Origin of the sequence: Aliirhizobium cellulosilyticum, assembly GCF_014198105.1 — a bacterium.
GTDB classification, from domain to species: domain Bacteria; phylum Pseudomonadota; class Alphaproteobacteria; order Rhizobiales; family Rhizobiaceae; genus Neorhizobium; species Neorhizobium cellulosilyticum.
Genome location: NZ_JACIGW010000001.1, coordinates 856,218 through 912,557, shown reverse-complemented (window position 1 = coordinate 912,557; position 56,340 = coordinate 856,218). Strand labels below are relative to the sequence as shown.

Genomic DNA, 56,340 nt, shown 5'->3' with positions numbered 1-56,340 from the left:
GACAATCACTGAAGCGATATTCAGTCTACAGTAAAGTGACCATATTTCACGCCAAATGACGGTTAGAAAAGCATAATATTAAAGTTTCTCTGCAACTCTTTGCCATCATGAGACCGGAATATTCGATGGCTACTTTTTCTCATTCGGACAAATCGATGCGGCCGATCCAGAAGGCTTTTGGCCTGAGCTATTTTATTCCCGCAATCGTTGTCATTGCTGCAGTCGCCATCGGATTTGTTCAATCGGACAACGAAGAGCATGAGCGCTTTCTGGCAGAACAAAGACTTGTTGCCTCCGAGCGCCTTGCGCAGGTTTCCGCTCGCCTGGAAACACAAATTCACGGCAACGTAAACCTCATTCAGGGACTTGTTGCAGCAATCGCCGCCAATCCGAATATGACCCAAGCGCAATTCAGCGCCCTGTCTGAACGTATCTTCAGTGTCCCGTCGCAATTGCGAAACGTCGTAGCGGCTCCAAACCTCGTGGTGCAGAACGTTTATCCATTCGATGAAAACAAGCAATTGATCGGGCAGGACTATAACGCCAACCCGAAACAGTCCGGCTCTGTTTTCGAAGCCATAAAACGGCGCAAGACCACAATTGCAGGTCCGGTGAAGCTCATGCAGGGCGGGCACGGCCTGCTGGCACGCTATCCGGTATTTTCTATTGGAAACGGTCATTTCTGGGGTGTTGTCTCGGCCGTGATCGATGCCGAGCGCTTGTATCGGGACAGCAATATAAACTCCGACCAACAGACGCTCAACATAGCTATCGCGCGCCGACCGCAACCCTCCGTCAAGGATGTCTTTGTGGGCGATCCCGCAGTCTTCGTCGACGACGCGGTGCGTACGCGCATCGAACTCGGATACGACACATGGTACCTTGCCGCGGTCCCCAAAGGGGGATGGCTTCAGGAACCACCGGCAATTTTCGTATCCCGGATCTACGCCGCCATGGTTGCCATCGGCATCATTGCGCCGCTGATATGGGCTGGTTTGCTGATGAGGCAGCGGCACCGTAATCTCATCATACTGCAGCAGAGTGAGGAGGAACTGGAGGAAGTCTCACATCGCCTCGGCCTTGCCCTCGACTCCTCCGGCATTGGCGTGTGGGAATATCATCCCGAATCCGGAAAGCTTATCTGGGATCGTCGGATGCGCGAAATGTACTATGGCTCACCGGATCGGGACGCATTTTTCTATGAAGACTGGAAAAAAGCGATCCACCCGGACGACATTCAAGCCGCACAGGAAGAACTGCTCCAGACGGTGGCTGAAGGCGTTCCTTACATAACTCAATTCCGCATCGTGTCTCCGACCGGAGAGATAAGATACATCCGTGCAAATGGCAGGGTCTATAGCACGGCAGGCCGCGAAATGCGGATCGTGGGTGCGAATTGGGATGTGACCAAGGATATGCTGCTGCAAGCAGAATTGCGCGAGGCGCGTTCTCGTGCAGAAGAACAGAATGCCCAGCTCAGAGCAACGCGGCGGACGCTTGAACATCAATCTCTCCATGATGCCCTGACCGGCCTCCCCAACCGGCGATTTCTGGACCAGTTCATGGAAGCAGGTAGCGGCAAGGCGGAAAAGAGCCATCGATTGGCCTTCATCCACGTGGACCTCGACCGTTTCAAGGAAGTCAACGACACGTTCGGCCACGCCGCTGGTGACGAGGTTTTGAGGCAGACGACAGCACGCCTCCTCGACCTTGTCACACCGGATGAATTCGCCTCACGCGTAGGCGGTGACGAATTCGTCATCGCCACCAGCGGCCCTTGCGTCGAACGTCGATCGCGCGAACTTGCGCAGGCAATCGTCAGGTCACTTGCCCGGCCGATCGAAATCGGCGGCCACAAGTGCCGTATCGGCTGCAGCGCAGGAATATCCTGCCAGACGGCATCGATGGAGGAGCCTCGCGAACTTCTCGTCAATGCGGACATTGCGCTCTACGAAGCCAAGAAACGCGGGCGCAACCGCTTCGAGATCTTTTCCGACGAACTGCGTATGGCTGCGGTGCTTCGTAAAACGATGTCGGACGAGTTCCTGACGGCACTGGAGCACGATCAGATCGTCCCTTATTTCCAACCCCAGTTTGATGCACGGACGTTGCAGATCGTCGGCGTCGAGGCACTCGCGCGATGGCAACACCCGCAACGCGGCACTCTTGCACCTGATCGCTTTCTCGATATTGCCGAAAGCCTGAATCGCGCAGCCGATCTTGATGCTGTGATTCTTGAAAAGGCGCTCTTCCAGTCCGTTCGCTGGAAGGCGCTCGGTCTGGATGTGCCGCATCTTTCGGTCAACATATCGGCGCAGAGAATAAAGGACGGCCGCATGTTCGACCGGCTGGCAGACCTGCAGTTTTCTCCGGGCAGCCTGTCTTTCGAGCTTCTGGAATCCATCTCATTCGATGACCACGATGAAGACCTGCGTACGGCAATCACTCGGCTTAAGTCGCTCGGTATCGACATCGAAATCGACGACTTTGGCACCGGTCACGCCTCGATCGTGAGCCTGATCGAGCTGGGGCCGAAGCGATTGAAGATAGACCGCAAATTGATCTCGCCGATCGAGGATTCTGCATCCCAGCGCAGACTTGTCGCCTCCATCATCGAAATCGGAAGGTCGCAGGATATCGAGATTGTTGCCGAGGGCGTGGAGACCGGCAAACATATTGAAATCCTGCGCGGCCTCGGATGCCACGTCTTGCAGGGTTACGCTTTTTCCAAGCCCCTTGCCGCTGCCGAGTTCATAACCTTCGTCGAAAACTGGCAAGCGCGGCAATGTGCCGACGGGTAACCGTGCAGGCAAGCCATTTAGGCGCCCTCCGGCTCCAATCTTGCAAGATGAAAGATTTGCAAACCTTGAACACAAAAGCCCCGCCAGCGGCAAGCTGGCGGGGCTTTCTGTTTCAATGATCCGAAGCGCTATCTCAGATTTCGCTCTGAGATGTGACGATCTTCGAGACCAGACCGTAGGAGACGGCTTCCTCTGCAGAGAGCCAGTAATCGCGGTCGATGTCCTTGGCGATCTTCTCTTCGGTCTGGCCGGTGGCCTTGGCAAAGATCTTGATCAGGCGCTCGTTCATCTTGACGATTTCGCGTGCCTGGATCTCGATATCGGATGCCATGCCGCGCGTGCCGCCGGACGGTTGATGGATGAGGAAGCGCGTGTTCGGCAGCGAGATACGGCGTTCCTTCGCCGCGGCTGCATAGATCAGCGCGCCTGCGGAAGCCACCCAGCCGGTTCCGATAACCCAGACCTTCGGCTTGATGAACTTGATCATGTCATGGATGGAATCGCCCGATTCGACGTGGCCGCCGGGGGAGTTCACATAGATGCGAATATCTTCGTCGCTGGCTGCGGAGAGCGCAACGAGCTGCGTGTTGACCTTCTGCGCCAGTTCCTGGGTAATCGGACCGTAGATGAAGATCGAGCGCGACTTGAAAAGATTCGCCTCTGTTTCCTTGCCGAGCGGCAATTCCTTGGTCTTGTCGTCGTTGTCGTCTTCGTCGTTCAGCACAGTCAGTGTCTCCTGCATGGGATTCATAACATCGGACATAATGTGTTCGCGGCCACAAAACAATGGAGAGTGGCAGCAAGCCACGACTAAGGCCGCCTATAAGGTGAATGACGTAGAAACCTTCGGCGACCAGTTGGCAATTGTGGTGGACATCGGAAAGCTCTGCGCCCTATCTTCGATCATATTTTAAAGTCAGACAGAATCTGAGGGGACCATAATGTTTAGACGCCTTTCGCTCTCCGCCGCCATTTTTGCCACAGCGACAGCACCCGCCTTTGCCCATCTCAATCCGGAAGAGCACGGCTCCTTCATGGCCGGCTTCTCGCACCCACTTTTCGGCATGGACCACATCCTCGTTATGGTCGCGGTCGGACTTTGGGCTGCCCAGATTTCTCAAGGTGGCAACAGGAAGGCGCTCTGGATCGTTCCCTCGGCATTCGTCGGCACGATGGCGATCGGCTTTGCCCTCGCATTGTTGGGCATTGAACTTCCCTTCGTAGAACCCGCGATCTTGGCCTCCGTCATCGCCCTCGGCCTAGTTGTCGCCATCGCCGTTCGCCTGCCGACAGCCGTTTGTGCTGCAATCGTCGCCGTCTTCGCTCTTTTCCACGGCCATGCCCATGGCGGTGAACTCGGTTCTGCAGGCGCATTCCAGTTCGGCGCCGGCTTTGTCATCGCAACGGCGTTTTTGCACCTCGCCGGCATTGCCGCAGGCCTCGGCATCTCGCGTTTCAGCCCTTATGTCGCCCGCATTCTCGGCGGCATCACCGCGCTTCTCGGCCTGTCGCTCGCATTTGGGGGCTGAAGCAATTCCGGCAAAGGTTGAACCCTGTTCTGCCTTCGCAATCGCACCAAACAGAGAGTTGCGCATTACCGAGATTTAATCTTGCGGCGATTTGAAATGCCGCAATCGCCGCTTACCTCCTTGGACAGCCCAAATGCCCAAGGAGGCAAGAATGTCACCGGAAGAACGCCAGCTTCTCAATTCTCTGTTCGAACGCGTCCGTACCGCCTCGGCAACACCGCGGGATCGGGATGCGGAAGACTTGATCGATCAGGAAACCCGCAAACAGCCCTACGCGACCTATTACCTGGCCCAGGCGGTTGTCGTTCAGGAAAAGGGGCTGGAAGCGGCATCCAACCGTATCCGGGAGCTGGAAGACCGCGTCCATGAGCTGGAAGCCGCGCAGGGCGAAAATCGCCAGGCGGAACAGGGCGGTGGCTTCCTGAGCTCGATCTTCGGATCGCAGCAATCGCGCGCCCAGGCGCCGGTCCAGCAATCGTCCGCTCCAACCTCCGGTCCGTGGGGCGCCCGTCCGACCTACGAAGGCCCTCGCGGTTACGACGATGGTTACCGCGCTCCTCCAGTTTATGGCTCACAGGCATCCGCCCCTCAACCATCCGGGCCATGGAACAGCAGCACCTCTCGCGGACCGTCAGCCGGCAGCAGCTTTCTCACCGGCGCACTCGGCACCGCAGCCGGGGTCGCCGGCGGCATGCTGCTTGCCAATTCGTTGTCAGGCATTTTCAGCAACCACATGGCGGGCGCAGGTCTCGGCAACCCGCTCGCCGGCGCCAGCTCCTTCGGTGCCTCCGAGCAGCCGGCAGTCGAGGAAACCGTCGTCAACAACTATTATGGCGACGACGCGATACGCGAGGCATCGGACAAGTCGGACGATGGCAACAACGACAATGACAACGACGCTTGGCAGCAGGCCGGCTATTCGAATGACGATGCCGATCAGGACAATGGCGACTTCGACAGTAACGACGATAGCTTCGACGTCTGATCGATAAAGCCACCAACGAGAAAGCGCCGGGCAGTGATGCTCCGGCGCTTTCTTATTCCGCCAATGCGGCAGCCTATCCCGGCCCCTCGCTTTGGCTCGGTGCGTTCGTCACTGCAATCGATTCACTGGATCGATTGCTCCGGCTGCGCCGGACCGTTCCTCACCCACGTCCGCGATAGGTCGGTACGCCCTGATCCGGCAGCCACACGCCTTCCGGCACTGCGCCCGTCTGCCAGAATACGTCGATCGGAATACCACCGCGCGGATACCAGTAAGCGCCGATCCTCAGCCATTTCGGCTGAAGCAATTCGACCAGCCGCTTGGCGATATAGACCGAGCAATCCTCGTGGAAGGCGCCGTGATTGCGGAACGAGGTCAGAAACAGCTTCAGCGACTTGGATTCGACCAGATAGGCATCGGGAATATAGTCGATGACGATATGGGCGAAATCCGGCTGGCCGGTCATCGGGCAGAGCGAGGTGAATTCCGGCGCGGTGAAGCGCGTCACGTAGTCCGTGCCCTGGTTGCTGTTCGGCACACGCTCCAGCACGGCCTCTTCCGGGCTCTTCGGTGCGTCTACCTGTTTTCCGAGCTGCGACAGCCCGCTGACATCCGTCATCGTCATTCGCCCATTCCTTCCAGGCTTGTATGTCCTTCGACTTCGACCTTCTGTCCATGGGCGCGCTCACCTTCGGGCTCCACATGAATGGCCAGTGTGGCGCCGGGAATAGCCTCTTTGATCGCATCTTCCAAGCGGTCGCAGATATCATGTGCCTCACCGACCGTCATCGAAGCCGGTACGACCAGATGAAAATCGATGAAGGCGGCCGCTCCTGCCCGCCGGGATCGGAGGTCATGAACCCCGAGCGCACCAGCGGAATGCGCCGTGATCGCATCGCGCACCGCAGCCTCCTCATCCGGCTCCAGCGCCTTGTCCATCAAGCCGCCGAGCGAATGCGAGATCACCTTGTATCCCTGCCAGAGAATGTTGATCGCAACGAGAATGGCGAGCAGCGGATCGAGGATCGCATAACCGGTGACGACCGCGAGGATCAGGCCGACAAACACACCCGCCGACGTCACCACGTCCGACATGATGTGATGACCATCGGCCGCCAGCGCCGGGGAACGATGCTTAGTCCCGACCCGGATCAGGATCGTCGCCCAGATGGCGTTGATGACGCCCGCGACGGCGTTGATCGCAAGTCCAAGCCACGGCGCCTGCATGGCTTCCGGCGAGAAGAGTGCACCCCAGGCCTCCTGAATGATCAGGATGGCAGCAACGATGATCAACACACCCTCGACAACCGCCGAGATATATTCCGCCTTATGATGGCCGAACTGGTGATCGTGATCGGCCGGCCGCTGCGCGTATCGGATGACGAAATACGCAATGAATGCGGCCGTGACATTGACCAGCGATTCCATGCCGTCGGAAAGCAGCGCCACGGAACCCGTCACCCACCAAGCCAGCATCTTGAGCCCCATCACCCCGATCGAGATGGGAATACCCCAGAATGCGAGCCGCTCGATGATGGCTCGATCTTTGTTAAGCGCCGTGTTCACCGGTTTGTCCTTCATTCGCTGCGCCATTATCCAGACGCCTTTTTGCTGGTGAGAATGACTTGCAGAAGCCATGCCCTGAAACGACGAAACCGCCACGGCGAGCGGTCTCGCAGCAGCGGTTTCGGATGAGTGAGCATATGCCGCAGAGCGTCGGTTTTGTCAAAGCGCTTTCAGGATCAAATCTCCTTGCAAGAAAGCATAACAATTTATATAACTTGTTATACAAAATCATGGAGAGGTATGCATGCCTCACGACATCGTCAAAGACTTCGGTTACCTTACCTTGGGAACGAGGCTTCGCCGCCTCGGGGAAATGGTGCAGGCCAATACCCAGCTGATCATGCAGCAGCATGGCATCGATTTGCCTGCAGCACATTATCCCTTTCTTGCAGCGATCGACCGCAACGGGCCGCTGACGGTCGGGGAACTTGCCGATGTCATTGGCATATCGCAGCCGGGCGCCACGCGCACGATCGGCCAGTTGGCGGAGGCAGGATTGCTCGACCTGTCCGTCAGCGATGGAGACCAGCGCCGCAAGCAGGTCTCGCTGACCAAGGCAGGACAGGATCTCGTCGATTATTCCACCCGTGAAGTCTGGCCGGGCGTCGAGGCCGCGGTCAGAAACCTTTGCACCGATCTCGACGGCTCCTTCCTGGAACAACTCGCATCCATCGAAGACGGCCTCAAGCACCGCCCGCTGATCGAGCGCATGAATAAAGACAAGGAAACGAAATGACCCATCTCCTCGATCGCCCAGCCTGGAACGCACTGGCCACCGTCCATTTGGCCTTCGCCGAAGGCACCCCGCTCGCCAAACGTTACGCCCCCTCAATCGTGCCCTTCGCCGCGATGCAGGACGATACGTCGGAAAGCATCATCGCAATCACGGCCCTGCCGTTGGCCGGCGAAAGCATGGCTCTCGTAGAAGCGGGGCCGATCCCCGCCCTTCCCGGTTTTGAGACCATCATCGATGCCACGCTGGTGCAGATGCTGGCCGACAAGCCGTTCGAGCGCATCGAAGACCCTCGCATCGTAAAACTGGGCGAACATGATGCAGCCGATATGCTGGCGCTCGCAACCCTGACCAAGCCCGGCCCGTTCACGCTGAAGGCGCAGTCGCTCGGCACCTTCTGGGGTATCCGCATCGATAGCCGGCTCGTCGCCATGGGCGGCCAGCGCATGCGTCAGCCGGGTTTTGCCGAATTGAGCGGCCTCTGCGTCCACCCGGACTGCCAGGGCAACGGTCTCGGCAAACTGATGCTGCGCTTCGTCGCCGGCGAGATTTCCGCCGGCGGAGAAACCGTTTACCTCCATGCCTACAAGCACAACGAAGGCGCTGTCGGCCTCTACCGCTCGCTCGGCTTTGCCATCCGCAGCGACATGAATTTTCGGGTCGTCAAACGCAAGGATTAACCGCCAGTCAGCTCCATGATAAAAGAGGCACGAGCAAAGGAGGCAGGCATGTCGATCTTTCAGACGGCGATCGTGTCTCGCCCGGACGATGAGCGGATAGCAAAAACACCGTTCGGCGCGAAGATCGTCATTCATGCCACGGCAGCCGAAACCAACGGCGCCTTCGGCATGTGGGAAACCTTTACGCCGCCCGGCCAAGGTCCTGCTCCGCATATGCACACGCGCGAAACCGAGATTTTCCGCGTAGTCCGCGGCCACTACCTCTTTCAGTGCGGCGAGGAAGAGTTCGATGCGCCACCCGGCACGGTGGTGGCCCTGCCACCCCACATCCGGCACAGCTGGAAAAACATAAGCGACGAGCCGGGCCAGATGTTTGCCATAGTGACGCCGGGCGGCTGCGAGCAGCTGTTCATCGACATTGAAACGTCCTGTGCCGATACGCCGGAAAAGATCGCGGTCATCGAGGCGCGCCTCGGCATCGTCAACGAGACCACGCGCGCCATGGGCCTGTCACCTGGCTGAGCCAAGTCCGGCCCAACAACGAACGTAATCAGGCGCCGAGTTACTGTCACTCGAAGAGCAACGCCATTTTGACGCTGTCGATATAATGTCCGTCGATCCTAACCGCATGGCGGGCAATTCCCTCGTGCTCGAAGCCCACCCGCTCGTAAAGAGCGATGGCACGAAAATTGTCCGCGTGTGCGTTGAGCTCCACCCGATGCAGGCCAGCCGCCCTTGCGGCATCGAGCACGGCGGTAATCAGCCGCCTGCCGAGCCCACGGTCGCGATAACCGGGAATGATGCCCATGCCGAGCGTGCCGCAATGCGCCTCGGCATCCCGGCTCCCACGCCTTATATCGCACCATCCTACGACCTTGCCGTCCGCCACGGCCACCATGTGCGGATGACCGCCGGCGATATTGCCCCTAACGAAGGCCAGCATCGCCTCGATCGTCGGTGCCTCGAGAAAGATCAGGTATTTCCGTTCACGCGCCACGATGTCGAGGGCATCGCGAAACCCCTCGACATGGTCTTCCCGTATCGGCTCGATACGGATTGCATCAGTCATATTACGCCGCCTTCGTCTCACGCTTGCGGGCCAGATGCGCCACGACATTCTCGATCATCCGCATCCCGGCATCGCCGCCGAGCGTCATGATCGATTCCGGGTGGAACTGAACGGCAGCGATCGGTTCCTTGGCATGCTCTATGCCCATGATCGTGCCATCCTCGCTTTCCGCGGTGATGATGAAATCGCGGTCGAGCGTCGCCGGATCGGCAAAGATCGAATGATAACGGCCGACCGTCACTTCCTTCGAAAGGCCGGAGAAGACGATCCCCGGCTCCAGCACCCGGATACGCGACGGCTTGCCATGCATCGGAATGGCGAGGTGCCGAAGCTGCCCGCCATAAGCCTCGGCAAGAGCCTGCAGGCCGAGGCACACGCCAAAAATCGGCAGGTTCTTCGCCCGCGCCGCCTTGATCGTCGCCTTGCAGTCGAAATCCTTCGGATTGCCCGGTCCGGGCGACAGCACGACGAGATCGGGATCGATCCGGTCGAACACCTCGTCCGGCACTGGCGTGCGCACGGTGGAAACCGTCGCCCCCGTCTGGCGGAAATAGTTGGCGAGCGTATGAACAAAACTGTCCTCGTGGTCGACGAGCAGGATCTTCACCCCCTCGCCCACACGGGCAACATCGCGGGAAACCTTGCCGGAATTGCCGGCGCGCGCATCGCGAATGGCTGAAATCATGGCCGATGCCTTCAGTTCGGTTTCTGCTTCTTCCTCTTCAGGGTTCGAATCGTTGAGCAATGTCGCCCCGGCGCGCACTTCGGCAATCCCGTCCTTGACGCGAATGGTCCTGAGCGTCAGGCCCGTATTCATGTCGCCATTGAAGCCGACCATGCCGATCGCCCCACCATACCATGCGCGCGGGCTGCGCTCGTGGCTTTCGATGAAGCGCATCGCCCACAGTTTCGGCGCACCGGTCACGGTGACGGCCCATGCGTGGGAGAGGAACCCGTCGAACGCATCCATGTCCGGCCGAAGGCGGCCCTCGATATGGTCGACGGTGTGGATGAGCCGCGAATACATCTCGATCTGCCGGCGACCGATCACCTTTACCGAACCCGGCTCGCAGACGCGGCTCTTGTCGTTTCTGTCGACGTCGGAGCACATCGTCAGCTCCGACTCGTCCTTCTTCGAATTCAACAGCTTGAGGATCTGCTCGCTATCGGAAATCGCATCTTCGCCGCGCTTGATCGTCCCGGAAATCGGGCAGGTCTCGATCCGGCGGCCCGACACGCGCACGAACATTTCCGGCGATGCGCCGATCAGATATTCCTGGTTGCCGAGATTGATGAAGAAGGAATAGGGCGACGGGTTGATAGCCTTCAGCCGGTTGGAAATCTCCGAAGGTTTGCTGTCGCACCGTTCCATGAATTTCTGGCCGGGAACCACTTCGAACAGATCGCCGCGACGAAAGCTCTCCTTCGCCTCGGTGACGAGCTTGGCATATTCACCCGGCTTGTGATCGCCCTTCGGCGGCGTCACCGTCGTGCGCACGAACGGATCGGGCGCGATGTCCTGGCCCTTGCCCTCGGTCGTCACTCCACCCGTGGCGAAATCGTAGCGGTCGATCCAGGCCTTGGCCGCATGGTGGTCGACGACGAGGATCTCGTCGGGAAGGAACAGAACCATGTCGCGCTGGTCTTCCGGCCGCTGCATGGCAAGCTTGATCGCGTCGAACTGGAAGGCAAGATCGTAGCCAAAGGCGCCGAACAGGCCAATCGCAGAGTCGGCTTCGGAATAGAAAAGATCGACGATTGCGCGCAAAACGGTAAACACCGTCGGCATCTTCGAACGTTCTTCCTCGGTAAACACGCGAGAGGGCTGGTTAACTGTGAGGTCGAGGCGGCGGGTTGTCCGCTCGCCAAGCGTCAGGTCCTCGACACCGGCGAGCCTGTCGGCAACGAAGCCGAGCAGGACTTCGCCACGCTCGTTATAGGCCTCGATCCACACCTTGCGGCCATTGCAGGTGATCCCGAGCGGCGGGTCGACGATCGCCGTGTCCCAGCGCGTGTAACGGCCCGGATATTCATAGTTCGACGAGAAGACAGCACCGCGGCGCTCGTCCAGCCTGTCGACATAAGACGAGATTGCCGTTGCATATTCCGCCGGACGGCGAGCCCGGCTGACGGTTATGCCGCCTCGCGTCTCGTAGGTCTCGGAACCGTCCTCGCGAATGATCGTCACCATTGTAATGCCCTTGCCTCTTCGATCTGGTTCGCCCGGTTCCCGCAAAGCGGCCAATAAAAAAGCCGCCTCGGTTCTCGGGCGGCTTGGTCTGGTCTTGTCGATGGACATGACTGGTCAAGGCCGCGTTAGCGTGCCCACCACCAGTTACCGTTGTTGTTCATCGAAATCGTCATGGGCGGAATTGTTAGCGTGGCAGGACATACCGCGCAAGCACAAAAATATTGTCCTGTGATGCGACCAAAACAGGTCGATCCGCGTTGCCCCTCTCGCCCGGCATCCGTTGCGCCGAAGCACAGTGCAGAACCGGCCCGGAGGACAGACAGGGAATGAAGCGGTCAACCTTACTCATCGCGCTTGCCGCACCTCTCATGCTTGGTGCAGCCTTACCGCCCGAACGGCCGGCCCTGCCGGGCAGGAGCGCCGAAATCGTCGAGGTCAACGTCATCGACCGCTTCCTCAAGGATACCGGCATTCGCAAACAGTCTTCGACCAGGGAGAAGGCGAGAACCCGTAGCCGCAACACGTCGCGCAATGCCATCCCCAAACCGCCACCGCTCGCATCCGTTCCCTTACCCATTCAAAAACCGGCCGAAACCGCACAGCAGGCGACGCCCGAGACGCCTTTGCCTGCGGACAAACTGGGCGAGGCCGAAAACCGGAAGTCCGAAGAACAGGCAGCGCCACCCGAGACGAATAGCGCTGAAAACAAACCGGCGCAGTCCGACCTCGCCAAGCCCGACGAGAAAGCCGCTTCTTCACCTGCAAAGCCGGAGACCGAAGACCAAACCAAGCCCCCAGTCGTCGAACAACCCTCGACCGCCACCGAACCGACGCGCGAGGCCGAGGTTCCCACACCGCTTCCCAAGCCCGAAACCGACACCGCGGCCGCCAGATCGGACGGCGCCGAACCCGGATCACCGGAGAAGCCAGCAGAGAAACAACCCGCTCAGGCTGAAACAGAACCTGACGGCAAGCAGGATGAGGCAGGCGAAACGGAAAAGGCCGAGACACCGCCTCCCCCGCCTCTTGTAAAAGAGGATCCACAGGAGCTGCAGGCTTGCCTTGCTGACCTGAAGGCGATCGGTGCAAAATTCGAAACCAACGATCCTATCGACGACGGCAATGGCTGCGGCATCGAGCATCCGATCGATGTGGCGGAAGTCTTGCCCGGCGTCGATCTCGGCGGCGCGACCATGCGCTGCAAGACGGCGCTTACCATGGCCCACTGGCTGAAAGACACGGTCCAGCCCGCCATGACCATCGCCATGCCGGGCCGCAAGATCGTCGGCCTCGTACCCGGCTCTACCTACCAGTGCCGTTTAAGAAACAGTGCATCAACCGGAAAGATTTCCGAACACGCTCGCGGCAACGCCTATGATGTTGCAGCCTTCAAGCTCGACAATGGCGAAAAGATCGAGATGAAACCGAGAACGGAAGATTCGACGCTGGAAGGCGCATTCCAGCGCACCGCCACTGCCGGAGCATGCCTGCACTTCACCACCGTCCTGTCACCGGGCAGTGACGCATCGCACGAAGACCATCTTCACTTGGACATCCTCGAGCGAAACGGTGGTTATCGCTATTGCCGGTAAAGGGGCTTACTGCTGCGTAACAGTGAAGGACGATCCATTGCCGGCATCGCCGCTCGAAGTGCCTCTCGTCGGAGCAGGCCTCAGATCGAGCACCGGCGAACATATGCGGACGATCCGCGAATATCCGGATTGCGTGACCTTCAACAGACCGCATTCCTCATTGGCATAAGCGGTGCGAACATAATGCCGCTGGCTTTTTGCCGTCGGTGGATAATAGCCCCGAACGAGATCGGCCGCACCGGCCGGCAATACAGCGGCAGCGCCAAACACCATGACTGCGGCGATGGACAGAGAATATTTCCCAAATACGATCGACATGAAACTCTCCGCACGAAATGAACGAGGATCGGTTTTGCCCATCCTGCGCATCATCAATTCCAAATTCAAGCTCAGGTTCCCGCGATGATTTCCCACAGCTTGATATATTCGTTTCAAACGGCAATCGACCTGAACAATATTATCAGAACAGGCCCTCGATCTGCCCCTCGTCATTGAGAAAGATCCGTTCGGCGGATGGCGACCGCGGCAGACCGGGCATGGTCATGATTTCGCCGGTGATCGCCACGATAAAGCCCGCACCGGCGGAAAGCCTCACCTCGCGAACATGCACGACATGCCCCTCCGGCGCGCCACGAAGGGTCGGATCGGTAGAGAAGGAATACTGGGTCTTGGCGATGCAGACCGGCAGATTGCCATAACCCTGCTCCTCCCACGCCTTCAGTTGATCCCGCACCGCCTTGTCGGCAGTCACCTCGCCCGCATGATAGATTTTCGATGCGACCGTCTGGATCTTGTCGAACAGCGGCGTCTCGTCCGGATAAAGCGGCTGGAACTTTGCCTGTCCGCCATCGGCGAGCTCGACCACCTTGTAGGCCAGTTCCTCGATACCCGCCGACCCTTCTGCCCAATGGCGGCAGACGATCGCATCGGCGCCCAGCCTGTCGACATAATCCTTGATCGCGGCGATCTCGGCATCCGTATCCGAAATGAAGTGATTGATGGCGACGACCACCGGTACGCCGAACTTGCGCACATTGGCGACATGCCGGCCGAGATTGGCGCACCCGCGCACCAGCGCCTCGATATTCTCGGCAGAAAGATCTTCCTTCCTCACCCCGCCATTCATCTTCAGCGCCCGGATGGTCGCGACGATGACGGCCGCATCGGGTTTCAGGCCCGCCTGACGGCACTTGATGTCGAAGAATTTCTCCGCCCCGAGATCCGCCCCGAAACCGGCTTCCGTCACGACGTAATCGCCAAGCTTGAGCGCCGCCTTGGTAGCGATCACAGAGTTGCAGCCATGAGCGATATTGGCGAACGGACCGCCATGCACGAGTGCCGGATTGTTTTCCAGCGTCTGCACCATGTTCGGCTGCATCGCGTCTTTCAGGAGCACCGCCATCGCCTTGTCGGCCTTCAGGTCACGCGCATAGACCGGTGAGCGGTCGAAGCGATAACCGATGACGATCTGGCCGAGCCGGCGCTCGAGATCGCTGAGGTTTTCGGCAAGACACAGGATAGCCATGACTTCGGAGGCAACCGTGATGTCGAAGCCGCCTTCGCGCGGATACCCGTTTTTCGCACCGCCGAGCGACATGACGATTTCGCGCAGCGCCCGGTCGTTCATGTCCATCACCCGCCGCCAGGTGATGCGACGGATATCGATATTGAGCTCGTTGCCCCAATAGACGTGATTGTCGATCATCGCCGAAAGCAGATTATGCGCAGACGTGATCGCATGGAAATCGCCGGTGAAATGGAGATTGATATCCTCCATCGGCACGACCTGCGCATAGCCGCCGCCGGCCGCCCCGCCCTTGACGCCGAAACAGGGGCCGAGCGACGGCTCGCGCACGCAGATGACCGCCTTTTTTCCGATCCGGTTCAGTCCGTCGCCAAGACCAACTGTCGTCGTCGTTTTCCCTTCGCCTGCCGGCGTCGGGTTGATTGCCGTAACGAGGATCAACTTGCCGTCTCTTTTGCCCTCAAGTGAGGCAATGAAATCGGCGCTGATCTTCGCCTTGTCATGACCATATGGAATGATATCGTCGGACGAAATCCGGAGCTTTTCGCCGATGGCAATGATCGGCTGCTTTTTCGCCGCTCGGGCAATTTCGATATCCGATTTCACATCTGCCATGTGGCTTCCCTCTTGGCGACTGATAGGAACATTTTGTGTGGCATGCTTTACCGAAGCCCGCCCGCACTGTGAATAGCCGGTTTTCGGCGTCAACCGCCGATCCAAAAGAAAAAGGGCGATACGATCACTCGCACCGCCCTCGACTGGAGATTTTGAAAAAACGGCTGTTAGAACCGCTGGGTCAGAGAGATTTTGAACGATCGGCCGGCTTCAGTATAAAAATCCACGGGCTGATTGGTCGATGACGAAGATCCAGGATTGACGTCGCGTACACCGACGGCATTCCAATATTTCTTGTCGAAGAGGTTGTAGACACCGGCCTGGATACGGAGACCGTTCGTCTGCTCCGGCTCCCACCATGCAGTCAGGTTGGCGACGCCATATCCCGGCGCATCGAAGGTGGCGCTGTCGCCGTCATCACGCATTCCAGCCGCAAAGATCCCCGTCAGCTCGCTACCCCATGTTTCGCTGGCATAACCAAAGCTGACAACGGACTTGAAAGGCGCGACGGTTCGAATGAGATCGTTTGTGTCAACATCAACGCCATAGGCGTAGGCCAGAGATGCTGTTCCGAAGAAACCATTCGCAAAATCCTTTCTCGCCTTCGCTTCAATACCGGTAATGCGCACATTCGGCACGTTTCGGTAGATGAAATAGGTACCAGAGCCACCGGGAAATGCCGGATTTGCCGTATTGGGTTCTGTCTGCTGCTCGATGAAATTCTTATACCTGTTATGGAACACAGTAAGCTTGCCGGTAAGGTCACCCGACTGGTAGGTGGCTCCGGCTTCAAACCCGTTGCTGATCTCAGGCTTTAGATCTGGATTCCCCAAAACGGTGTAGCCAAAGCTGGCATTCGAAAAGTTCAGGTAGAGTTCGTTCATTGTAGGCGCCCGGTAGGCCATCGACCACTGAGCAAAAAGTTGAACCTCTGGGCTCAGATCGTAAGTCGCCAGCAACTTCGGCGAGAAGCGCGCACCATCATTGCTGCCGGGAGTGCCGAACGTATCATAGGCAGGGTTGCTGTTGGTCGATCCCTTCGGATCATACCGGAAAGCATCGAAGCGGATACCGGGTGTCAGCTTGAAGCTGCCATCGCCGAAGGCAATCTCGTCTTCTGCATAAAGGCCGATATGCTTACCAGTAACTTCAGGAATGTCAGACTGCGAGGCGGAAGAGGATCCGCCGGTATTGGCATAGAGATATTGATCAAAATAGGAGATGGAAGCTGCGCCTCCGAACCGAAGCGTATGGTTGAGACCACCACTATCAAAATTGCTCTCTGCACCGCCGACAATACCGTAGGCATTGTTCTGCATGGAATCTTTACGAATGTACGTGCTTCCGTTAGCGCGCTGATCTCCCGAACGAGACATCTGCGCCGTGCGCTGCCAATAAACGGAGAGGTTGGCACGATCAATCAGGGCGTCAGCAGCAGTAGCTTCATATTCGTAGTCGATTGACACGCGATCGCGCTCACGATCGTCGTCACCCGCATACTCTCTGGGCATATAGGTCCCCCAAAGCGTCTTCAGGTCCGTATCGGTCTTCGAGAGATAGCGCTCGGCCGTTATGCCGATACGATGGCCGCCCTCGAGATCCTGGCGCAATTTCACCATCAGGTTGCTTTGATTGACGTCCGCGGGATTGGGCTTGGTTCGTGCAGAACCAAATACATTGCTCTCCCCTTTGTTGTCCAATTCATGACCGCGCTTGTACGCTCCCTGGAACAAGATGGAGGTGTTCTCGATCTTCTTTGCAACAGCAATGGATCCACCGATGCTTCTGTCATCGCCAGAATACGTCGCCTTGGCGAGACCGCCCCAGTCCTTTTCTGGACCGATCAGATCCTCGGGTTCAAGTGTGTGAAGCGATAGCGCTCCACCAAGCGCACCAGAACCAATGCGACTGGAATCAGCGCCACGGATAACATCAACGCTGGACAATGCGGAGAAATCGAAGTTCGCACTACTGCTGCTCAATGTGCTAGTCGCCTGGGCTGCACGAGCGAAGTTTTCGAAATAGGCGATCGGAATATTGTCGACGAGGGTGACGACACGGGGACCGCCGAGACCGCGGATGAACAGGCCGCCAGGCTTACCGGGTCGGGCTTCGGCAAAGTCTACGCCAGGCTCTGTCGTGTTACCCAGATCCTTGAGGCTGCCTATATCCCTCTTCGCAATATCATCCGCCGTAGTCGTGCTTGCCAACGGGTTGCTTTCAGCAGGATCCCCTGCCTTCACGCGCTTTCCCTTAAGCGTGATAGGCCTCAATGTTGTCCCGTTCTGCTCCGTGGTCGCGGCCTGCTGCGCCGATGCTTCTGCAGCCATCGAAAGCAGCGCGAGAGCAGTGCAGGTGGTAAGGATCGATCGAAGACGCCGGCTGGCCATAGCTATCCCTTTATATGGCCGCACGTCATCACCCCTCGCACGAAAGCACGATGGAAACGGCGGACCAATTTAAAATCTGTCGAAAATGTGGCGGGCAGCTGAAATCTGCCTTATTCATGCCATTAGAAAACATGACTATCGTTGTCAATTATTAAAACATGACTCTATGAATCATGTTTCTGTGATCCACTCCAAGTGATTAAAATGCAACAAAGCACGGCGTATCCGGTCTTGCCGGAACTACCTCCGGCCTATTATGTGAAGCACCCCTGATTAAGCCGGAGCGCACTTGATGAAATCGCTGGAACTGCTGGTCGAGAAGATCATCCTCTCAAGCCGCTGGCTGCTGGTCGTCTTTTACATGGGCCTGGTCGCCGCGCTGGCAGTCTATGCGCTTTCCTTCGCCTTCAAGTTCTGGAAGGTCGCCCAGAACGTCTTCACGCTTGGTGAAGCCGAAATGATCCTCGCCATGCTCGGCCTTATCGACGCAGCGCTCGTCGCAAGTCTTATCGTCATGGTGATGATTTCGGGTTACGAGAACTTCGTCAGCCGCTTCGATGAGGCTGAAGCGGACGTTTCCTTCCTCGGTAAGCTCGATGCCGGTAGCCTCAAGATCAAGGTCGCATCCTCGATCGTCGCGATCTCCTCGATCCACCTGTTGCAGATCTTTCTCAATGCCGCTCAATACACCGATGGGCAGCTGATGTGGTATACGATCATCCATCTTGCCTTCGTCGTCTCCGCCGTTATGCTCGGCTGGCTGGAACGGATCATGGCCGCCACCAAGGCCGACAAGAACGAAGGCAAGCACGAAGCGCATCTTTAATGTACTTTCGCGGCCTTTCGCCACGGGCAGAAGTACCGCCGCAGGAGCAAAGTCTCGAACTGAATAATTGATTCGTAATCCATGTCGCTTATCCGATGCATAGACTGCACTGGAGAAAGACATGACGGTTGGCCGCGAGAATTTGCTTTCCATTAACGGGCTGCGATTGAAGCAGGGGGAAAGGATACTTCTCGTCGAGGATTCCGTCGCGCTCTCGACCTTGCTCACCCAAAGACTGGAAGAGGAAACAGGGGCCACCGTCACACGCTGCGGCTCCCTCTCGGCGGCCCGCAAGAACATCGCCGAAGGCACGTTCCTGCTTGCCCTGACCGGCCTCAACCTCCCCGATGCCCCCAATGGCGAAATCCTCGACATGTTGCTGCAAGAGGAAATCCCGACAATCGTCTTCACGGCAATGTTCGATGCGGACACAAGGGAGCGCTGCACCAGGAAAAAGATCGTCGACTATATCGTCAAGGACGGCACAAAAACGGTAGACAAGGTTGTGCAGACCGTCAGCCGTATCCTTGCCAACAGCGCCCATAAGATACTTGTTGTCGATGACGCCCGCGCCGCCCGTTCGGAACTCGTCGAAATCCTCAGCCGTCAGAATTTCCACGTTCTGGAAGCGCGCTCGGGCAGGCAGGCACTTGAAATTCTGACGAGCGACGAGACGATCGATCTCGTCATCACCGACCACCACATGGCAGACATGGACGGATACGAGCTGACCCGCCGTATTCGCCAGACGCGTAATTCCGAACAGTTGCGCATCATCGGCATTTCGTCCTCGTCGGATCGGCTTCTGTCTGCGAGCTTCCTGAAAGCCGGAGCGTCGGATTTCATCTATCGGCCTTTCGTCCATGAAGAGCTCAAATGCCGCATCGACAACAATGTCGAGACACTGACACAGCTCAATCATCTCCGGCGCCTGGCGGAACAGGATTATCTCACCGGCCTCGCCAACCGGCGCCATTTCTTCTCGACCATGCGCCAGCATGGCAGAGACGCCACGCAAGGCTCGATCGCCCTTCTCGATATCGACCACTTCAAGACCGTGAACGACACCTACGGCCATGATGCCGGCGACGCCGTCTTGCAGGCGATTTCGCTCGTCATGGCTGACATGTGCATTCCGGCAAAGCACATGCCTGCCCGCATCGGCGGCGAGGAATTCGCCATATGCCTGAGCCAGCTGGACGCGTTTCAGGCACACTCCTTCTGCGAAGAACTGCGCAAAAGGATCGAAGAGCGTGTGATCGAGGTCGGTAACCGTTCCATATCAGCGACAATATCCATCGGCGTCGTCGAATTCGAGCCGGGTGAAACCTTTGAGAACCAGCTCAATGCAGCCGACCAGCTTCTTTATCTGGCAAAGGCAAATGGAAGAAATCGGGTTTACTCCACGCTCACGATCCCGGAGGCGATCAATGCGATTGCTTCCGCGGGCGGCTAGGTTGACGTGGGACCGCATTGATCCCTTGGCCACGGGCATCGGCTTCTTGCGTGATGCCTTCCACACCTCATGCAGAATGCTCGATGCATTGCAGCAAGCCATCGCTTCAGAACACTCGGCGAAGCGCAGCTTTCCGGCTTTACGTTAAGAAAAGCGGCCGCGAGCTTATTTTGCCGTGCGCGGCATTTGCCCATAAGTGACTGAAATCAAATAAACAACATGACCACATGTCATAAAAGTTGTTAACTGGTGGGATTTAGACGACTTTCCGCTGGCTATTAAACGTAAGTAGTATATTTATTAACAATAACATAGCTCCTTTGAACCCGAAAAACTGATGATAACTCACGAACGGCAGTCGGTGCTGAGCAGCGAGATATCTGCGGCCCATTCGCAAGAAGGTCTATTCTTGGCCTTGCGACGGGTTACGCATGAATTCAGTTTGCAGCACATCACATTGCTGTCGCTGAATAATCCCGACGAAAAGCTGCTGTCTCGTATGATTGTGCAAAGCAGCATTCCTGAGCCGTATTTTGCGGAATTCGACCGCAAGCGCCTGCTCGAAAAATGCGCTCTTGCCGATATCATCATCCAGTCGAAGTTACCGTTCTGCTGGTCTATTGGGGATCCGCTTCAATCTCGTCCCTTCCCTGTCGACAGCGCTATCGAAGATCTTCAGCGGCGCTACGGATTGATCACCAGTGTCGCAATGACACTTCATTCGCTTGAAGGCGAGCGCTTCATCATGCGCTTTGATGGCGCCCGCCCTCGCCTCACCCAGGTCGAGCTCAACGAGATCGGCATGATCACCCTGCATTCGTTCGACATGTTCGAAAAGATCAGGCGCAACGAACGCAAGGCAACGCCCTCTCCCCTCACAGTTCGCGAACTCGAAGTGGTGCGCTGGACAGCTCAGGGCAAGACCTCGGTCGAGATCGGCCAAATACTCACCTTGTCCGATCACACGGTAAACGCCTACATGACCAACGCCATCAAAAAACTCGATTGTGTCAACCGCACCCAGCTTGTAGCGAAGGCTCTCAGACTTAGGCTTATTGCATAGATCAAAGCAGCCCCGGCTGGAGAAAAACTGAAATTGGCATCCTGGATCGAGCATTCGCGCAAACCTTACGAGGCCCAACACCAGCTTGTCGGCTTGAGCGATAGGGAAGTTCTGGAACTTGTCGGCTCGTTTCGCCTCTGCGGCTTCTGGCGCTTCAACGTCGACAGCGGCCATCTATTCGGCACGATCGAATACTGCCAGATTTTCGGAATTACACATTGCGACGGACCACTTGATCTTGTCAGGCTCAGTGCGGCCATCCATCCCGATGACCTGACGGTGATGATGGAAACTTTTGAGCGCGCGAGCGCTTCGCAACTGACCTTCCACAATCTCTATCGGGTAAAGACAGGCCCCACGAACTTCAAGTTCGTCCGCAGCGTCGGAAAATTCCGCGCAGACGGTGCGGGACAGGGTGACGTCATCGGCATGACATACGAACTCTTCCCACAGGCAAGTACGACGATCGGTTTCATCCCCGACGAAGATCTTCTCAAGGGCTGACAACCTTGATTTGCAGCATGTCTCCCGAAAGTGGTCACCGCTTTCGGGATAAAGACATGCGGTAAACGCAAAGAGCGAAACCATGACAAGCGAATCTGGAAGATTCGCGACAAGCTTTAGCGGTCGAGCACAAGCCGGATCTCCACCAGATTGGAGCGGACCCGTAAGGTATAAAAGCCCATCACCGCAAGATGGGTCGGCATGATCCAGCCATCTTCGGCACCGTTTGAAATGATGGCCGGCTGGATGCGCAGCGCTGCCTGCATCTGTTTCAGCATGTCGGTCCACAACGGAGCGAGATTACGCTCGCGAATGACCTGCGAGAAATCAGCGCCGGCAGCAGACAGAATTGCATAATAGCCGTAAATCTGCCCATAGGCGAACCAGAAACGGTCATCCGCCCGCGTGTCGAACCAACCGCCGTTATAGTTTTCCGAACGCTCGCGAAGGATGGCAGACGTGCCGCCGAGATCGTTCGCCACACGGTCAATGAACTGCACGAGATTGTCGGCGCGGCTGTCGAATGTTGCCGAGCAGTTGCCCAGCTCGGTGTTGAACTTGTGCAGGCTGTTGATCGCCGCCCGATAATAGCTCGGCGTCGGCGTCTTCGGGCCAAACGGGCTCAATCCGAAATACCAGGAATATTCGTCGAACTGCAGATTGCTGCGCGCATCCTGAAGATTGGTATTGACGCCAGAAGTTCCCCGCATCCGCGCCAGCGTATCGACCAGCTCCACCGAGGTGCGGCGCACGGCCTGGTTCACGCCGCGCTGGAACGACGCCTTGTTATCGAGGAAAGGCGTATGGTCCCAGTCCATCCCGAAAAAGCCGAGACGGTAGAGAAGCATGGAGGATATCCACGCATTCTGGTTGACGTTCATGTCGGTAAGATCGGCCGCCGCATCCGCGATAGCGGATGTCTGGCATTGCTTGGCGGCAGCTATACCGGACGTGCCGGCAGTCTGCGCCTGCGCTTGAGCCTCGACACCGGGTACAGGCAACTCCTGGCCGGCAGGCATGTTGCGCTCGTTCCATCGATAGGTGTCAACGAAATTCGGATCGAAGCCGCGCCAGACCTGCGTCTGCCAGATGAAATAACCGTATAAGGCAACGAGCAGCACTGCGAAGATCGCAATCGGACCCTTCACCCAGAGACGGCGTCCCCGATACCAGCCATGCGCCGCCATCAGCGGCCAAATCAACCACGCGACCAATATCCGGACGCCACGCCCGATGGCAGCAGCCACGCCTTTGAAGAATCCGGTGATCTGGTCGCGCATCTAGTCCTCCTGGAAGCCGATCGGTCATCGCTGACATATGATGCCGATCCATCGAGTACAACACTTGCCATAGGCAGGACTGGAACAAATTCGAAAGGGATAACGTCGCACTCCCGTTTCTGAAGGCTTCACAGCCGATATTTCAGGCATCCTCGAAACGCTTGGCAAATGCGATATCGGTCCTCTGCCGGCTGCGATCGAGCCTCGCGCCCGGCAAAAGACCGTTTCCGAGGCGCCAGACCGGCCTGGAAAGGTGCGGATAGGCATCAGGCGAAAGGCTATGCGCTTCCCTTTCGCCATCGAAGGAAAGCATGACCGAATAGAGATCGAGAAGGTTCTCGATATCGAAGCCAAGCTTCTGCAAAAGCAGGTTCAGATCACGCACACCGCTATTAAAGGCACGCGAAACCGGATCGACCAGGCCAATCATGCTTTCGAAAGCCGGACCGTATTCGCTTGCGCCTTCATTCCCTTCGCCGAGCCTCGCTGACACTCCCGCCACGTCACTCACCTTGAAAGCTGCGAGCATTGTCAGCGCGTCTTCAGCCGCTATCCGCTGGCCGATCACGGTCTGGCGATGCGTCTCGACAAGCCCCGCCAGCCTGTCCGCCCGGCCAAGGATCGTCCGCAACCGCTCGACCCCACCGGCTCTCGCTGCTCGCCTTTCGATCCGGCGGCGCATTGCCTTTCTGGAAAACAAGCCGAGAAACAGGTCACTCGCCAGCGGGGTTTCCCTGTCGTTGAAAATTGCCCGCTGCTCGTCGACGGCAGCGCCGATCTCTGCCACATGTGCAGCGAGTTCGGGATAGACGCTTTTCTGCAGCATAAGCAGTGCCAAGCGTCGCGCGCCAAGTTCGTCAAAAGCGTCGCCTTGCAGCAGCCGCGGCGTGCTCATCGGCCCGGGGATCACTGCCAGCAAATGCGTGCCGGCTTCAACGACAGCTTTCAGACCGGCGCGAATTTCGGCCACCGTGTCCTCGAAGCGAGTGGAACTCTCTACCTTCATCTCTTCCTCCCTACCCGGAGAAAGAAATAGGGCCGCTGCGCATTTTGACGACAGCGGCCCTGCAATAATAACTAGGTGATAAAAAGGGTAATGCTTAGGTGATGAAAAGTTCTGGTTTGAAAAACGGCAAGCTCAGAGACCGAGCTTTGCAATCTCGGCGTCGAGGCGTTCCTTTGCCTTCTTCGGCATCTTGGCGGCCTTGACTGCGTCAATGTTGGATGGTGCGTCACCGACGACAACGAGCGCAATCATGCCCATGCCGAAATGTGGCGTGCACTTGAAGACATAGGCCCCGGCCTGATCGACGGTCACAACCAGATCTTGGCTGATCTTGCCCTTGATATCGGCCACACCTTCCGGAACCAGACCTGGCATGGAAGCCGCATCGTGCCCCTTGTCGACAGAGACAAACTTGATCGTATCGCCCGGAGCGGCCTTCACGGCGGCCGGTTCGAAGACCATTGCCTGACCGTCAGAGCCCTTGTTGAGCATCTTGATCTCGATTTCGGCGGACAGTGCCGGCAAGGCCAGCAGAACCGCGCCAGCAGCCAGCGTGGCGGTCTTCAGTATCGTTCTGATCATCGAATTCTCCTGCGAGGGTCCGCGGCACGACCGCGATGAGTGCGTTTTACCGCTGCAGGACTTTGGCGCTTTGACATTGGTCAATAGAACGAAGCCTCCCCGTTTTTTTAGGGGGCTGGCGCCGAGGGCTTAGTCGCAGCGCATCTTTTCTTCCCAATGCCGCCGGCAAAGTGAAACGTATTTCTCATTGCCGCCCACCTCGACCTGAGCGCCCTCGCGGATCACCTCGCCTGCCCCGTCCACCCTGACGACCATCGTCGCCTTGCGGCCACAATGGCAAATGGTTCGGACTTCCCGCAACTCGTCGGCAATCGCCAGCAGTTCATACGACCCCGGAAACAGCTTGCCCTGAAAATCGGTGCGCAAACCATAGGCCATGACGGGAATACCGACCCGGTCCGAGACCCGCGCCAGTTGCCATACCTGCTCTGCCGAAAGAAACTGTGCCTCGTCGACGAAAACGCAGGCAATCGGTTCCTGAGTGTGCATGTCAGCGATGGCCGTAAAAAGATCATCGTTCTGGCCAAAGGGGATAGCTTCGGAAGAAAGCCCTATGCGTGAAGCGACCTTACCCTTGCCGGCTCGCTCATCCAGCGCAGCGATAAAGATCACCGTGCGCATGCCGCGTTCCCGATAATTGTAGGAGGCCTGCAAGAGCATCGTCGACTTGCCGGCGTTCATCGTCGCGTAATGGAAATAGAGCTTGGCCATGGCTGGCGTTTTCTTACCCTCCGGCGGCAAGCGAAAGACAGGCCGCCGGATAACCACAGATATTTGCGATCGCCTCGCGAGGTTTAAGCGAACAGATCCACGACCTGATAGGTCAGATACGAGATCAGGGCGGCAGCCGGCATGGTCACGATCCAGGCAATCACGATATTGCCGGCAAGCCCCCAGCGTACCGCAGATACGCGCCGAGCCGCCCCGACACCGACGATCGCGCCGGTGATCGTGTGCGTGGTCGAAACCGGAATGCCGAGCCATGTCGCACCGAACAACGTCAGCGCCCCTCCCGTCTCGGCGCAAAACCCCTGCATCGGGTTGAGCCGCGTGATTTTCGATCCCATCGTGTGAACGATCTTCCAGCCGCCGAACAGCGTGCCGAGCGCCATGGCCGACTGGCAGGTGATGACCACCCAGAAAGGCACGTAGAACTCGGACCCGAGATAGCCCTGGCTGAACAGAAGCACCGCGATGATGCCCATCGTCTTCTGCGCATCATTGCCGCCATGGCCGAGCGAATAAAGCGAGGCCGAAATGAACTGCATGATGCGGAAGGTACGGTCGACGGCAAACGGTGTCTGACGCACAAAGGCCCATGACACGGCAAGCACCAGAACCAGCGCCAGAAAGAACCCGATTGCCGGCGACATGAAAATCGCCCCGGCAGTTTTCAGAAAGCCGCTCCAGACGATCGAGGAAACGCCCACCTTGGCGATCCCGGCGCCGATCAACCCGCCGACCAGTGCATGGGAGGAACTGGAGGGAATGCCGAAAATCCAGGTGACGATATTCCAGATGATCGCCCCCATCAGCGCCGCAAAGATGACCACAGGCGAGACGATGCCCGGATCGATGATGCCGGTTCCAAGCGTTTCGGCCACATGCAGGCCGAAGAACATGAAGGCGATGAAATTGAAGAAGGCCGCCCAGGCAACGGCGTATTGCGGCCTCAACACCCGCGTCGAAACGATCGTCGCGATCGAGTTCGCCGCATCATGCAGGCCATTGAGAAAATCGAAAAACAGCGCAATGCCGATCAGTCCGACCAGCAGCGGAAAGGCAAGTGTCAGGTCCATCAGACGTTCTCGATCACGATACCGCTGATTTCATTGGCAACATCCTCGAAGCGGTCGACAACCTTTTCGAGTTCGCCGTAGATCTCGCTGCCGATCATGTAGGCCATGGCATTGCCGGAAGCACCGTGCCGCTGGAACAGATCCTTCAGCCCCTGGTCATGCAGATCGTCTGAGCGGCCTTCGACACGCATCACCTCTTCTGCAATGGCGCTGAGCCGCTGCGCATTGGCGCCGAGCTTGTCGAGCAGCGGGATGGCTTCCGCAACCAGATGCGCCGCCTTGACGACCTCTTCGCCCATCTGCCGCATCAGGGGATCGAATTCGGACTGCTCGAACAGTCGAATGGTCTTCACCGTCTTGTGCATCATGTCGATCGCATCATCCATCGACTGAATGAGATCCTTGATGTCACCGCGATCGAATGGCGTGATGAAGCTGCGACGGACTGCAAGCAGAACGTCGCGCGTAATATCGTCCGCACGATCCTCGAGCATGACGATACGCTCGCAATTCGCATCGACATCCTTTCCGTTGAGAAGCTCGCCCAGCGCCTCGGCCGCCTCTACGACGGTCCGCGAATGTTCGGAAAACATGTCGAAGAACTTGTCTTCGCGCGGCATCAACTTCCGGAAAATACTCATCATGGCAATAATCCCTGCTGCGGCACCAACATCAGGGCCGTCACAAAACTGTCATAAAAGCCATCGGACGGCTGGAATCAACCGCAAAAATCGGCATTTAAACGGGCATGAAACCTGTCACCAAAGACAAGAAGTCGCAAAACACCAAACAGAGCCCGAAGCCGCGGACACTGTTGCAGCAACTCGCACAGATGCCGGAGAAGCTTTTCAGCGGTGAGTTTCGCCAGCAATACGGCGCGCTCTGCTTTCGCTGGGCGGGTGATGGCAACGCCATCGAGATCCTTGTCATCACGTCGCGGGACAGCGGCCGTTGGGTAATTCCCAAGGGCTGGCCGATGAAGAAGAAACAACCGCATGAGGCGGCAGAGATCGAAGCCTGGCAGGAAGCAGGTGTGCGCGGGCGAGCGCGAAAAAAGCCGGTTGGCCGCTACACCTATCTCAAATGGCTGGACAATGGCGATGTTGCGCCCTGTGTGGTCGACGTTTTTCAGGTCGAAGTGGCGGAGGTGGAAAAGGATTTCAAGGAACGTGGCCAGCGTGAGATTGTCTGGCTTTCACCCAGTGAAGCCGCATATCGCGTCCGGGAAGTCGAACTCAAATCGCTGATCATCGACTTCAAGCCGAAGAAGAAATAGCGCCGCTCAACCGAGAGCGGAAAGGACGAAATCGGCACGCTCGACAACAGAGACCTTCGGCAGGACCATTACCTTATAGCCGAGTTTGGGATAAGCTGCGGCAAGGCGTTCATATTCCGCAACCGCATCATCCAGCGAATGCTGCCGCTCGGCATCTCCTTCATAAATTTCCGGCCATGGCGGCGTCATGAAAACCGCCGGATGATACGGATGGATCTCATTCCATCGCTCGGCCATAGGCTCTCCGGTCACCTGTTCCAATGCGACGGCGGCATCGATCAGCCCGCGATCGAAAAACGTCCAGCCTGTATTCCCGGCAGCAGCCCGCCTGTCGGCAACCGCCATATCGATCGCCAGCCGCGCAAAGGCAGCAAGATCCACCCAGGGCAGCGCTCTCCCCTCGCCTTGCATTTCCTGCCTTACGATCCGCCGTCCCGGCTCCTCCACCACGGAAAATCCACGAGCACCGAGCTCCGCCAGAAGCGTGGACTTTCCCCCACCCGAACATCCGGAAATCACCACGAACCGGTCCATGCAAATCCTCCATGCGTTGTCGCACCAGCAATTGCTGGTTAGCATATTTGCGAATGCGGAAAGTGCGGCGCCGTCAAGCAAAGCTCTTCCGAAAAGCGACCCGACATCTCCAAGGACAAAGCAATGCGTTCATCCAAAATCATCCACATCGTCACCTGTCACGCAGAAGGCGAAGTCGGTGATGTCATCGTCGGCGGCGTGGCGCCGCCTCCGGGCGATACGGTCTGGGAACAGTCGCGCTTTATCGCAAAAGACCAGACCTTGCGGAATTTCGTTCTCAACGAACCGCGCGGCGGCGTCTTTCGCCACGTCAACCTTCTCGTGCCGCCAAAGAACCCTAAAGCCCAGATGGGCTGGATCATCATGGAGCCGGAAGACACGCCGCCCATGTCCGGCTCGAACTCCATCTGCGTCGCAACCGTCCTGCTCGACAGCGGCATCATCCCGATGACCGAACCCATTACGAAAATGGTTTTGGAAGCGCCAGCCGGCTTGGTCGAGGTCGAGGCCGAATGCGCAAACGGCAAGGCCGAGCGCATCACCGTCACCAACGTCAAGAGTTTCGCCCAGAAGCTCGACGCATCGCTCGACGTCCCGGGCCTCGGAACCATCACGGTCGATACCGCTTATGGCGGCGACAGTTTTGTTGTCGTGGATCCCGATGAGATCGGCATCGATCTCATTCCAGAAAATGCCCGGCTGATCGCCGAAACCGGCATCAGGATCACCAATGAGGCAAACCGGCAGCTGGGCTTTTCGCATCCGGAAGACACCGGCTGGAACCACATCTCCTTCTGCCTTTTCGCCGGCAAGGCCTACCATGAGGACGGCCAGCTTACCGCGAAATCCGTTGTCGCCATCCAGCCCGGCAAGATCGACCGCTCTCCGACCGGCACTGCCGTCTCGGCACGCATGGCCCTGCTTCACGCACGCGGCCAGATGAAGGAAGGCGAAACCTTTACCGGCATCTCGATCATCGGCACACGCTTCGTCGGAAAGATCGTCAGGGAAACGGAAATCGCCGGGAACAAGGCCATCATCCCCTCGATCACCGGCCGTGCCTGGATAAGCGGCACCTCTCAACTGATGCTCGATCCCTCCGACCCCTTCCCCGGCGGCTACAAGCTTTCCGATACCTGGCCGATGCTCACATAGGCAATCGTCCTTACTCCACCTCACCCAGATGATGGCGAACCCACTTCATTTCCTCAGACGCGGTGCGCCCGAAATGTCGCCGGAAATCTCTCGCAAATTGCGAGGTGCTCGCGTATCCGACCGATGTGGCCACGTCGGTGATCTTGCCGCGGCGCGCAATCATCAGCCTCGCCTCGTGCAACCGCATCGCCTTGACATATTGTATCGGGCTGCTCCCGGTCAGCTCCTTGAAATGGCTATGGTAGGACGGCACGCTCATCCCGGCATTGCTCGCCAGGTCTACGACAGAGATGCCTGCGCCGTAGTTCTCCCTGAGAAATTTGAGGCTTCGGACAACGCGTCCTGCTGCCCCGTCCTGCTGCAGAGCAGCGATCATCGCGCCGCCCTGCGGGCCGACAAGCACGCGGTAATGAAGCTCGCGAAGAATGCCGCTCCCCAGAACGGCAGCCTCTACAGGATCTCCAAGCGCCGTCAGCAACCTCAACAACACGTCCGCGATGCCGGCATCCATCCGGCTTGAGATCAGGCTTCGCGGCCGGCTTGCCCCGATATTGCCATGCGCCGTGACCTGCGCCGCGATTTCTGCGGCAAGCGCCATGTCGAACTCGACATAAACGGCCAGAAGCGGACGCTCGCTGCTGGCAATCGACCCCATCCTGAACGGAACCGGCATCGAGACGGCAAGATAATGCTCCTCGTCATACAGGTAGACCTGATCATCGAGCACCCCCTGCTTGCGTCCCTGCAACACGAACACCGCTCCGGGCCGATAGAGTACCGGCACGTCCTCAAGCACGGCTTCACTGCGCAGCAGCCTGACGCCTGCAAGTCTCGTGGCATTGTAGCCATGGCGCGGCGCCAGCCTTTCGGCAAGCTCGACCAATCTCCGTCTGCCGGTGGTACCCACATGCTTATTCATAGGAATTGACAATTTTCTCAGAGAAATCGCCGTCGAATATATCAGCCCACCCTATTATTTGCCAAGTCCACGAACAATCGAGGACACATCCCATGACGAACAGGATATTCTTCATCACTGGAGCTAATTCGGGTTTCGGCCTTGCCATTGCAGCCGCCGCCCGCGCCGCAGGCCACACCGTCATCGGCACCGTCCGATCCGAAGCATCGCGAGCGAGCCTCGTCGCGCAACTGCCGGGCATTCACACCACGCTCTGCGATGTCACCGATTTCGACCGCATACCCATGATCGTCGAACAGGCTGAAAAAGATCACGGCCCCGTGGATGTTCTCATCAACAATGCCGGTTACGGCCACGAAGGCGTGCTGGAGGAATCGCCGATTGAAGAGATGCGGCACCAGTTCGACGTCAACGTCTTCGGCGCAGTCGCCGTCGCCAAAGCCTTCCTGCCGCGCTTCCGTCAGAGACGCCGCGGTTTCATCGTCAACGTCACCTCCATGGGCGGCATGATCACCATGCCCGGCATAGGTTATTATTGCGGCAGCAAGTTCGCTCTTCAGGGCATTTCGGAAGTCATGCGTGCGGAAATGGCGCCATTCGGCGTGCATGTCACGACACTCTGCCCCGGCTCATTCCGTACCGACTGGGCCGGTCGCTCGATGATCCGCACCGAGAGGTCGATTGATGACTATGACGCGCTGTTCGACCCGATCCGCCAGGCCCGACAGGAAAAAAGCGGCAGGCAACTGGGCGACCCGGCCAAGCTTGCCGCCGGTATCCTCACCCTGATCCAGTCCGATGCACCGCCACCGCAATTGCTGCTTGGCAGCGATGCGCTGAAATTTGTCTCCGAGCGCATCACCCGCCTGCAGCAGGAGATCGACGAGTGGAAGGCAGTGACGATCTCCACCGATGGCTGACCGTCTCCGCGTCAATGAAACGCGCGCACCTCGACCGGCGCCCTGCAGGCGATAGCCGCCTTGCGTCCCCATTCGAGCGCTTCATCCATGTCGGCCGCTTCAAGCACCCAGAAGCCGCCGACATGTTCGCGTGTCTTCAGATAAGGCCCATCGGTGATTTCGACCTTGCCGCCTGGCCTGGCTTTCAACGATTTCGCAACAGCGACCGGATGGAGGCCGCCGACGAACAACCGGATGCCGGCCGCAACCATCTCTTCATTGAGCACATCAATATCGCGATGCATCGCCTCGTCTTCCAGGGCGGCGGGATCGTAATCGTCGGGGTGGTGAATGGCGACCAGGTAACGTGTCATGATCTTCTCCTCCAGCAGAGCGGAAGGCACTCTGCCTTCCTTTCACGCGGAGGACGAGCGGCCGGATTAAAATCCGACACGCTGCCTTAAAATTTCGGACGTCAGGCCGTCCGGAGCGAGCCCTGATGCACGACGATACGGGCATGGTAGGGAACGCGGGTATAGAGGTCGAGAATATCCTGGTTGACGAAGCGCACGCAACCGGATGATGCCGCCGTGCCGATCGACTTCCATTCCGGCGAGCCATGCAGGCGGTAAAGCGTGTCCTGACCATCCTTGAAGATATAGAGCGCGCGCGCACCGAGCGGGTTCTTGATGCCGGGCTCCATGCCGCCGGCCTTGACCGAATAGCGCGCCAGCGACGGCTGGCGGGCAACCATCTCGTCCGGCACCTTCCACCGCGGCCAGGGCTGCCGCCATTGGATGACGCCCTCGCCTTCCCACATAAAACCATCGCGGCCGATGCTGACGCCATAACGCATCGCCGTACCACCCGGCTCTACGACATAAAGGAATCGGTTGGGGGTATCGACGACGATCGTGTTCGGCTTTTCGCCTGTCGGATCGATAACTCGCTGCCGGTAATATTTCGGGTCGATCTGCTGATACGGTATTGCCGGAAGCTGGTATCCACCGTCTTCCACAGCCGCATAACGGGCCTGCAGCTCTGCCTCATCGGGAGGACCGATCGGCCGTTGCGCGGCGACCGGAACGACATTCGGCTGGCTCGTGGTGCTACAGCCGGCCAGTGCCGCCGTCATGGAGACGGAACCAAGCACGAAGCTCCGCCGCGACAGGGAAAAAGAAGTGGGCATCAATGTTGTTTCCGGGATTGAGCAGATAACGATCAGCTTCTATCCGCCTTGACATGAGTTAGATCAAGTCACAACCGGGGCATCGGGCTTAGCAAGCGCCTCATCGTGACAATTTTGCCGATACCGGACTGAATGTCGCAAATGACCTGTGTCCTGCGGCGTAAACGCGCATGCTTGCTTGCAACAGGAAGTTATTGATAATGGCCGGGAACAAGAAAGAACGGGAGCACTTCATGCGCATCCATAAATCGCTGGCCTTCACCGTCGCCGTCTCTGCCGCTCTATCCGGTTTTGCTGCCAGCGCATCCGCTGCCGAGCCGGCCGCCTGTGGCACCGTCCGCTTCTCCGATGTCGGCTGGACAGACATCACGGCAACCACCGCAACCGCCTCCGTTCTCCTGAAGGCACTGGGCTACCAGACAGACATCAAGGTCCTGTCCGTGCCCGTCACCTATTCGTCGCTGAAGAACAAGGATATCGACGTCTTCCTCGGCAACTGGATGCCGACGCAGGAAGCCGACGTCCGTCCGTTCCTGACCGAAAAGTCGGTCGAATCTTTCGGGCCTAATCTCACCGGCGCGAAATATACGCTTGCCACCAATGCCAAAGGCGCCGAACTCGGCATCAAGGATTTCAAGGATATCGCCGCTCATGCAGACGCTCTCGGCGGCAAGATCTACGGCATCGAGCCGGGCAATGACGGCAACCGCCTGATCCTTGGCATGATCGAGAAGGACACGTTCGGCCTGAAAAAGCTGGAAGTGGTGGAATCCTCCGAGCAGGGCATGCTCGCCCAGGTCGCCCGTGCCGACAAGGCCGGCGAACCGGTCGTCTTCCTCGGCTGGGAACCGCATCCGATGAACGCCAATTTCAAGCTGACCTATCTGACCGGCGGCGATGACGTGTTCGGTCCGAATTTCGGTGGTGCGGAAGTCTATACAAACGTGCGCTCCGGCTTCACCGAGGAATGCCCCAATGTTGGCACCTTCATCAAGAACCTGAAATTCTCGCTGCCGATGGAAAACGAGATCATGGGCGGCATCCTGAATGACGCAGAAGAGCCGGAAGTCGCTGCGACCGACTGGCTGAAGGCCAATGGCGCAGCGATCGAGCCATGGCTGGCCGGTGTCACGACCAAGGACGGCAAGCCGGGCCTTGATGCCGTCAAGGCAGAACTCGGTCTCTGATCGTTCGACGGCAAGGGCCGGTTCTCCGGCCCTTGTCCCCTGCCCGTTTAATATTTTGAGGTGGTACCGGACGTGAACTGGCTACCCGACTGGCTCGTTGACTCGAGTGGAAAGCTGCGCCTGGGCAATTGGGCGAAAAATGCCGTCGACTGGCTGACGGGCAATGCAAGCTGGTTTTTCGACTGGCTGTCGCATATTCTGTCGAAGGTGATCGACGCGCTTCTGGCGGTGCTGCAATATCCGCACCCGTTTCTGCTCATCGCGATCTTCACCGCCCTTGCCTACGGCCTGCGCCGCTCATTCGGCGTCGCAGCCTTCACCTGTCTCGGCTTGTTGCTGATCTACAATCTCGGCTACTGGAAGGAAACGACAGAGACGCTGGCGCTCGTGCTGGCGGCCACCGTAGTCAGCATGGCGATCGGCATACCGCTCGGCATCGCAGCGGCACGGCGTGAATGGATTTATCAGGGCATGCGCCCGGTCCTCGACCTGATGCAGACCATCCCGACCTTCGTCTATCTCATCCCCGCACTCATCCTTTTCGGCCTCGGCATGGTGCCGGGCCTGATTGCCACCGTCATCTTCGCCATTCCCGCACCGATCCGGCTTACCCGCCTCGGCATCATTTCCACGCCGGGGGCGCTTACCGAAGCGGCCGTCGCATTCGGCGCCACATCCGGCCAGGTGCTGCGCAAGGTGGAACTCCCCTACGCGATGCCGCAGATCATGGCGGGCCTGACCCAGACCATCATGCTGTCCCTGTCCATGGTCGTCATTTCCGCGCTTGTCGGTGCAAATGGCTTGGGCGTGCCGGTCGTGCGGGCGCTCAACACGGTCAACATCGCCCGTGGCTTCGAAGCCGGGCTCTGCATCGTCATCCTCGCCATCATCCTCGATCGCCTGTTCAAGAGCGGAAAGGCAGATGCGCCATGACCGTCACCTCGACCCGAGACTGCGTCACATTCAGCAATGTCGACATCGTGTTCGGCAACGAGCCGAAAGCCGCGCTGCCGCTGCTCGATGCTGGCCGAAGCCGCGACGAGATCAGTGCTCAGACCGGCATCGTCGTCGGCGTCTCCAATGCCTCCCTGTCGATCCGCGAAGGAGAAATCCTCGTCCTGATGGGACTTTCCGGCTCTGGCAAGTCCACGCTTCTGCGCGCAGTCAATGGCCTTGCTCCCGTGGTGCGCGGCAACGTCAGCGTCGCGACACCCGCCGGCCCGGTCGATCCCTACAGGGCCAACGCCCGAACACTGCGCGAACTGCGCATGCACACGGTCTCCATGGTCTTCCAGCAGTTCGGACTTCTGCCGTGGCGGTCGGTTGCCGAAAATGTCGGCTTCGGCCTCGAACTTGCGGGTGTATCGGAAACGGAGCGCAAGCGGCGAATCGGTGAACAGCTTGAACTGGTCGGCCTCAGCCAATGGGCGGACCGACGCGTCGGAGAGCTTTCAGGCGGCATGCAGCAGCGAGTCGGCCTAGCCCGTGCCTTCGCCACCGGCGCTCCCATCCTGTTGATGGACGAGCCCTTTTCGGCACTAGACCCGCTGATCCGCACAAAACTTCAGGATGAGTTGCTGGAATTCCAGCACAGGTTGAAAAAGACCATCCTCTTCGTCAGCCACGACCTAGACGAAGCCTTCCGCATCGGCAATCGCATCGCCATCATGGAAGGCGGCCAGATCATCCAGTGCGGCACGCCGCAGGAAATTGTCCGCGATCCGGCTGATGATTACGTCGCCGATTTCGTCCGCCACATGAACCCGATCAGCATGCTGACGGCGGGCGACATCATGACGAAAGGCGTCTCGGCCGTGGCAAGCACGGTCCCGATCTCCGCTTCCGCCTCTCCGGATACGCCTCTCATCGACATCATGGATGGGCTGGCTCGTCAGCGCGGCACCATCGCCATCGTTGATAACGGCAGCGTGGTCGGCTCGATAACCGCCGATGATGTTGTCACCGGCCTCACACGGCATCGGCTGCGCGACAACCGTGGATAGATGAACGTTAACCGCAAGTAGATGGTGCGCAAACTTGACGCGGCAAGGCCTCTTTTGCGGCAGTGAATTAAATGATATGAAAATAAAGCATTATCAAAATTCAAACCTCGAAATTCAACCAGAGAGTGACGGATGGCCGAACAGGCCCAGTTATTGCGCCCGACAGATGACGAGGCACGCGAGCTTGCTCGCACGCTTCTGCGCAGTGCACGCTACATGTCACTCGGTGTTCTTGATCCGGTAACCGGCTTTCCATCCGTGAGCAGGGCATTGACGGCCATCGATCTCGATGGTGTTCCGGTCGTGCTCGTTTCTGCCCTCTCGGGCCACACCAAAGGCCTGAAGGACGATTCTCGTTGCTCACTGCTTGCAGGCGAACCGGGTAAGGGTGATCCGCTGGCCCATGCCCGTATTACCGTTTTCTGCGAGGCCCAGCCGGTTGCCAGGGACAGCGTAATCCATCAAAGGATTCGCGCGCGTTTCCTGAGACGCCATGCCAAGGCGCAACTTTACGTCGATTTTCCTGATTTCAGGTTTTACCGATTGGTTCCCGTTCAAGCGTCGCTGAACGGAGGCTTCGGGCGCGCCTATGCATTGGGTGGCGAAGATTTGCTTTTTCCGCTCTCGGCAGACGAATCATCGTGGCTGAAACTGCAGAACGAACTGGCAGAAAAGCCTTTGGAAGCTGCGAATTTTGCGCATCGCCTGGGGCTTGGAGACAAGAATTGGAGATTCGGATTGGTTGATCCCGCCGGGATTGACCTCGTTTCGAGCGATGTACTCGTCCGGCACGAGTTTCAGCATCGACTAGACTTGCCGGAAGACGTCATACATTATATCTGCAAATAAACTAAAATGTAGCTTGAACTACCCGAAATTTAGGGGATGTACAAATTCCGCCTGTGCCGCCTAACATCACCGGATAAGAATATTTGGTGAATTGCGCGGCCACTTTGGAGACGAGGTGAAGAGAACTTATGGATAAGGTAGCACTTTCTGAGCATTCAAACGCAGCAGCGGGCCTGCTGTCGGCAATGGCCAACCCCAAGCGGCTGATGATTCTCTGCTGCCTGGTTAAGGGAGAGGTGGCAGTGGGTGCACTGGCGACGCGCGTCGGCTTGAGCCAGTCTGCCTTGTCACAGCATCTCTCAAAGCTTCGCGCACAAAAGCTGGTAAAGACCAGGCGCGACGCACAGACGATCTATTATTCCAGCTCTTCGGAATCGGTGCTGAAGATCCTCGACAGTCTTGAGGACATCTACATTGCCGCCGAGCGGAAAACCTCCGCAGCTGCATAATCCTTTTGGATCGGTCTAAAAAAGATGCCCGGGCAACACCCGGGCTTTTTTGCTTTTGTGCATCAAGATCGCACAACAAGGGATTGTCTGATTGATATCGAATACACCGGGCATCGCTTGATCTCCGGCGTCGCTTCGTGGCGAGATCCAACAGCGCCCTGCGAGCAGTGCTGAATTTGCAGACGCAGGTCATCCCCGCATCTCTTCAACCTCGCCTTGAAATATCCCCACCGAAGTGTCGCAGTTTCGGTTATCTTCTTGCGCGACGGCCTCAAGATTTCTACAAAAATTGCTGCCGGATGCGCGAGCCAAACATGGCCGCGCTGAGGCCGAGGTTTTGTACGTCCAATCCTGCACGCCGCGTTTGCGGCTGCGGCAGGACGCGCCGAACGTCGTGAACGGCGGCCAGGGAGGCCCGCCAAAGAATTCTGCCGATGCCCCAAGGAGACAGACATGACATTGAAGACAATCACGGCAGCACTTGCTGCCTCGCTGGCCTTTGCACCGCTCGCTCATGCCGACATCACCATCGGCCTCATCGCACCGCTGACCGGCCCGGTCGCCGCTTACGGTGATCAGGTCAAGAATGGCGCGCAGACGGCCGTTGACGACATCAACAAGGCAGGCGGCATTCTTGGCGAAAAGGTCGTGCTGAAACTGGCCGACGACGCCGGCGAACCGAAGCAGGGCGTTTCTGCCGCCAACCAGATCGTCGGCGAAGGCATTCACTTCGTCGTCGGCCCGGTCACCTCGGGCGTTTCCATTCCCGTTTCCGACGTCCTTGCCGAAAACGGCATACTCATGGTCACCCCGACCGCAACCGCGCCGGATCTCACCAAGCGTGACCTCGCAAACGTTCTGCGCACCTGCGGCCGCGATGACCAGCAGGCCGAAGTTGCCGCCAAATACGTGCTCGACAAGCTCAAGGACAAGCGCGTCGCCATCATCAACGACAAGGGCGCTTACGGTAAGGGCCTCGCAGACGCCTTCAAGGCAACCCTGAACGCAGGCGGCACCACCGAAGTGGTCAACGAAGCCGTTACCCCCGGCGACAAGGATTTCGGCGCGCTGACCGCCCGCCTGAAGTCGGAAAAAGTCGATGTGATCTATTTTGGCGGCTACCATCCGGAAGGCGGACTTCTGGCCCGCCAGCTGCGTGATCTCTCGCTCAATGCCCAGATCATCGGCGGCGACGGCCTGTCGAACTCCGAATACTGGACGATCGGCAACGAAGCGGCAGCCGGCACGCTGTTTACCAACGCATCCGACGCGCTGAAGAGCCCGGATTCGAAGGCAGCAGCAGATTCGCTCGCCGCCAAGAACATCCCGGCCGAAGCCTTTACGTTGAATGCCTACGCCGCTGTCCAGGTCATCAAGGCCGGCATCGAAAAGGCAAAGACCGCCGAAGACGCAGAAGCCGTGACCGCAGCCCTGAAGGACGGCTCCGCCATCCCGACCGCCATCGGCCAGCTCACCTACGGCGAAACCGGCGACCTCACCTCGCAGAGCTTCTCGCTCTACAAGTGGGAAGGCGGCAAGATCGTCGCCGCCGAGTAATCGTATCCAAAAAAACACTCAGCGGGCGCCTTCGGGCGCCCGTTTTCGTTTGAGGTTCATCACCGCCACAGGGAAACCCCATCAGCCCCCTGCGACATCACTCCACCGGCACGACCAACCCGCGTTTCAGCGTCTTCAGCACCACGCTGGTGGTGAATTTGCGGATATTCGGATTGAGCTCCATCATCCGGTCGGCCAGCGCATCGAAGTGATCCACCGACTGAGCAAGAATCACAAGCGTATAATCCCCTCGCCCGGACGTGCCCCAAGCCTCCTGCACCTCCGGCGTCTCCGCCACCCAGCGCTGGAAAGGCGGCAGAAGCTCGGGCCGGTCACGCTCCAGTTCCACCTCGACCAGCATCGAGACAGCGCCGCCGACTTTCTTCGGATCGACAATCGAAACATCGCGCAGGATCACCTTGTCCTCGCGCAGCTTCTGCAGCCGCCTCTGTGCCGAGGACGGCGACAGTCCTACCTGCTCGGCGAGCTCGCTCAGCGTGATGGTAGCGTCCTGCTGCATCAGCCTGAGGATATTGCGGTCCGCCTTGGTCAACGCCATGGGTAATTTTCCCATCTCAAATCGGTAATCGGGAGATATTTCCGCATGCTCCGATATATTCAGGAATAACGCCAGCTTTTCCTTGCCATGCTTTTGAAATGACTCAACAACAGCTCGCTCCCTCCGCCGACGGCATTCTGGCCGCCTTCCGCGCCATTGATCCGGTTTTTACCAACAGCCCGCTGATCGAACAGCAGCCGGCCAATGCCGAACTCGGCCTGCGGCTGTTCGCCAAGGTGGAAACGCTCAACCCTATCCGCTCCTTCAAGGGCCGCGGCACCGACTGGTGGATGCAGAGCGAGCAGCCTAGCGATCATCCGGTCGTTTCCGCCTCGGCCGGCAATTTCGGCCAGGGCCTCGCTTATGCCGGCCGCGCCCGCGGTCGCAAGGTGGTGATCTTCTCCGCCACCACTGCCAATCCCGGCAAGGTGGAGGCTATGCGCCGGCTCGGAGCGGAAGTGCGGCTCGAAGGCGATGATTTCGATGCCGCCAAGGCTGCCGCCCGCGCCTATGCCGACCGACACGGCTGCCCCTTCGTCGAAGACGGCGCCCTGCGCACCATCGCCGATGGTGCCGGCACGATCGCGCTGGAAATCACCGAACGCCTGTCGCAAGAAGGCGTCGCCCTCGACGCCATCATCGTCCCGCTCGGCAATGGCGCACTGCTGACCGGCATCGGCACATGGATCAAGGCCAAGGCACCAGCCTGCAAAGTGATCGGCATCGTCGCTTCCAATGCGCCGGCAATGAAACAGTCGTGGGAAACCGGCCGGATCGTCTCGACAGAAACGGCCGATACCGCCGCCGACGGCATCGCCGTGCGCGAATGCGTGCCCTATGCATTGGATTGCATGAGGACGACGGTCGATGAGGTCTGGGCCGTCAGCGAGGAGGCGATCCGCAGTGCGCGGGATTTCTCTCTCACCCATTATGGCCTCGTCGTCGAAGAGGCAGGCGTTGCCGGCCTTGCAGGCCTGATCGAGAACGGCGTCAGCCTCAAGGGAAAGACCGTCGCCACGATACTCTGCGGCGGCAATGTCAGGGTCACTGCGCCATAAACAGGGTATTTCCGGTTCCCTCTCCCCGTTTTCACATTGAAGGGCTAAGTAGGGGGAATCGAAACTGCCAGGAGCACCCCATGACCACGCGCCTCGAAACCCTCATCGATCAGGGCACCGGCCGCGAGCCCGCGGATATCGTGCTGAAAGGCGGCAAATTCTTCGATCTCGTCACCGGTGAGCTTGTCGCCTCCGACATCGCCATCTGCGGCGATCGTATTGTCGGCACTTGCGGCGATTACACCGGCAAGACCGAGATCGACATTTCCGGAAAGATCGTCGTCCCCGGCTTCATCGATACGCATCTGCATATCGAAAGCTCTCTCGTCACGCCCCACGAATTCGACCGCTGCGTCCTGCCCTATGGCGTGACGACCGCGATCTGCGATCCGCACGAGATCGCTAATGTCATCGGTGAAGAAGGCATCCGCTATTTCCTCGATTCATCTCTCGAAACGATCATGGATATCCGCGTCCAGCTTTCCTCCTGCGTACCAGCCACGCATCTGGAAACCGCCGGCGCCGATCTGCCAATCGAAAAGCTCCTGCCCTTCCGCGATCATCCAAAAGTCATCGGCCTTGCCGAGTTCATGAATTTTCCGGGCGTCATCCATAAGGATCCAATCTGCCTCGCCAAGCTCGATGCCTTTTACGGCGATCACATCGACGGCCACGCCCCGCTTCTGCGTGGAAATGATCTGAACGGCTATCTTGCCGCAGGCATCCGCACCGAACACGAGAGCACCACCGCCGAAGAAGCGCTCGAAAAAATCCGCAAGGGCATGCACGTGCTTGTCCGCGAAGGCTCGGTCTCCAAGGATCTCGAAGCCCTGATGCCGATCATCACCGAGCGCTTGTCGCCCTATCTGGCGCTTTGCACCGACGACCGCAATCCGCTCGATATCGCCGAACAGGGCCATCTCGACTACATGATCCGCACAGCGATCAAGGCGGGCGTCGAACCGCTTGCAATCTATCGCGCCGCCTCGATCTCGGCAGCAAAAGCCTTTGGCCTCACCGATCGCGGCCTCGTCGCGCCCGGCTGGCGCGCCGATCTCGTCATTGTCGACACGCTCGAAAACTGCAAGGCAGAGATCGTTTTCTCCGCCGGCCGCCGCGTGACCGACGAGCTCTTCGCCACCCGCAAGCCGATCGCCCCGGTCGGCCTTGATAGCGTCAAGGCGCGTCCCGTCCAGGCCATGCAGTTCGGCGTCCCCTATTCGGAATCGGAAACCCCGGTCATCGGCGTCATGCCCGGAAAAATCATCACCGAACACCGCCGCTACCGCCTTCCCGCCGCCGGAAACCAGGCAGGCGTCGATCTTGATCGCGACATCATCAAGGTCGCCGTCATCGAGCGCCACGGCAAGAACGGCAACCACGCCAACGGCTTCGTCCAGGGCTTTGGCCTGAAGAAGGGCGCGATCGCCTCCACAGTCGGCCATGACAGCCACAATATCTGCGTCGTCGGCGTATCCGAAGACGACATGGCGCTCGCCGCCAACCGGCTGGGAGAAATCAACGGCGGCTTCGTCGTCGTCGAGGACGGCAGGGTCACCGGCGAGATCGCACTCCCAATTGCCGGCCTGATGAGCCTCGAACCGTATGAGTGGGTTCGCGACACCCTGCACGACTTGAGAAAACACGCCTATGCTCTTGGAACGACTCTGGAAGAACCTTTCCTGCAGGTGGCGTTTTTGCCCTTGCCCGTGATCCCGCACCTGAAGATTTCGGACAGGGGCATGGTCGATGTCGACAAGTTCCAGCTGATTTAAGGGGCCCAAATTCGCCTCACCCAAAGCCCCTCATCCGCCTGCCGGCACCTTCTCCCCGCAAGCGGGGAGAAGGACACCAGCCGCAACCTCAGTGCCGAAATCGGCCACGTCCCCTCTCCCCGTCATTACGGGGAGAGGGTTAGGGTGAGGGGCAAACCACAGCAGCGTCCGCCTACCCCTTAAAAAACGCCAGCAGATCGGCATTGATGATATCCGCATGGGTCGTCGCCATACCATGCGGCAGCCCGTCATAGACTTTCAGCACCCCGTTCTTCAGAAGCTTGGACGAGAGCGGCGCGGAATCCTCGAACGGCACGATCTGGTCATCCGTCCCGTGCATGACCAGCACCGGAACATCGATCACCTTGAGGTCTTCCGTAAAATCCGTTTCCGAAAACGCCTTGATGCAGTCGTAATGGGCCTTGGTGCCACCCATCATACCCTGCCGCCACCAGTTGCGGATCACCCCTTCGGAAACCTCCGCTGCCGGCCGGTTATAGCCGTAGAAAGGGCCGGTCGGGATATCGAGGAAGAACTGCGCCCGGTTCGCCGCCTGCGCTTTGCGGAACCCGTCGAACACTTCGAGCGGCAACCCGCCGGGGTTCTTGTCGCTTTTCACCATGATCGGCGGCACCGCCCCGATCAGCACTGCCTTGGCAACACGGCCCTGCGGCTGGCCGAACTTGGCGACATAGCGCGTCACCTCCCCGCCTCCGGTCGAATGGCCGACATGGATTGCGCCCTTCAAGTCGAGATGCGCCGCAAGTTCCGCCATGTCGGCGGCATAGGTGTTCATCTCGTTACCGGTTTCCGTCTGGCTGGAACGCCCGTGCCCGCGCCGGTCATGCGCGATTACTCGATATCCCTCGTGAAGGAAGAACAGCATCTGCGCATCCCAGTCATCGGCGGACAACGGCCAGCCATGATGGAAGACGATCGGCTGGGCGTCCTTCGATCCCCAGTCCTTGTAAAAGATCTGCGTGCCGTCCTTGGTGGTGATGAAACTGCTGCTCATGATTTTCCCTCAAGTTGATCTGGCAAAATGCATGCGAAGTCTTTTGGATGCGGCACGTGGCTGTCCCAGCCCCCGGCGCGGCGCCACGATATGACGGCTTGTCGACTTTGGGAATTGGGACAAAGGGCTGAAATGCGAACTCAGTTCCTCTACTTCGCAAATATTAAACCAATCGGTTGACAATCAAAATAAAGAGGCACACATTCAACCACATGGTTGAATTATACACTCACAAGATCGACACCGTCTTCCATGCGCTGAGCGACGCCACCCGTCGCCATATGCTGCGCGAGTTGACGCGAGGCGAACGCACGGTCGGGCAGCTGGCAGAACCGCACGCCATGTCGCTTGCGGCCGCATCGAAACATATCAAGGTGCTGGAAGGCGCCGGTCTGGTGCGGCGGGAAATCCAGGGCCGCACCCATCTCTGCCGGCTTGATCCCGGTCCGCTCGCCACCGCACATGAATGGCTCTCTTTCTACGAACATTTCTGGACGACTCGTCTGGATGCGCTGGAGCACCTGCTGAAGCAGGACGACGCTCGCAAGGCCGCAGCCGATCAAAACGCCAAGATGCCCCCATCGAAACCTGGAAATGACACCTGAATCAAAACTGGGAGAAGACCGATGAACAGCATGAATCTATTGGAAAAATATGGAACCGTGACGGCACCTGCCGAGATCACCATTCAGCGTAAGCTGCCCGGCCCGATCGAGAGGATCTGGGATTACCTGACCGATAGCGATTTGCGCCGCCAATGGCTTGCCTCCGGCATCATGCCGGAAACACCCGGCGGCACATTCGAACTCGTCTGGCGTAACGATGAATTGACCGATGGAGCGGAGGCACGCCCGGAAGGTTTTCCGGAAGAACAGCGGATGACCAGCGATATCCTCCTCTTCGATGCCCCCCACCGCTTGGCCTTCACCTGGCCGCCCCGCGGCGAAGTGGCGATCGAGTTGAAGGCGATAGGTTCGGACGTCCTTCTCACCCTCGTCCACAAGCGCATTTCCGACCGCAAAAACATGACCATGGTCGGCGCCGGCTGGCACATGCATCTCGATATTCTTGCCGCCAAAGCCTCCGGCCGCAAACCGGAACCTTTCTGGCAGGGCTGGCTGAAACTGCGTGAGGAATACGAACGGCTTATCCCCGAATGAAACGTAGAAATTAGAAAACACCAAGCCCCGCAGCCTCGCTGCGGGGCTTTTCTTTACCCCGAAAAGCCATAGGGTCTTGAAGATGTCATCTGCGTCAGGCAATAGGCCCCTTCAAGTTTTAGAAGAACCGTAAGAAGGCCGATCACGCGAAATGCTGCAGACTCCCTACTACCTCATCGACAAGTCCAAGCTGCTCCAGAACATGGAACGGATTGCCACTGTACGTGAGAAGTCGGGCGCCAAGGCGTTACTGGCGCTGAAATGCTTCGCCACCTGGTCCGTCTTCGATTTCATGCGCGACTACATGGACGGCACGACCTCCTCGTCGCTCAACGAAGTCCGCCTCGGCCACGAGCGTTTCGGCAAGGAAACCCACGCATATTCGGTCGCCTATGCCGATTACGAGATCGACGAGGTGGTGTCGCACGCCGACAAGATCATCTTCAACTCGATTGGCCAACTGCAGCGTTTCGAGAGCCAGTCGTCGGGCATCACCCGCGGCCTGCGCCTCAACCCCGGCGTATCCTCATCGTCCTTTGACCTCGCCGACCCCGCCCGCCCCTTCTCGCGGCTGGGCGAATGGGATCTGGCCAAGGTCGAACCGGTCATGGACATGATCACCGGCTTCATGATCCACAACAACTGCGAGAACAAGGATTTTGCCCTGTTCGACCGCATGCTCGGCGATATCGAGCAAAAATTTGCACCGCTTTTGAAAAAGGCCGAATGGGTCTCGCTCGGCGGCGGCATCCATTTCACCGGCGATGATTACCCGGTCGACCAGTTTGCCGAGCGCCTCAAGCGTTTTTCGGGCGAATATGGCGTCCAGGTCTATCTGGAGCCGGGCGAAGCCTCGATCACCAGATCGACGACGCTGGAAACCACCGTCCTCGACACGCTTTACAACGGCAAGAACCTTGTCGTGGTGGATAGTTCCATCGAAGCGCACATGCTGGATCTCCTGATCTATCGTGAGAATGCCAAGGTTCACCCCAACCAGGGACCCCATCGTGCGATGGTCTGCGGCAAGTCATGCCTTGCCGGAGACATCTTCGGGGAATTCGATTTCCCCGAAGAAGTAAAGGTCGGCGACCGCATCTCGTTCCAGGATGCTGCCGGCTACACGATGGTCAAGAAAAACTGGTTTAACGGCGTGAAAATGCCGGCAATCGCCATCCGGGAACTGGATGGCAGCCTCAGGACGGTCCGTGAGTTTGACTACACGGACTACGAACAGAGCCTTTCCTGATCAGAAAGGGCCAAAGGCCCACAGGTAAAGACTCGTCTGACGATTGGACGCAAGGAGTGGTCCCCAGAATGAAAAAGAACGTGCTCATCATAGGCGCCGGCGGCGTCGCACAGGTCGTTGCCCACAAGTGTGCGCAGAACAACGATGTCCTCGGTGACATCCATATCGCATCGCGCACCAAGTCGAAATGCGACGCCATCATCGCTTCGGTTCACGAAAAGAAGGCGATGAAGCAGGCTGGAGTGCTCGAAGGTCACGCTCTCGATGCTCTCGACATCGAAGCCACCAAGGCGCTCATCACCAAGACTGGCAGCCAGATCGTCATCAACGTCGGCACCGCTTTCTTGAACATGTCGGTGCTGCGCGCCTGCATGGATACCGGCGTCGCCTATATCGACACCGCCATCCACGAAGAGCCGAACAAAATCTGCGAGACCCCGCCGTGGTACGGTAACTACGAGTGGAAGCGTGCTGCCGAATGCAAGGAAAAGGGCATCACCGCCATCCTCGGCGCCGGCTTTGATCCGGGCGTCGTCAACGCCTACGCGCGCCTCGCCAAGGACGAGTATCTCGACACCGTCACCGACGTCGATATCGTCGACATCAATGCCGGCAGCCACGGCAAGTATTTCGCCACCAATTTCGACCCGGAAATCAATTTCCGCGAATTCACGGGCGTCGTTTATTCGTGGCAGGGCGGCGAATGGAACGTCAACAAGATGTTCGAAATTGGCAAGGACTACGACCTGCCGGTCGTCGGCACGCGTCGCGCCTATCTCTGCGGCCATGACGAAGTGCATTCGCTGGCCAAGAACATGGAAGGCGCCGATGTGCGCTTCTGGATGGGCTTTGGCGATCACTATATCAACGTATTCACCGTTCTCAAAAACATCGGCCTTCTCTCCGAGCAGCCGGTGAAGCTCGCCAATGGTGACGAAGTCGTTCCGCTCAAGGTCGTAAAAGCCTGCCTGCCCGATCCGTCGTCGCTGGCGCCGGAATACGAAGGCAAGACCTGCATCGGTGACTTCGTCAAGGGTTTGAAGGACGGCAAGGAACGCACGGTGTTCATCTACAACGTCGCCGACCACAAGGAAGCCTTTAACGAAGTCGGCTCCCAGGGCATTTCCTACACCGCCGGCGTTCCCCCGGTCGCAGCAGCAATGCTAGTCGCCACCGGCGAATGGGATGTGAAGAAGATGGCAAACGTCGAAGAACTGGCCCCGCGCCCGTTCCTCAACATCCTGAACAAGATCGGCCTGCAGACCTGCATCCGCGACGAACAGGGCGAGCGCGAACTGCATTTCGACTGAGATTCGGCGATTGCCTGAATGATAAAATAACAAAGGCCCGCGATCGCTCGCGGGCCTTTCCATTTGATAGGTCGTCATCCTCGGGCTTGTCCCGAGGATCTACTGCCGTCCCAGTTCTGGTGATGCGCTCTTATCCTCAGGACAAGCCCGAGGATAAGAGCGTGGCAAACTGGCGCCCGCCCTCCAAGTTAGCCTTCAAACCCGTGCGCAGAACACGTCCACTGCATCCAGCACCACCGCCTCGTTCTCCAGCCGCGACACGAACCCCGGCATGTCCAGCGGCGTCACGGAAGCGAACCGTGCCGGCAGCGTGAACTTCTGCCTCTCGCGTGTCAGGTTGAACACGAACAACAGCCGCTCCCCGTCCTTCTCGCGTGTGAAGGCCAGCAGATCCTGGTTGGTCTCGATGAACGCCATGTCGCCATCGACGAGCGACGCATGCGCCTTGCGGAAGGCGAGCGTCGCCCGGTAGTGAGCGAGCACGGATGTCGCCAGCCTCTCCTGCACATCGACCGCGCGGGCGGCATGCTCATTCGGCACCGGCAACCATGTCGTGGAACCCCCGGTAAAGCCCGCATGAGGAGCCTTTGCCTCCCACACCATCGGCGTACGGCATCCGTCGCGGCCCTTGAAGGCCGGCCAGAAGCGGATGCCATAGGGATCGCGCAGATCCTCGAAGGCAAGCTCCGCTTCGGTCAGCCCCAGTTCCTCGCCCTGATATAGGCAGATCGAACCGCGCAAGACCGAAATCAGGCTGATCGACAGCTTGGCGACCCGATCCTGTTCCTCAGGCGTCTCGATGAAACGGGTGACGTGACGGATGACATCGTGATTGGAAAAAGCCCAGCAGACCCAGCCTTCGCTCACCGTGTCCGCCACCGTCGTCATGATCTTGCGGATGTAACCCGCATCGAAGGCAGGGCCCAGAAAGTCGAACGTGTAGCACATATGCAGCTTGTCGCTGCCGGTCGTATATTCCGCAAGGGTTTTCAGCGAGCGGGGTCCATCACCCACCTCACCCACGGTCATCCGGTCATCATAGGTATCGAGCAATGCCCGAAGGCGCTTCAGGAAAGCGATATTTTCCGGCTGCGTCTTGTCGTAGAGATGGTTCTGCATCGAATACGGATTGGTATCGGTCTCCATGCCCGCGCCATCGGTGTCATAGACCATCGGCGGGTTGTTCCGCAGTTGCTTGTCGTGGAAATAATAGTTCACCGTATCGAGCCGGAACCCGTCCACCCGACGATCGAGCCAGAATTTCACCGTATCCAGCAGCGCGTCCTGAACCTCGGGATTGTGGAAGTTGAGATCCGGCTGCGAAATCAGGAAATTATGCATGTAATATTGCTTGCGCACGCCATCCCATTCCCAGCCCGGCCCGCCGAAGATGGAGAGCCAGTTGGTCGGCGCTGTGCCGTCGGGCTTCGGGTCGGCCCAGACGAACCAGTCGGCTTTGGGATTGGTGCGACTGGTGCGGCTTTCGATGAACCACGGATGCCGGTCGGATGTGTGGGAGATTACCTGGTCGATGATGACCTTCAGGCCCAGCCGGTGCGCTTCGTCGATCATCTCGTCGAAATCGGCAAGTGTGCCGAACATCGGGTCGACATTGCAATAATCGGAAACGTCATAGCCCATATCGGCCATCGGCGAGGTGAAGAAGGGCGACAGCCAGATTGCATCGACGCCAAGCGAGGCGACATGGGCCAGACGTCGGGTAATGCCCTTGATATCGCCTAGTCCGTCGCCGGTCGTGTCCTGGAATGAACGCGGATAGATCTGGTAGATCACCGCCCCGCGCCACCAGTCCGTGCCTGCGCCTACGGCTTTCTTCTGCACTTCCGTCGCCATACGATCATGCTCCCTTATGCGATGTTCCAGCCCCAACCTAGAGCCCCTGCGACAAAAGACAACGCGTATTGAGCCCCCCGCACGGACTTGTCAGACACGGTGCGAAAGCTTATGCGACCACAGGACTTTACCGGAGGGACGATATTTTGGCAGGCAGACTTCTTTCTATTGGCGAATGCATGGTGGAACTGTCGCAGGCGGGTGAAGGCCTGCTGCGCAAGGGCTTTGCCGGCGATACGTTGAACACGGCCTGGTATGCCCGCGCCTGCTTCCCTTCAGACTGGTCGATCGACTATTTCACCGCAGTCGGCGATGATCCGATGTCGAATGAAATGCTCGCCATGATGGACGGCGCCGGTATCGGCACCAGCCAAATCCTGCGCATTGCTGGCAAGACGCCCGGTCTCTACCTCATCACATTGAAGGACGGCGAGCGCACCTTCAGCTACTGGCGCGACACCGCTGCAGCAAAAAAGCTGGCCGACGACGCCGATCACCTGCGTGCCGCGATGGAGAGTGCTCAGATCATCTATTTCTCCGGCATCACGCTTGGCATTCTGGCACCGGAAGCAGTCGATACGCTTCTCGCGGAGGCCCGCCGTGCCAAGGCATCCGGCAAGACGGTCGTCTTCGACCCGAACATTCGCCCGCGCCTGTGGTCAAACAAGAACTATATGCTGAAGACGATCGAAGACGGCGCCCGCGCCTCGACGCTCGTATTGCCGAGCTTCGATGACGAAGCCGTTCATTTCGGCGACAAGGACGTGGCCGCAACGATTGCCCGCTACAAGGCACTGGGTGTCGAGAACGTCGTGGTCAAGGATGGCCCAGGTGGTGTTACGCTTGCATTCGGCTCCACGCCCGTCGTCCATGTCCCGTCGGTCAAGGTCGACAAGGTCGTCGACACGACAAGCGCCGGCGACAGCTTCAACGGCAGTTTTCTGGCCAGTCTCGCCAAGGGCGGCACGCCGTCAGAAGCAGCCGCATATGGTGCCGCTGTCGCATCCACCGTCATCTGCCATCACGGCGCACTGATCAGCCCGAATCTGCTGCCGAAGTAACGAAGACCAATAGAGAAGAAGAGACGGTCAGAAACCGATCGTCTCTTCGAACTCGTCCCAGGACTGGTACATCGCATAACGGCCGATGCCGCGGATCGGGATATGCCCGTAATAGGGTGAAAGCTGCAGTTCGGAGAAAAGCTCGCTACGCTTGGCAACCGCACCGACATAGATTGCCGATGCAAGCCCGGTGCGGTTGGCGCCGTGTTCGCAGTGTATCAGGATCGGCTTTTCTGCCGTCCTCATGATTTCGGCCAGCCGTTCGCTCTGCTCGACCGGCACGAATCTTCCGGAGCTTAGCGGAAAATCGATCAGCGTTACGCCGTTCTCTTCGGCCGACGCCTTCTCTTCCTCATACCAATCCCCGCGGCGCTCATTGCGCAGGTTTATGATCGTCTTGACGCCGTATCGCGTCGCCGCTTTATCAATCTGCGCGTCACCCGGCTGGCCTGAGCGGTAAAGCTCGCCCGGAATGACTTCATGGAAATTACCGATCATCTGGTTGACGCCCATATGGATGCCGATAGCGGCAATCGGGGCGATAAGAACGGCAGCGGCAATCTTGATCAAACGCAGGGTCACTAAAGTCACTCACAACATCATATGCCGCTGAGATAAGACTTCACCTGCCGCACTGCAAACACGAAATGACGGTGCGTGTCGTTTAACCAGATGAGAAGGCGATGAGGAGCGCCATGCAACGACCTTCAGGGCATGCTTCATCCGCCTGTCATGAACTTTGCCGATAGAGGGCTGTAACCGCATCCTTTCGCGCGAGTCGCCAAGGAAGCGACCACCGGATCGGCAACGAGGCTTTGGGCCACGCATGACCAGAATTACCATCGTGACAGATGCATGGTACCCGCAGGTAAACGGCGTCGTCCGCTCGATCGAGAACACCAACCGCGAACTGACCCGCATGGGCGTAGAGGTGGTCATGGTCACGCCGAAGGATTTTCACAATATCCCCTGCCCCACCTATCCAGAAATCCGGCTTTCGGTCACCACCTTTGCGCAGGTCGCTGGCGCAATCGAAAAGACCCTGCCGACCGCCGTGCATATCGCGACCGAGGGGCCGCTCGGACTGATGGCCCGCCGCTGGTGCCTGAAGAATGGCATGCCCTTTTCAACCAGCTACCACACCCGCTTTCCCGAATATGTGGCAGCTCGCTTTCCGGTTCCGATCCGCTGGATGCAGGCTTTTGTCCGCTGGTTCCACAATGCCGGCAATGGCTGCATGGTCGCGACCGCAAGCCTCGAGCGTGAACTTTCGAGGATAGGCATCCGCAATCTCCTGCGCTGGAGCCGTGGCATCGACCAGACCACGTTTCACCCGATGAACCTCGAGGAACGTCCCTTCGACCTCCCTCGCCCTATTTTCCTGACCGTCGGCCGCGTTGCGGTCGAGAAAAACCTTCCCGCCTTCCTCGATCTCGACCTGCCCGGCTCGAAGGTCGTGGTCGGTGATGGCCCAGCCCTGGCTGAACTGAAGAAACGTTATCCGAACGTCCTCTTTACCGGCATGAAGACCGGTGAGGATCTCGCCCGCGCCTATGCCCAGGCGGACGTGTTCGTTTTCCCGTCCAGGACCGATACGTTTGGCAACACCATTCTCGAAGCGCTGGCGAGCGGCGTTCCCGTCGCAGCCTATCCGGTCATGGGACCGGTCGACATCATCGAGCAAGGTTCCGGCGCAGGTGCGCTGGATGACGATCTCAAGGCCGCATGCCTGAGAGCACTCGGTTGCCGTCGCGAGGACGCAAGCCGGCTTGCCCGCAGCTACACCTGGGAAGCGGCCTCGAAACAGTTTCTCGGCAATGTCCTCAAAGCCCAGGCCAACCGTGCGTTGCCCGCAGCGGAATGAACTGCCATCATCGCAGATGCGATAGGCACTTCAACGAGTTTCAGGATTACAGCGGTTCAGCCGCCATTCCCGTCACGCTGGCGAAAATAGAAAACACTGCCGACACCAAGACAGATAGCCACGACGAGACCCACTGCAATCATGATGACCCTCCCGATCATGAATCGGCGCTGCAAGGTAGCCCGACCGAAATCCGGCTTGCAGGTCCTCCAACCGCACAAGCCAGAGATGCAGTGCATCACGATTTACTAAAAAGTGCAAGCTGACGCCCTGATGGTTGACCTCAGCGATATCGGGAGCGGTTCAGATCCGCCAGTGAAGAAGCTTAGCGCTTCTTCCTGCGGTTCTCGAACGGGTTGTCACCTGCCTTGAAATGGATGCGGATCGGTACGCCCGGCATCTGGAAATCATTGCGCAATCCGTTGATCATGTAGCGGATATAGCTTTCCGGCAACGCATCTGGACGTGTGCAGGACACCATGAAGGCCGGCGGGCGCGCCTTAACCTGGGTCATGTATTTCAGCTTCAGACGGCGGCCGGAAACTGCCGGTGGCGGATGCTGGACCTGCGTTCCTTCCAGCCATTTATTGAGCTTGGCCGTCGAGATGCGCTTGTTCCAAACCTTGTCGGTGGCGACGATTTCCTGCATCAGCTTGTCGAGGCCATAGCCCGTCTGGCCGGAAATCGGCACGGCACGCAGGCCGCGCGCCTGCGGCAAGAGCCGTTCGGTCTTTTCGCGCAACTCGGCCAGAACCGCCTGCGGATCTTCGATCAGGTCCCACTTGTTGAACGCGAGCACGGCGGCACGGCCTTCGCGCAAAACGAGGTCGGCGAGCTGCAGGTCCTGTTTTTCGAACGGGATCGTCGCATCGAAGACGATGACGACGGTTTCGGCAAAGCGGATCGACCGAAGCGAATCTGCGACGGACAGCTTTTCGAGTTTTTCAGTCACCCGCGCCTTGCGACGCATCCCGGCGGTATCGAACATCTTGATCGTGCGGCCACGCCAGTCCCATTCGACCGAGATCGAATCGCGGGTAATCCCCGCTTCCGGCCCGGTCAGGAGCCGGTCTTCGCCGAGGAACCGGTTGATCAGCGTCGACTTTCCGGCATTCGGGCGGCCGATAATGGCGACGCGCAGCGGCTTGGTCTCGTCATATTCGGCATCATCGTCAGCCTCGTCGCCGAGAACGGAATCCCTGACGTCGACATCCGTGATCGCCTCGAAGTCGTCACCGTCTTCCGGGAACGCTCTTTCCCGGCCGATCGCCTCGACGATTGCGTCGCGCAGATCGATCATGCCCTGGCCGTGTTCGGCGGAAATCGGAACCGGCTCGCCAAGGCCGAGCGTGAAAGCATCGTAGAAGCCGCCATCCGATCCCTTGGCTTCGGACTTGTTGGCAACCAGCACGACCGGCTTGCCGGAGCGGCGCAAAAGCTCGCCGAAAGTCTTGTCGAGCGGTGTCAGTCCGGACTTGGCATCGACGACGAACAGCGTCAGATCCGCCTCGTCGATCGCGGCTTCCGTCTGGGCGCGCATGCGGCCTTCGAGCGTATCGGCACCGGCCTCTTCCAGACCCGCCGTATCGATGATGGTGAAACGCAGGTCAACGAGCTTCGCATCGCCCGGACGGCGGTCGCGGGTAACACCCGGCGTGTCATCGACAAGCGCCAGCTTCTTGCCAACCAGACGGTTGAAAAGCGTGGACTTGCCGACATTCGGACGTCCGACGATGGCGACGGTGAAGCTCATAGTGTTTTCCTCAAGCCCTTATCCGCAACGGAATTAGGGCGCCTTGCCGGTGGCGGCGATATTGTCGAGCATGATTTGCGCGCGGTTGACAACATTGCGAGGCGCGCCCGCATCGTTTACGATTTGCTGGAACAACTGCTTGGCCTGCGACATGTTTCCGGCCTTGTAGGCGGAAAGGCCGAGCGCTTCGCGTGCGGAATTGGCCAGAACATGGCCCTGCGCCGAAAGGATTTCCGCTTCGGCCGCAACCTGCTCGTAAGTGCCGGTATCGACCAGAATGAAGGCGGCGCGCATCTTGGCGAGATCGCGGACAGCCTGTGGCGCTGCATTGTCGTTTCCAACTTGGCGGTAGATCTCGACGGCAGCAGCCGCATCACCCTTGGCCTGCTGCACGGAAGCTGCGCGCATCTTTGCGAGTACCGGATAGGCGCCCGTGCCATCCTTCTCGATTGCAGCGAGGGCTGAAAGCGCCTCGTCGTTCTTGCCTTCCGAAGCAAGCGTCAGAGCCGCGATGAAGCGGTCGCCAGACTGCGAAGAGGCATGGTTGTCCCAATATTCATAACCGCGCCAGGCGGCCGTACCGATGACGATCGCCACCGCGACACCAATCGCGATCCGGCCGTAACGCCTCCAGGCGTTCTTCAGCTGGTCTGAGCGAAGCTCTTCGTTCACTTCACGGAAAAAACTGTCGTCGTTATGCGCCATCGAAGTCTCCGGCCCGCGTCAAGGGGCCAATCCTGGGTCGGTCGTCCGGCCAAAGCTCCGCCTGAGGCAAACAATTGGTCGGGAAAGCGCCTTCTAGCCTATTTTCCTTAGGATGTAAGGCCCCCCATGCAAAACGAGGAAGCTTATTGAAGCAACGCACTGATAAAGCTCGAAACCCACCGATCACGGACGCGTTACTCTGCCCCTTGCCGCCACAATCAATTAGCGTATGCTTTCGAAGGCGAAATTTCGCGCAATGACATGCATCTCTGGACATGACGGCCAGTGTTTAGCTCTTATTGCCGCCTTCGTTCCGACAGACTGCATCTCGTCATTGCGATCGCTCAGAGGAGACTCGGGAGGTCGGCTCGATGCAAAGAGTTTACGCAGCTCTGGCTTTTGCCACACTGGCTATGTTTATGTGTCCACTATCTGCAGAGGCCGGAGATTGGTTAGATTGGCAGTGGTACGGCATCACCGGCCCCTGCGACGACAAGTGTGCCGTTATGGTTTTCGGGGGCAAGTTTGTCGAAACACCCATGGAGGACATCTTTCTCCGAGGTGATCTCTCCCCTTTAAACTGGGATTACGGCGACAGCGGTTTCGTCGGCCTGTCCGCATCCCGTACGGTCGCGAGCTTCTGGCGGGAACGTTTTGCGATCGAAACCGAACTCGGTGTCGGCAAGCGGTTTGGCAGCATGCACGAATCCGAAGTGTGGGCGGCCCTGTTTCTCCGCTACAGCGATTTCCCCTGGAACGATTACATCTACACGACCATAGCTGCCTCCACCGGCCTCAACTACGCCAGCGGTATTTCACAGGAGGAAAAGGCTCGCGCAGGCAATGATCGCGGCGACCGGCTGCTGCATTATCTCGCCCCGGAAATCACCTTCGCATTACCTGAGAACAAGTCGAGAGAGCTTGTCATCCGCTTCCATCATCGCTCCGGTGGCTATGGTTTGGTCAGCGATGCAGATGGTGGCGTCCAGTATTTGACGATCGGGCTTCGGCTGCGGTTCTGATGCCGTTGATTGCAGATAAGCGGCATCCTCTGTGTAGGCAATCAAAGCTTCGCCTTATTCGCTGGTCAAGAGCACTCGGATATTGCCAGTTCATTCGTAGAATCAGGAAATAGTGATGCGTCTTCGACCCTTGGCCACCCTGCTTGCCGCACTCACCTTATCGACAGGTGCAATGGCGCAAGATATGGGGCAAAGGCCAAAGCAGTTGCTGATGATCTCCTTTGACGGTGCGGGCTCGAATGCCCTTTGGCAGCGTAGCCGCGATTTTGCCCGCAACAACAACGCCCATTTCACCTATTTTCTTTCCTGCACGCTGGTCATCCCACGCGCAGACAAGGCCCGGTATCAGGGGCCGGACAAAAAAGCCGGCCGCTCCAATATCGGTTTTGCCCAAGATATTCCCGAGGCGAAGGAACGTCTCGGCCATATCTGGCAGGCGCATCAGGAAGGCCACGACATATCGAGCCACACCTGCGGCCATTTCGACGGCAAGGACTGGTCCGAGGCCGAATGGCGGCACGAGATGACCAGTTTCCACGACGTGATGACCAACGCATGGAAAGCGATCGGCGCATCGTCCGACGAGCCGCAGGGCTGGCGCGACTTCATCGACAACGACATTCGCGGTTTCCGCGCGCCCTATTTCTCCACCAGCGCTGGCATGACGGAGGCGGAGAAGAAGACGGGCTTCCAGTATGACGCAAGCCTCGTCACCAAGGGACCAATGATGCCGGAGACCAAAGGCGACCTTATCCGCTTCGGCCTGCCGCTGATCCCCGAAGGTCCGCAACAGCGGCCGATCATCGCCATGGACTACAATCTCTTCGTCCGCCACTCGGCCGGCATCGACAATCCCAGCCGCTCGGCGGAATTCGAGGAACGTGCCTATTCCGCCTTCCGCGCCGCATTCGACAAGCAGTATGACGGAGATCGCATTCCCATGCAGATCGGCCTGCATTTCGTCGAGATGAATGCCGGCGCCTATTGGCGGGCGATGGAACGGCTCGCCTCGGAAGTCTGCAACCAGACCGATGTCGCCTGCGTCAGCTATACGGAAGCGATCCGCATGCTGGGCGAGCGCCATTCGTCACCGGCAAACGCCAGCAATTCCGCCGGATAATCGCTATTTGCTGCACTGCCGCAAAATTGCCGCTCACACGATATTTATCTCTTGTCCCTAGTCTCGGTAGCTTACGCCGCTTCCGACCATCTCCTGCGCACGGTATTACAATTTCATGACACGATTGATGACGTCACGCCTGATCAAGCTTCTGCCATGGCTGGCGCTCGCGGCCATCATCTTTGCAACGGTCTCGCCGATACGCCTGCGCCCGCAGGATTTCGCCTCGGTGGACATCGATCGCGCTGGTGCATTTGCCGCCATGGCGCTGCTTTTCATGCTGGCCTACCCGCGGCAATGGCTGCTTTGCGGCATCCTCGTCATCCTCGGCGCCGGAGGCATCGAATTGCTGCAATACCTGTCGCCGACCCGGCATGCCCATCTCGACGATGCAGTGGTCAAGGCCGCAGGCGCTGCTATCGGCTGCCTGATGGGCTGGACGCTCAACCGCATGATTGCCCGTTTTCGCGCACCCGTCGCGGCCTGACCAATCTTCCACCCAACCGTGGATAAATGCCGCGATCAGGCGTTCCGGCATTCCAAATTTCAATCGCTTACGTCTTTTTCATCCCCGCCTCGTCCCCGCCCCTAAAACCGGCACGATAATCGGGCCATCATCGGATGGG

The 56,340-nt window shown here is 58.6% G+C and carries 55 protein-coding genes; 31 read left to right on the top strand and 24 right to left on the bottom strand.

Going from position 1 to position 56,340, the window contains the following annotated elements; genetic code table 11:
• Window positions 1-125: 125 nt before the first annotated feature.
• Window positions 126-2,801 (top strand): bifunctional diguanylate cyclase/phosphodiesterase, encoded by a 2,676-nt coding sequence (locus GGE33_RS04275; RefSeq protein ID WP_183821367.1) that lies wholly within the window; start codon window positions 126-128, stop codon window positions 2,799-2,801.
• 133 nt (window positions 2,802-2,934) lie between these two features.
• On the opposite strand, the gene GGE33_RS04270 is transcribed toward GGE33_RS04275, so the two are convergent.
• A complete protein-coding gene (locus GGE33_RS04270; RefSeq protein ID WP_246435729.1) occupies window positions 2,935-3,564 on the bottom strand; it encodes an ATP-dependent Clp protease proteolytic subunit in 630 nt (209 codons plus the stop codon).
• A gap of 178 nt (window positions 3,565-3,742) precedes the next feature.
• On the opposite strand from GGE33_RS04270, the gene GGE33_RS04265 reads away from it, so the two are divergent.
• Window positions 3,743-4,330 (top strand): HupE/UreJ family protein, encoded by a 588-nt coding sequence (locus tag GGE33_RS04265; RefSeq protein ID WP_183821366.1) that lies wholly within the window; start codon window positions 3,743-3,745, stop codon window positions 4,328-4,330.
• A 151-nt stretch (window positions 4,331-4,481) separates the two neighbouring features.
• Complete coding sequence (locus GGE33_RS04260; RefSeq protein ID WP_183821365.1) at window positions 4,482-5,315, top strand: DUF2076 domain-containing protein; 834 nt, start codon at window positions 4,482-4,484, stop codon at window positions 5,313-5,315.
• A gap of 160 nt (window positions 5,316-5,475) precedes the next feature.
• Here the strand turns inward: GGE33_RS04260 and queF are convergent, their stop codons facing one another.
• Together queF and GGE33_RS04250 are read right to left on the bottom strand one after the other, a co-directional pair.
• Window positions 5,476-5,940: a preQ(1) synthase gene (queF, locus tag GGE33_RS04255; protein ID WP_148145628.1), complete on the bottom strand. Its 465-nt coding sequence runs from the start codon at window positions 5,938-5,940 to the stop codon at window positions 5,476-5,478.
• On the bottom strand, window positions 5,937-6,896 hold the full coding sequence (locus GGE33_RS04250; protein ID WP_183821364.1) for a cation diffusion facilitator family transporter: 960 nt from the start codon (window positions 6,894-6,896) through the stop codon (window positions 5,937-5,939). The genes queF and GGE33_RS04250 overlap by 4 nt, the downstream gene beginning before the upstream one ends.
• A gap of 229 nt (window positions 6,897-7,125) precedes the next feature.
• On the opposite strand from GGE33_RS04250, the gene GGE33_RS04245 reads away from it, so the two are divergent.
• Genes GGE33_RS04245 through GGE33_RS04235 form a run of 3 tightly spaced genes read left to right on the top strand, consistent with a single transcriptional unit; the run spans window position 7,126 to window position 8,816 of the window.
• Entirely contained in the window at window positions 7,126-7,617 is a 492-nt protein-coding gene (locus GGE33_RS04245; protein ID WP_183821363.1) for a MarR family winged helix-turn-helix transcriptional regulator, read from the top strand.
• A complete protein-coding gene (locus GGE33_RS04240) occupies window positions 7,614-8,294 on the top strand; it encodes a GNAT family N-acetyltransferase (protein WP_183821362.1) in 681 nt (226 codons plus the stop codon). Before GGE33_RS04245 ends, GGE33_RS04240 begins: the two co-directional genes overlap by 4 nt.
• 48 nt (window positions 8,295-8,342) lie before the next feature.
• Complete coding sequence (locus GGE33_RS04235; RefSeq protein WP_183821361.1) at window positions 8,343-8,816, top strand: cupin domain-containing protein; 474 nt, start codon at window positions 8,343-8,345, stop codon at window positions 8,814-8,816.
• Between the two features lie 46 nt (window positions 8,817-8,862).
• On the opposite strand, the gene GGE33_RS04230 is transcribed toward GGE33_RS04235, so the two are convergent.
• A complete protein-coding gene (locus GGE33_RS04230) occupies window positions 8,863-9,363 on the bottom strand; it encodes a GNAT family N-acetyltransferase (protein ID WP_183821360.1) in 501 nt (166 codons plus the stop codon).
• A 1-nt stretch (window position 9,364) separates the two neighbouring features.
• Complete coding sequence (locus tag GGE33_RS04225; protein WP_183821359.1) at window positions 9,365-11,554, bottom strand: anthranilate synthase; 2,190 nt, start codon at window positions 11,552-11,554, stop codon at window positions 9,365-9,367.
• A 326-nt stretch (window positions 11,555-11,880) separates the two neighbouring features.
• On the opposite strand from GGE33_RS04225, the gene GGE33_RS04220 reads away from it, so the two are divergent.
• Complete coding sequence (locus GGE33_RS04220; protein WP_183821358.1) at window positions 11,881-13,146, top strand: extensin-like domain-containing protein; 1,266 nt, start codon at window positions 11,881-11,883, stop codon at window positions 13,144-13,146.
• Between the two features lie 6 nt (window positions 13,147-13,152).
• Here the strand turns inward: GGE33_RS04220 and GGE33_RS04215 are convergent, their stop codons facing one another.
• The 3 genes from GGE33_RS04215 to GGE33_RS04205 all read right to left on the bottom strand — a co-directional run bounded on the left by GGE33_RS04215 (window position 13,153) and on the right by GGE33_RS04205 (window position 17,676).
• Window positions 13,153-13,464 carry a hypothetical protein gene (locus tag GGE33_RS04215; protein WP_183821357.1) on the bottom strand — a complete coding sequence of 104 codons (312 nt, stop codon included), beginning with the start codon at window positions 13,462-13,464 and terminating at the stop codon, window positions 13,153-13,155.
• A 142-nt stretch (window positions 13,465-13,606) separates the two neighbouring features.
• Window positions 13,607-15,286, bottom strand: a complete 1,680-nt coding sequence (locus GGE33_RS04210) for a formate--tetrahydrofolate ligase (RefSeq protein ID WP_183821356.1) — start codon at window positions 15,284-15,286, stop codon at window positions 13,607-13,609.
• A 167-nt stretch (window positions 15,287-15,453) separates the two neighbouring features.
• On the bottom strand, window positions 15,454-17,676 hold the full coding sequence (locus tag GGE33_RS04205) for a TonB-dependent hemoglobin/transferrin/lactoferrin family receptor (protein WP_183821355.1): 2,223 nt from the start codon (window positions 17,674-17,676) through the stop codon (window positions 15,454-15,456).
• Between the two features lie 292 nt (window positions 17,677-17,968).
• Between GGE33_RS04205 and GGE33_RS04200 the strand changes: the two genes are divergently transcribed.
• From GGE33_RS04200 to GGE33_RS04185, 4 genes are all read left to right on the top strand, one after another.
• On the top strand, window positions 17,969-18,502 hold the full coding sequence (locus GGE33_RS04200) for a TIGR00645 family protein (RefSeq protein ID WP_183685211.1): 534 nt from the start codon (window positions 17,969-17,971) through the stop codon (window positions 18,500-18,502).
• A 121-nt stretch (window positions 18,503-18,623) separates the two neighbouring features.
• Entirely contained in the window at window positions 18,624-19,958 is a 1,335-nt protein-coding gene (locus GGE33_RS04195; RefSeq protein WP_183821354.1) for a GGDEF domain-containing response regulator, read from the top strand.
• Between the two features lie 361 nt (window positions 19,959-20,319).
• Window positions 20,320-21,021 (top strand): helix-turn-helix transcriptional regulator, encoded by a 702-nt coding sequence (locus GGE33_RS04190; protein WP_343062206.1) that lies wholly within the window; start codon window positions 20,320-20,322, stop codon window positions 21,019-21,021.
• 33 nt (window positions 21,022-21,054) lie between these two features.
• Window positions 21,055-21,525 carry a PAS domain-containing protein gene (locus GGE33_RS04185; RefSeq protein ID WP_183821353.1) on the top strand — a complete coding sequence of 157 codons (471 nt, stop codon included), beginning with the start codon at window positions 21,055-21,057 and terminating at the stop codon, window positions 21,523-21,525.
• 116 nt (window positions 21,526-21,641) lie between these two features.
• Here the strand turns inward: GGE33_RS04185 and GGE33_RS04180 are convergent, their stop codons facing one another.
• The 6 genes from GGE33_RS04180 to GGE33_RS04155 form a co-directional block, all read right to left on the bottom strand.
• Window positions 21,642-22,805, bottom strand: coding sequence for a DUF2333 family protein (locus GGE33_RS04180; RefSeq protein WP_148145642.1), 1,164 nt, complete (start codon window positions 22,803-22,805; stop codon window positions 21,642-21,644).
• A gap of 142 nt (window positions 22,806-22,947) precedes the next feature.
• Window positions 22,948-23,811 carry a hypothetical protein gene (locus GGE33_RS04175; protein WP_183821352.1) on the bottom strand — a complete coding sequence of 288 codons (864 nt, stop codon included), beginning with the start codon at window positions 23,809-23,811 and terminating at the stop codon, window positions 22,948-22,950.
• Between the two features lie 132 nt (window positions 23,812-23,943).
• Window positions 23,944-24,393, bottom strand: a complete 450-nt coding sequence (locus GGE33_RS04170) for a pseudoazurin (RefSeq protein ID WP_148145644.1) — start codon at window positions 24,391-24,393, stop codon at window positions 23,944-23,946.
• 129 nt (window positions 24,394-24,522) lie between these two features.
• Window positions 24,523-25,104: a thymidine kinase gene (locus GGE33_RS04165; protein WP_148145645.1), complete on the bottom strand. Its 582-nt coding sequence runs from the start codon at window positions 25,102-25,104 to the stop codon at window positions 24,523-24,525.
• Window positions 25,105-25,187: 83 nt separating this feature from the next.
• Window positions 25,188-26,192, bottom strand: coding sequence for an inorganic phosphate transporter (locus GGE33_RS04160; protein ID WP_183821351.1), 1,005 nt, complete (start codon window positions 26,190-26,192; stop codon window positions 25,188-25,190).
• Window positions 26,192-26,836, bottom strand: coding sequence for a DUF47 domain-containing protein (locus GGE33_RS04155; protein WP_183821350.1), 645 nt, complete (start codon window positions 26,834-26,836; stop codon window positions 26,192-26,194). Before GGE33_RS04155 ends, GGE33_RS04160 begins: the two co-directional genes overlap by 1 nt.
• A 104-nt stretch (window positions 26,837-26,940) precedes the next feature.
• On the opposite strand from GGE33_RS04155, the gene GGE33_RS04150 reads away from it, so the two are divergent.
• Complete coding sequence (locus GGE33_RS04150; RefSeq protein ID WP_183821349.1) at window positions 26,941-27,468, top strand: NUDIX hydrolase; 528 nt, start codon at window positions 26,941-26,943, stop codon at window positions 27,466-27,468.
• Between the two features lie 6 nt (window positions 27,469-27,474).
• On the opposite strand, the gene GGE33_RS04145 is transcribed toward GGE33_RS04150, so the two are convergent.
• Window positions 27,475-28,002 (bottom strand): AAA family ATPase, encoded by a 528-nt coding sequence (locus tag GGE33_RS04145; protein WP_183821348.1) that lies wholly within the window; start codon window positions 28,000-28,002, stop codon window positions 27,475-27,477.
• A 123-nt stretch (window positions 28,003-28,125) separates the two neighbouring features.
• On the opposite strand from GGE33_RS04145, the gene GGE33_RS04140 reads away from it, so the two are divergent.
• The gene (locus GGE33_RS04140; RefSeq protein WP_183821347.1) at window positions 28,126-29,157 is read left to right on the top strand and encodes a trans-3-hydroxy-L-proline dehydratase; all 1,032 of its coding nucleotides are present in this window, start codon (window positions 28,126-28,128) and stop codon (window positions 29,155-29,157) included.
• Between the two features lie 10 nt (window positions 29,158-29,167).
• On the opposite strand, the gene GGE33_RS04135 is transcribed toward GGE33_RS04140, so the two are convergent.
• Window positions 29,168-30,076: an AraC family transcriptional regulator gene (locus GGE33_RS04135; RefSeq protein WP_183821346.1), complete on the bottom strand. Its 909-nt coding sequence runs from the start codon at window positions 30,074-30,076 to the stop codon at window positions 29,168-29,170.
• A 92-nt stretch (window positions 30,077-30,168) separates the two neighbouring features.
• Here GGE33_RS04135 and GGE33_RS04130 point away from each other — a divergent pair, with 92 nt between their 5' ends.
• Entirely contained in the window at window positions 30,169-30,996 is an 828-nt protein-coding gene (locus GGE33_RS04130) for an oxidoreductase (protein ID WP_183821345.1), read from the top strand.
• 11 nt (window positions 30,997-31,007) lie between these two features.
• Here the strand turns inward: GGE33_RS04130 and GGE33_RS04125 are convergent, their stop codons facing one another.
• Window positions 31,008-31,349, bottom strand: coding sequence for a YciI family protein (locus GGE33_RS04125; RefSeq protein WP_183821344.1), 342 nt, complete (start codon window positions 31,347-31,349; stop codon window positions 31,008-31,010).
• Between the two features lie 101 nt (window positions 31,350-31,450).
• Window positions 31,451-32,164: a L,D-transpeptidase gene (locus GGE33_RS04120; RefSeq protein ID WP_148145653.1), complete on the bottom strand. Its 714-nt coding sequence runs from the start codon at window positions 32,162-32,164 to the stop codon at window positions 31,451-31,453.
• 233 nt (window positions 32,165-32,397) lie between these two features.
• On the opposite strand from GGE33_RS04120, the gene GGE33_RS04115 reads away from it, so the two are divergent.
• The 6 genes from GGE33_RS04115 to GGE33_RS04090 all read left to right on the top strand — a co-directional run bounded on the left by GGE33_RS04115 (window position 32,398) and on the right by GGE33_RS04090 (window position 38,209).
• Window positions 32,398-33,351 (top strand): choline ABC transporter substrate-binding protein, encoded by a 954-nt coding sequence (locus tag GGE33_RS04115; RefSeq protein WP_183821343.1) that lies wholly within the window; start codon window positions 32,398-32,400, stop codon window positions 33,349-33,351.
• 72 nt (window positions 33,352-33,423) lie between these two features.
• Window positions 33,424-34,284: a choline ABC transporter permease subunit gene (choW, locus tag GGE33_RS04110; protein WP_183685214.1), complete on the top strand. Its 861-nt coding sequence runs from the start codon at window positions 33,424-33,426 to the stop codon at window positions 34,282-34,284.
• Window positions 34,281-35,354: a choline ABC transporter ATP-binding protein gene (gene choV / locus GGE33_RS04105; RefSeq protein WP_183821342.1), complete on the top strand. Its 1,074-nt coding sequence runs from the start codon at window positions 34,281-34,283 to the stop codon at window positions 35,352-35,354. The genes choW and choV overlap by 4 nt, the downstream gene beginning before the upstream one ends.
• 132 nt (window positions 35,355-35,486) lie before the next feature.
• On the top strand, window positions 35,487-36,203 hold the full coding sequence (locus GGE33_RS04100; RefSeq protein WP_183821341.1) for a HugZ family pyridoxamine 5'-phosphate oxidase: 717 nt from the start codon (window positions 35,487-35,489) through the stop codon (window positions 36,201-36,203).
• Between the two features lie 128 nt (window positions 36,204-36,331).
• Window positions 36,332-36,652: an ArsR/SmtB family transcription factor gene (locus GGE33_RS04095; protein ID WP_112456745.1), complete on the top strand. Its 321-nt coding sequence runs from the start codon at window positions 36,332-36,334 to the stop codon at window positions 36,650-36,652.
• Between the two features lie 453 nt (window positions 36,653-37,105).
• The gene (locus GGE33_RS04090) at window positions 37,106-38,209 is read left to right on the top strand and encodes a branched-chain amino acid ABC transporter substrate-binding protein (protein WP_183821340.1); all 1,104 of its coding nucleotides are present in this window, start codon (window positions 37,106-37,108) and stop codon (window positions 38,207-38,209) included.
• 97 nt (window positions 38,210-38,306) lie between these two features.
• Here GGE33_RS04090 and GGE33_RS04085 read toward each other — a convergent pair whose 3' ends face one another.
• On the bottom strand, window positions 38,307-38,768 hold the full coding sequence (locus GGE33_RS04085; protein ID WP_183685215.1) for an Lrp/AsnC family transcriptional regulator: 462 nt from the start codon (window positions 38,766-38,768) through the stop codon (window positions 38,307-38,309).
• 98 nt (window positions 38,769-38,866) lie between these two features.
• Between GGE33_RS04085 and GGE33_RS04080 the strand changes: the two genes are divergently transcribed.
• Both GGE33_RS04080 and ade read left to right on the top strand, forming a co-directional pair.
• Window positions 38,867-39,826: a threonine ammonia-lyase gene (locus GGE33_RS04080; protein WP_183821339.1), complete on the top strand. Its 960-nt coding sequence runs from the start codon at window positions 38,867-38,869 to the stop codon at window positions 39,824-39,826.
• Window positions 39,827-39,906: 80 nt separating this feature from the next.
• Window positions 39,907-41,601, top strand: a complete 1,695-nt coding sequence (gene ade / locus GGE33_RS04075) for an adenine deaminase (protein WP_183821338.1) — start codon at window positions 39,907-39,909, stop codon at window positions 41,599-41,601.
• Window positions 41,602-41,773: 172 nt separating this feature from the next.
• Here ade and GGE33_RS04070 read toward each other — a convergent pair whose 3' ends face one another.
• Complete coding sequence (locus tag GGE33_RS04070; protein WP_183821337.1) at window positions 41,774-42,616, bottom strand: alpha/beta fold hydrolase; 843 nt, start codon at window positions 42,614-42,616, stop codon at window positions 41,774-41,776.
• Window positions 42,617-42,828: 212 nt separating this feature from the next.
• Between GGE33_RS04070 and GGE33_RS04065 the strand changes: the two genes are divergently transcribed.
• From GGE33_RS04065 to GGE33_RS04050, 4 genes are all read left to right on the top strand, one after another.
• On the top strand, window positions 42,829-43,221 hold the full coding sequence (locus tag GGE33_RS04065) for an ArsR/SmtB family transcription factor (RefSeq protein WP_183821336.1): 393 nt from the start codon (window positions 42,829-42,831) through the stop codon (window positions 43,219-43,221).
• A gap of 21 nt (window positions 43,222-43,242) precedes the next feature.
• Window positions 43,243-43,776 carry an SRPBCC family protein gene (locus GGE33_RS04060; RefSeq protein ID WP_183821335.1) on the top strand — a complete coding sequence of 178 codons (534 nt, stop codon included), beginning with the start codon at window positions 43,243-43,245 and terminating at the stop codon, window positions 43,774-43,776.
• Between the two features lie 151 nt (window positions 43,777-43,927).
• A complete protein-coding gene (locus tag GGE33_RS04055; protein ID WP_183821334.1) occupies window positions 43,928-45,025 on the top strand; it encodes a carboxynorspermidine decarboxylase in 1,098 nt (365 codons plus the stop codon).
• 68 nt (window positions 45,026-45,093) lie between these two features.
• A complete protein-coding gene (locus GGE33_RS04050) occupies window positions 45,094-46,335 on the top strand; it encodes a saccharopine dehydrogenase family protein (RefSeq protein ID WP_183821333.1) in 1,242 nt (413 codons plus the stop codon).
• Between the two features lie 195 nt (window positions 46,336-46,530).
• On the opposite strand, the gene bglA is transcribed toward GGE33_RS04050, so the two are convergent.
• Window positions 46,531-48,189, bottom strand: coding sequence for a beta-galactosidase BglA (bglA, locus tag GGE33_RS04045; RefSeq protein WP_183821332.1), 1,659 nt, complete (start codon window positions 48,187-48,189; stop codon window positions 46,531-46,533).
• A 146-nt stretch (window positions 48,190-48,335) separates the two neighbouring features.
• Between bglA and GGE33_RS04040 the strand changes: the two genes are divergently transcribed.
• Complete coding sequence (locus GGE33_RS04040) at window positions 48,336-49,250, top strand: sugar kinase (protein WP_183821331.1); 915 nt, start codon at window positions 48,336-48,338, stop codon at window positions 49,248-49,250.
• Between the two features lie 27 nt (window positions 49,251-49,277).
• Here GGE33_RS04040 and GGE33_RS04035 read toward each other — a convergent pair whose 3' ends face one another.
• The gene (locus GGE33_RS04035) at window positions 49,278-49,841 is read right to left on the bottom strand and encodes a dual specificity protein phosphatase family protein (protein WP_343062204.1); all 564 of its coding nucleotides are present in this window, start codon (window positions 49,839-49,841) and stop codon (window positions 49,278-49,280) included.
• Between the two features lie 235 nt (window positions 49,842-50,076).
• On the opposite strand from GGE33_RS04035, the gene GGE33_RS04030 reads away from it, so the two are divergent.
• Window positions 50,077-51,114: a glycosyltransferase family 4 protein gene (locus tag GGE33_RS04030; RefSeq protein WP_148145669.1), complete on the top strand. Its 1,038-nt coding sequence runs from the start codon at window positions 50,077-50,079 to the stop codon at window positions 51,112-51,114.
• Between the two features lie 325 nt (window positions 51,115-51,439).
• Here the strand turns inward: GGE33_RS04030 and der are convergent, their stop codons facing one another.
• Both der and GGE33_RS04020 read right to left on the bottom strand, forming a co-directional pair.
• Window positions 51,440-52,867 (bottom strand): ribosome biogenesis GTPase Der, encoded by a 1,428-nt coding sequence (gene der, locus GGE33_RS04025; RefSeq protein ID WP_183821330.1) that lies wholly within the window; start codon window positions 52,865-52,867, stop codon window positions 51,440-51,442.
• Between the two features lie 33 nt (window positions 52,868-52,900).
• A complete protein-coding gene (locus GGE33_RS04020) occupies window positions 52,901-53,572 on the bottom strand; it encodes a tetratricopeptide repeat protein (RefSeq protein ID WP_183821329.1) in 672 nt (223 codons plus the stop codon).
• A gap of 371 nt (window positions 53,573-53,943) precedes the next feature.
• On the opposite strand from GGE33_RS04020, the gene GGE33_RS04015 reads away from it, so the two are divergent.
• The 3 genes from GGE33_RS04015 (at window position 53,944) to GGE33_RS04005 (ending at window position 56,201) form a co-directional block, all read left to right on the top strand.
• Window positions 53,944-54,594, top strand: coding sequence for a hypothetical protein (locus tag GGE33_RS04015; RefSeq protein ID WP_183821328.1), 651 nt, complete (start codon window positions 53,944-53,946; stop codon window positions 54,592-54,594).
• Between the two features lie 115 nt (window positions 54,595-54,709).
• Window positions 54,710-55,714 carry a polysaccharide deacetylase family protein gene (locus GGE33_RS04010; RefSeq protein WP_183821327.1) on the top strand — a complete coding sequence of 335 codons (1,005 nt, stop codon included), beginning with the start codon at window positions 54,710-54,712 and terminating at the stop codon, window positions 55,712-55,714.
• A 127-nt stretch (window positions 55,715-55,841) separates the two neighbouring features.
• Entirely contained in the window at window positions 55,842-56,201 is a 360-nt protein-coding gene (locus tag GGE33_RS04005) for a VanZ family protein (protein ID WP_183821326.1), read from the top strand.
• The last annotated feature ends 139 nt before the right edge of the window (window positions 56,202-56,340 follow it).

Bases quoted from the DNA above. Each gene is read 5' to 3' on its own strand.
- GGE33_RS04275 (WP_183821367.1), top strand. From the start codon at position 126: ATGGCTACTTTTTCTCATTCGGACAAATCGATGCGGCCGATCCAGAAG.
- GGE33_RS04270 (WP_246435729.1), bottom strand. From the start codon at position 3,564: ATGTCCGATGTTATGAATCCCATGCAGGAGACACTGACTGTGCTGAAC.
- GGE33_RS04265 (WP_183821366.1), top strand. From the start codon at position 3,743: ATGTTTAGACGCCTTTCGCTCTCCGCCGCCATTTTTGCCACAGCGACA.
- GGE33_RS04260 (WP_183821365.1), top strand. From the start codon at position 4,482: ATGTCACCGGAAGAACGCCAGCTTCTCAATTCTCTGTTCGAACGCGTC.
- queF (WP_148145628.1), bottom strand. From the start codon at position 5,940: ATGACGATGACGGATGTCAGCGGGCTGTCGCAGCTCGGAAAACAGGTA.
- GGE33_RS04250 (WP_183821364.1), bottom strand. From the start codon at position 6,896: ATGAAGGACAAACCGGTGAACACGGCGCTTAACAAAGATCGAGCCATC.
- GGE33_RS04245 (WP_183821363.1), top strand. From the start codon at position 7,126: ATGCCTCACGACATCGTCAAAGACTTCGGTTACCTTACCTTGGGAACG.
- GGE33_RS04240 (WP_183821362.1), top strand. From the start codon at position 7,614: ATGACCCATCTCCTCGATCGCCCAGCCTGGAACGCACTGGCCACCGTC.
- GGE33_RS04235 (WP_183821361.1), top strand. From the start codon at position 8,343: ATGTCGATCTTTCAGACGGCGATCGTGTCTCGCCCGGACGATGAGCGG.
- GGE33_RS04230 (WP_183821360.1), bottom strand. From the start codon at position 9,363: ATGACTGATGCAATCCGTATCGAGCCGATACGGGAAGACCATGTCGAG.
- GGE33_RS04225 (WP_183821359.1), bottom strand. From the start codon at position 11,554: ATGGTGACGATCATTCGCGAGGACGGTTCCGAGACCTACGAGACGCGA.
- GGE33_RS04220 (WP_183821358.1), top strand. From the start codon at position 11,881: ATGAAGCGGTCAACCTTACTCATCGCGCTTGCCGCACCTCTCATGCTT.
- GGE33_RS04215 (WP_183821357.1), bottom strand. From the start codon at position 13,464: ATGTCGATCGTATTTGGGAAATATTCTCTGTCCATCGCCGCAGTCATG.
- GGE33_RS04210 (WP_183821356.1), bottom strand. From the start codon at position 15,286: ATGGCAGATGTGAAATCGGATATCGAAATTGCCCGAGCGGCGAAAAAG.
- GGE33_RS04205 (WP_183821355.1), bottom strand. From the start codon at position 17,676: ATGGCCAGCCGGCGTCTTCGATCGATCCTTACCACCTGCACTGCTCTC.
- GGE33_RS04200 (WP_183685211.1), top strand. From the start codon at position 17,969: ATGAAATCGCTGGAACTGCTGGTCGAGAAGATCATCCTCTCAAGCCGC.
- GGE33_RS04195 (WP_183821354.1), top strand. From the start codon at position 18,624: ATGACGGTTGGCCGCGAGAATTTGCTTTCCATTAACGGGCTGCGATTG.
- GGE33_RS04180 (WP_148145642.1), bottom strand. From the start codon at position 22,805: ATGCGCGACCAGATCACCGGATTCTTCAAAGGCGTGGCTGCTGCCATC.
- GGE33_RS04175 (WP_183821352.1), bottom strand. From the start codon at position 23,811: ATGAAGGTAGAGAGTTCCACTCGCTTCGAGGACACGGTGGCCGAAATT.
- GGE33_RS04170 (WP_148145644.1), bottom strand. From the start codon at position 24,393: ATGATCAGAACGATACTGAAGACCGCCACGCTGGCTGCTGGCGCGGTT.
- GGE33_RS04165 (WP_148145645.1), bottom strand. From the start codon at position 25,104: ATGGCCAAGCTCTATTTCCATTACGCGACGATGAACGCCGGCAAGTCG.
- GGE33_RS04160 (WP_183821351.1), bottom strand. From the start codon at position 26,192: ATGGACCTGACACTTGCCTTTCCGCTGCTGGTCGGACTGATCGGCATT.
- GGE33_RS04155 (WP_183821350.1), bottom strand. From the start codon at position 26,836: ATGATGAGTATTTTCCGGAAGTTGATGCCGCGCGAAGACAAGTTCTTC.
- GGE33_RS04150 (WP_183821349.1), top strand. From the start codon at position 26,941: ATGAAACCTGTCACCAAAGACAAGAAGTCGCAAAACACCAAACAGAGC.
- GGE33_RS04145 (WP_183821348.1), bottom strand. From the start codon at position 28,002: ATGGACCGGTTCGTGGTGATTTCCGGATGTTCGGGTGGGGGAAAGTCC.
- GGE33_RS04140 (WP_183821347.1), top strand. From the start codon at position 28,126: ATGCGTTCATCCAAAATCATCCACATCGTCACCTGTCACGCAGAAGGC.
- GGE33_RS04135 (WP_183821346.1), bottom strand. From the start codon at position 30,076: ATGAATAAGCATGTGGGTACCACCGGCAGACGGAGATTGGTCGAGCTT.
- GGE33_RS04130 (WP_183821345.1), top strand. From the start codon at position 30,169: ATGACGAACAGGATATTCTTCATCACTGGAGCTAATTCGGGTTTCGGC.
- GGE33_RS04125 (WP_183821344.1), bottom strand. From the start codon at position 31,349: ATGACACGTTACCTGGTCGCCATTCACCACCCCGACGATTACGATCCC.
- GGE33_RS04120 (WP_148145653.1), bottom strand. From the start codon at position 32,164: ATGCCCACTTCTTTTTCCCTGTCGCGGCGGAGCTTCGTGCTTGGTTCC.
- GGE33_RS04115 (WP_183821343.1), top strand. From the start codon at position 32,398: ATGCGCATCCATAAATCGCTGGCCTTCACCGTCGCCGTCTCTGCCGCT.
- choV (WP_183821342.1), top strand. From the start codon at position 34,281: ATGACCGTCACCTCGACCCGAGACTGCGTCACATTCAGCAATGTCGAC.
- GGE33_RS04100 (WP_183821341.1), top strand. From the start codon at position 35,487: ATGGCCGAACAGGCCCAGTTATTGCGCCCGACAGATGACGAGGCACGC.
- GGE33_RS04095 (WP_112456745.1), top strand. From the start codon at position 36,332: ATGGATAAGGTAGCACTTTCTGAGCATTCAAACGCAGCAGCGGGCCTG.
- GGE33_RS04090 (WP_183821340.1), top strand. From the start codon at position 37,106: ATGACATTGAAGACAATCACGGCAGCACTTGCTGCCTCGCTGGCCTTT.
- GGE33_RS04085 (WP_183685215.1), bottom strand. From the start codon at position 38,768: ATGGCGTTGACCAAGGCGGACCGCAATATCCTCAGGCTGATGCAGCAG.
- GGE33_RS04080 (WP_183821339.1), top strand. From the start codon at position 38,867: ATGACTCAACAACAGCTCGCTCCCTCCGCCGACGGCATTCTGGCCGCC.
- ade (WP_183821338.1), top strand. From the start codon at position 39,907: ATGACCACGCGCCTCGAAACCCTCATCGATCAGGGCACCGGCCGCGAG.
- GGE33_RS04070 (WP_183821337.1), bottom strand. From the start codon at position 42,616: ATGAGCAGCAGTTTCATCACCACCAAGGACGGCACGCAGATCTTTTAC.
- GGE33_RS04065 (WP_183821336.1), top strand. From the start codon at position 42,829: ATGGTTGAATTATACACTCACAAGATCGACACCGTCTTCCATGCGCTG.
- GGE33_RS04060 (WP_183821335.1), top strand. From the start codon at position 43,243: ATGAACAGCATGAATCTATTGGAAAAATATGGAACCGTGACGGCACCT.
- GGE33_RS04055 (WP_183821334.1), top strand. From the start codon at position 43,928: ATGCTGCAGACTCCCTACTACCTCATCGACAAGTCCAAGCTGCTCCAG.
- GGE33_RS04050 (WP_183821333.1), top strand. From the start codon at position 45,094: ATGAAAAAGAACGTGCTCATCATAGGCGCCGGCGGCGTCGCACAGGTC.
- bglA (WP_183821332.1), bottom strand. From the start codon at position 48,189: ATGGCGACGGAAGTGCAGAAGAAAGCCGTAGGCGCAGGCACGGACTGG.
- GGE33_RS04030 (WP_148145669.1), top strand. From the start codon at position 50,077: ATGACCAGAATTACCATCGTGACAGATGCATGGTACCCGCAGGTAAAC.
- der (WP_183821330.1), bottom strand. From the start codon at position 52,867: ATGAGCTTCACCGTCGCCATCGTCGGACGTCCGAATGTCGGCAAGTCC.
- GGE33_RS04020 (WP_183821329.1), bottom strand. From the start codon at position 53,572: ATGGCGCATAACGACGACAGTTTTTTCCGTGAAGTGAACGAAGAGCTT.
- GGE33_RS04015 (WP_183821328.1), top strand. From the start codon at position 53,944: ATGCAAAGAGTTTACGCAGCTCTGGCTTTTGCCACACTGGCTATGTTT.
- GGE33_RS04010 (WP_183821327.1), top strand. From the start codon at position 54,710: ATGCGTCTTCGACCCTTGGCCACCCTGCTTGCCGCACTCACCTTATCG.
- GGE33_RS04005 (WP_183821326.1), top strand. From the start codon at position 55,842: ATGACGTCACGCCTGATCAAGCTTCTGCCATGGCTGGCGCTCGCGGCC.